Annotated in this window: 49 protein-coding genes (1 of these 49 running past the window's edge); 38 read left to right on the top strand and 11 right to left on the bottom strand. The window is 38.6% G+C overall.

Annotated features, from left to right (window positions below; translation table 11 throughout):
• Nucleotides 1-176: 176 nt before the first annotated feature.
• From ACFE6N_RS20965 to ACFE6N_RS20995, 7 genes are all read left to right on the top strand, one after another.
• Entirely contained in the window at nt 177-461 is a 285-nt protein-coding gene (locus ACFE6N_RS20965) for a hypothetical protein (protein ID WP_378939837.1), read from the top strand.
• Nucleotides 361-1086 (top strand): lysophospholipid acyltransferase family protein, encoded by a 726-nt coding sequence (locus ACFE6N_RS20970; RefSeq protein WP_378939738.1) that lies wholly within the window; start codon nt 361-363, stop codon nt 1084-1086. Before ACFE6N_RS20965 ends, ACFE6N_RS20970 begins: the two co-directional genes overlap by 101 nt.
• A 2-nt stretch (nt 1087-1088) precedes the next feature.
• Nucleotides 1089-1379, top strand: coding sequence for an Asp-tRNA(Asn)/Glu-tRNA(Gln) amidotransferase subunit GatC (gene gatC / locus ACFE6N_RS20975; protein ID WP_378939740.1), 291 nt, complete (start codon nt 1089-1091; stop codon nt 1377-1379).
• Between the two features lie 125 nt (nt 1380-1504).
• Entirely contained in the window at nt 1505-2263 is a 759-nt protein-coding gene (locus ACFE6N_RS20980) for an ABC transporter ATP-binding protein (protein WP_090987605.1), read from the top strand.
• A gap of 67 nt (nt 2264-2330) precedes the next feature.
• Entirely contained in the window at nt 2331-2879 is a 549-nt protein-coding gene (locus ACFE6N_RS20985; protein WP_378939743.1) for a cob(I)yrinic acid a,c-diamide adenosyltransferase, read from the top strand.
• A gap of 85 nt (nt 2880-2964) precedes the next feature.
• Nucleotides 2965-3186: a DUF2795 domain-containing protein gene (locus ACFE6N_RS20990; RefSeq protein ID WP_010603503.1), complete on the top strand. Its 222-nt coding sequence runs from the start codon at nt 2965-2967 to the stop codon at nt 3184-3186.
• 171 nt (nt 3187-3357) lie between these two features.
• On the top strand, nt 3358-3516 hold the full coding sequence (locus ACFE6N_RS20995; protein WP_109924584.1) for a lmo0937 family membrane protein: 159 nt from the start codon (nt 3358-3360) through the stop codon (nt 3514-3516).
• Between the two features lie 179 nt (nt 3517-3695).
• On the opposite strand, the gene ACFE6N_RS21000 is transcribed toward ACFE6N_RS20995, so the two are convergent.
• Together ACFE6N_RS21000 and queA are read right to left on the bottom strand one after the other, a co-directional pair.
• Complete coding sequence (locus ACFE6N_RS21000; protein WP_378939747.1) at nt 3696-4361, bottom strand: 2-C-methyl-D-erythritol 4-phosphate cytidylyltransferase; 666 nt, start codon at nt 4359-4361, stop codon at nt 3696-3698.
• 75 nt (nt 4362-4436) lie between these two features.
• On the bottom strand, nt 4437-5486 hold the full coding sequence (queA, locus tag ACFE6N_RS21005) for a tRNA preQ1(34) S-adenosylmethionine ribosyltransferase-isomerase QueA (protein WP_090987611.1): 1050 nt from the start codon (nt 5484-5486) through the stop codon (nt 4437-4439).
• Nucleotides 5487-5687: 201 nt separating this feature from the next.
• On the opposite strand from queA, the gene ACFE6N_RS21010 reads away from it, so the two are divergent.
• From ACFE6N_RS21010 to ACFE6N_RS21070, 13 genes are all read left to right on the top strand, one after another.
• Nucleotides 5688-6932, top strand: a complete 1245-nt coding sequence (locus ACFE6N_RS21010) for an ABC transporter permease (protein ID WP_378939749.1) — start codon at nt 5688-5690, stop codon at nt 6930-6932.
• 440 nt (nt 6933-7372) lie between these two features.
• A complete protein-coding gene (locus tag ACFE6N_RS21015) occupies nt 7373-9724 on the top strand; it encodes a TonB-dependent receptor (RefSeq protein WP_378939751.1) in 2352 nt (783 codons plus the stop codon).
• Nucleotides 9725-9727: 3 nt separating this feature from the next.
• Nucleotides 9728-10816 carry a PepSY-associated TM helix domain-containing protein gene (locus ACFE6N_RS21020; RefSeq protein WP_378939752.1) on the top strand — a complete coding sequence of 363 codons (1089 nt, stop codon included), beginning with the start codon at nt 9728-9730 and terminating at the stop codon, nt 10814-10816.
• Between the two features lie 557 nt (nt 10817-11373).
• Nucleotides 11374-11736 (top strand): hypothetical protein, encoded by a 363-nt coding sequence (locus ACFE6N_RS21025; RefSeq protein ID WP_378939753.1) that lies wholly within the window; start codon nt 11374-11376, stop codon nt 11734-11736.
• A 4-nt stretch (nt 11737-11740) separates the two neighbouring features.
• The gene (locus ACFE6N_RS21030; RefSeq protein ID WP_378939755.1) at nt 11741-13021 is read left to right on the top strand and encodes a hypothetical protein; all 1281 of its coding nucleotides are present in this window, start codon (nt 11741-11743) and stop codon (nt 13019-13021) included.
• A 172-nt stretch (nt 13022-13193) separates the two neighbouring features.
• Nucleotides 13194-13475 (top strand): SelT/SelW/SelH family protein, encoded by a 282-nt coding sequence (locus ACFE6N_RS21035; RefSeq protein WP_378939757.1) that lies wholly within the window; start codon nt 13194-13196, stop codon nt 13473-13475.
• A gap of 253 nt (nt 13476-13728) precedes the next feature.
• Entirely contained in the window at nt 13729-17724 is a 3996-nt protein-coding gene (locus ACFE6N_RS21040) for a two-component regulator propeller domain-containing protein (RefSeq protein ID WP_378939759.1), read from the top strand.
• Nucleotides 17725-17891: 167 nt separating this feature from the next.
• On the top strand, nt 17892-19190 hold the full coding sequence (locus ACFE6N_RS21045) for a BNR repeat-containing protein (protein ID WP_378939761.1): 1299 nt from the start codon (nt 17892-17894) through the stop codon (nt 19188-19190).
• A 14-nt stretch (nt 19191-19204) separates the two neighbouring features.
• Complete coding sequence (locus ACFE6N_RS21050; RefSeq protein WP_378939763.1) at nt 19205-21361, top strand: family 43 glycosylhydrolase; 2157 nt, start codon at nt 19205-19207, stop codon at nt 21359-21361.
• Nucleotides 21362-21365: 4 nt separating this feature from the next.
• Nucleotides 21366-22493, top strand: a complete 1128-nt coding sequence (locus tag ACFE6N_RS21055; protein ID WP_378939765.1) for a glycoside hydrolase family 88 protein — start codon at nt 21366-21368, stop codon at nt 22491-22493.
• A 15-nt stretch (nt 22494-22508) separates the two neighbouring features.
• Nucleotides 22509-23756, top strand: coding sequence for a DUF2264 domain-containing protein (locus tag ACFE6N_RS21060; RefSeq protein WP_378939767.1), 1248 nt, complete (start codon nt 22509-22511; stop codon nt 23754-23756).
• Nucleotides 23757-23833: 77 nt separating this feature from the next.
• Nucleotides 23834-24952: a glycoside hydrolase family 43 protein gene (locus tag ACFE6N_RS21065; protein ID WP_378939769.1), complete on the top strand. Its 1119-nt coding sequence runs from the start codon at nt 23834-23836 to the stop codon at nt 24950-24952.
• A gap of 109 nt (nt 24953-25061) precedes the next feature.
• Entirely contained in the window at nt 25062-26897 is a 1836-nt protein-coding gene (locus tag ACFE6N_RS21070; RefSeq protein WP_378939771.1) for a glycoside hydrolase family 35 protein, read from the top strand.
• A 357-nt stretch (nt 26898-27254) separates the two neighbouring features.
• Here the strand turns inward: ACFE6N_RS21070 and ACFE6N_RS21075 are convergent, their stop codons facing one another.
• On the bottom strand, nt 27255-27785 hold the full coding sequence (locus tag ACFE6N_RS21075) for an OmpA family protein (RefSeq protein ID WP_378939773.1): 531 nt from the start codon (nt 27783-27785) through the stop codon (nt 27255-27257).
• A gap of 179 nt (nt 27786-27964) precedes the next feature.
• Here ACFE6N_RS21075 and ACFE6N_RS21080 point away from each other — a divergent pair, with 179 nt between their 5' ends.
• Nucleotides 27965-28735: an SDR family NAD(P)-dependent oxidoreductase gene (locus ACFE6N_RS21080; protein ID WP_378939775.1), complete on the top strand. Its 771-nt coding sequence runs from the start codon at nt 27965-27967 to the stop codon at nt 28733-28735.
• Nucleotide 28736: 1 nt separating this feature from the next.
• Here the strand turns inward: ACFE6N_RS21080 and ACFE6N_RS21085 are convergent, their stop codons facing one another.
• Entirely contained in the window at nt 28737-30548 is a 1812-nt protein-coding gene (locus ACFE6N_RS21085; RefSeq protein WP_378939777.1) for a glycoside hydrolase family 15 protein, read from the bottom strand.
• 90 nt (nt 30549-30638) lie between these two features.
• Nucleotides 30639-31337 (bottom strand): NrtR DNA-binding winged helix domain-containing protein, encoded by a 699-nt coding sequence (locus ACFE6N_RS21090; RefSeq protein WP_378939780.1) that lies wholly within the window; start codon nt 31335-31337, stop codon nt 30639-30641.
• Nucleotides 31338-31496: 159 nt separating this feature from the next.
• On the opposite strand from ACFE6N_RS21090, the gene ACFE6N_RS21095 reads away from it, so the two are divergent.
• Genes ACFE6N_RS21095 through ACFE6N_RS21105 form a run of 3 tightly spaced genes read left to right on the top strand, consistent with a single transcriptional unit; the run spans nt 31497 to nt 35438 of the window.
• Complete coding sequence (locus ACFE6N_RS21095; protein ID WP_378939782.1) at nt 31497-32558, top strand: UDP-glucose--hexose-1-phosphate uridylyltransferase; 1062 nt, start codon at nt 31497-31499, stop codon at nt 32556-32558.
• An 11-nt stretch (nt 32559-32569) separates the two neighbouring features.
• Entirely contained in the window at nt 32570-33721 is a 1152-nt protein-coding gene (locus ACFE6N_RS21100) for a galactokinase (RefSeq protein ID WP_378939784.1), read from the top strand.
• Nucleotides 33722-33761: 40 nt separating this feature from the next.
• The gene (locus tag ACFE6N_RS21105) at nt 33762-35438 is read left to right on the top strand and encodes a sodium/sugar symporter (protein WP_378939786.1); all 1677 of its coding nucleotides are present in this window, start codon (nt 33762-33764) and stop codon (nt 35436-35438) included.
• A gap of 231 nt (nt 35439-35669) precedes the next feature.
• Here ACFE6N_RS21105 and ACFE6N_RS21110 read toward each other — a convergent pair whose 3' ends face one another.
• On the bottom strand, nt 35670-36002 hold the full coding sequence (locus ACFE6N_RS21110) for an RNA recognition motif domain-containing protein (RefSeq protein WP_378939788.1): 333 nt from the start codon (nt 36000-36002) through the stop codon (nt 35670-35672).
• Nucleotides 36003-36222: 220 nt separating this feature from the next.
• On the opposite strand from ACFE6N_RS21110, the gene ACFE6N_RS21115 reads away from it, so the two are divergent.
• The 6 genes from ACFE6N_RS21115 (at nt 36223) to ACFE6N_RS21140 (ending at nt 43381) form a co-directional block, all read left to right on the top strand.
• Nucleotides 36223-38205: a sialate O-acetylesterase gene (locus tag ACFE6N_RS21115; protein WP_378939790.1), complete on the top strand. Its 1983-nt coding sequence runs from the start codon at nt 36223-36225 to the stop codon at nt 38203-38205.
• Between the two features lie 172 nt (nt 38206-38377).
• A complete protein-coding gene (locus ACFE6N_RS21120) occupies nt 38378-40888 on the top strand; it encodes a beta-L-arabinofuranosidase domain-containing protein (protein ID WP_378939792.1) in 2511 nt (836 codons plus the stop codon).
• A 73-nt stretch (nt 40889-40961) separates the two neighbouring features.
• Nucleotides 40962-41825, top strand: a complete 864-nt coding sequence (locus ACFE6N_RS21125; RefSeq protein ID WP_090987655.1) for an OmpA family protein — start codon at nt 40962-40964, stop codon at nt 41823-41825.
• A 296-nt stretch (nt 41826-42121) separates the two neighbouring features.
• Nucleotides 42122-42253: a hypothetical protein gene (locus ACFE6N_RS21130; protein WP_378939795.1), complete on the top strand. Its 132-nt coding sequence runs from the start codon at nt 42122-42124 to the stop codon at nt 42251-42253.
• Nucleotides 42243-42563: a hypothetical protein gene (locus ACFE6N_RS21135; RefSeq protein ID WP_378939797.1), complete on the top strand. Its 321-nt coding sequence runs from the start codon at nt 42243-42245 to the stop codon at nt 42561-42563. The genes ACFE6N_RS21130 and ACFE6N_RS21135 overlap by 11 nt, the downstream gene beginning before the upstream one ends.
• A 596-nt stretch (nt 42564-43159) precedes the next feature.
• Nucleotides 43160-43381 (top strand): hypothetical protein, encoded by a 222-nt coding sequence (locus ACFE6N_RS21140; RefSeq protein WP_378939799.1) that lies wholly within the window; start codon nt 43160-43162, stop codon nt 43379-43381.
• A gap of 22 nt (nt 43382-43403) precedes the next feature.
• Here ACFE6N_RS21140 and ACFE6N_RS21145 read toward each other — a convergent pair whose 3' ends face one another.
• Entirely contained in the window at nt 43404-45272 is a 1869-nt protein-coding gene (locus tag ACFE6N_RS21145) for an ATP-binding protein (RefSeq protein ID WP_378939801.1), read from the bottom strand.
• Nucleotides 45273-45853: 581 nt separating this feature from the next.
• Between ACFE6N_RS21145 and ACFE6N_RS21150 the strand changes: the two genes are divergently transcribed.
• The 5 genes from ACFE6N_RS21150 to ACFE6N_RS21170 all read left to right on the top strand — a co-directional run bounded on the left by ACFE6N_RS21150 (nt 45854) and on the right by ACFE6N_RS21170 (nt 50662).
• Nucleotides 45854-46423, top strand: coding sequence for a UbiX family flavin prenyltransferase (locus ACFE6N_RS21150; protein ID WP_378939803.1), 570 nt, complete (start codon nt 45854-45856; stop codon nt 46421-46423).
• A gap of 50 nt (nt 46424-46473) precedes the next feature.
• Nucleotides 46474-47016: a hypothetical protein gene (locus ACFE6N_RS21155; protein ID WP_378939805.1), complete on the top strand. Its 543-nt coding sequence runs from the start codon at nt 46474-46476 to the stop codon at nt 47014-47016.
• A 91-nt stretch (nt 47017-47107) separates the two neighbouring features.
• Nucleotides 47108-48430, top strand: coding sequence for a tRNA (N(6)-L-threonylcarbamoyladenosine(37)-C(2))-methylthiotransferase MtaB (gene mtaB / locus ACFE6N_RS21160; protein WP_378939807.1), 1323 nt, complete (start codon nt 47108-47110; stop codon nt 48428-48430).
• Between the two features lie 234 nt (nt 48431-48664).
• The gene (locus ACFE6N_RS21165; RefSeq protein ID WP_378939809.1) at nt 48665-49816 is read left to right on the top strand and encodes a prolipoprotein diacylglyceryl transferase; all 1152 of its coding nucleotides are present in this window, start codon (nt 48665-48667) and stop codon (nt 49814-49816) included.
• 57 nt (nt 49817-49873) lie between these two features.
• The gene (locus tag ACFE6N_RS21170) at nt 49874-50662 is read left to right on the top strand and encodes an inositol monophosphatase family protein (protein ID WP_378939811.1); all 789 of its coding nucleotides are present in this window, start codon (nt 49874-49876) and stop codon (nt 50660-50662) included.
• A 377-nt stretch (nt 50663-51039) separates the two neighbouring features.
• Here ACFE6N_RS21170 and ACFE6N_RS21175 read toward each other — a convergent pair whose 3' ends face one another.
• From ACFE6N_RS21175 to ACFE6N_RS21185, 3 genes are all read right to left on the bottom strand, one after another.
• On the bottom strand, nt 51040-51543 hold the full coding sequence (locus ACFE6N_RS21175; RefSeq protein ID WP_378939813.1) for a hypothetical protein: 504 nt from the start codon (nt 51541-51543) through the stop codon (nt 51040-51042).
• Nucleotides 51544-51683: 140 nt separating this feature from the next.
• Entirely contained in the window at nt 51684-52391 is a 708-nt protein-coding gene (locus tag ACFE6N_RS21180) for a TIGR00730 family Rossman fold protein (protein ID WP_090987668.1), read from the bottom strand.
• A gap of 17 nt (nt 52392-52408) precedes the next feature.
• Entirely contained in the window at nt 52409-53917 is a 1509-nt protein-coding gene (locus ACFE6N_RS21185) for a sodium:solute symporter (protein WP_378939815.1), read from the bottom strand.
• A gap of 325 nt (nt 53918-54242) precedes the next feature.
• On the opposite strand from ACFE6N_RS21185, the gene recR reads away from it, so the two are divergent.
• From recR to ACFE6N_RS21200, 3 genes are all read left to right on the top strand, one after another.
• Nucleotides 54243-54860: a recombination mediator RecR gene (gene recR / locus ACFE6N_RS21190; protein WP_090987673.1), complete on the top strand. Its 618-nt coding sequence runs from the start codon at nt 54243-54245 to the stop codon at nt 54858-54860.
• Between the two features lie 145 nt (nt 54861-55005).
• The gene (locus tag ACFE6N_RS21195) at nt 55006-55824 is read left to right on the top strand and encodes an SDR family oxidoreductase (RefSeq protein WP_378939818.1); all 819 of its coding nucleotides are present in this window, start codon (nt 55006-55008) and stop codon (nt 55822-55824) included.
• A gap of 150 nt (nt 55825-55974) precedes the next feature.
• Complete coding sequence (locus ACFE6N_RS21200; RefSeq protein WP_378939820.1) at nt 55975-56817, top strand: alpha/beta hydrolase; 843 nt, start codon at nt 55975-55977, stop codon at nt 56815-56817.
• A gap of 317 nt (nt 56818-57134) precedes the next feature.
• Here the strand turns inward: ACFE6N_RS21200 and ACFE6N_RS21205 are convergent, their stop codons facing one another.
• Nucleotides 57135-57671, bottom strand: partial view of an ion channel gene (locus ACFE6N_RS21205; RefSeq protein ID WP_378939822.1) — the 3' portion only. Its footprint extends 405 nt past the window's final position; 537 of the gene's 942 nt are visible here — the last part of the coding sequence; its start codon lies beyond the right edge, outside the window — the gene reads right to left on this strand; its stop codon occupies nt 57135-57137.

Consider the following 57671-nt stretch of genomic DNA (forward strand, 5'->3'; position numbering starts at 1 on the left):
GCTTGCTGTAGTCCTGCTGTGCGCTGTAGCCCTCATACTTCGGGGCTGCCGCTTCCATCAGGTTTAAAGACCCAGGCTGGTGCTACCTGGGTGGCTTCATTCCAGAAGCGATTTACTCCCCTCCTTAGTAGGGGGGGCGTAGGGCGGGGTGGTTGATTAATTTATTTAAAAATCCTATGTTAAATGAACCAAAAAGGGGGCGACTACAAATTGCCGATAATAGCGGCAAAAATAGCAACCACCAATTGAGTCAAAGCCTGGTGGCTAAGTCAAAGCAAAGCAGTGTCTTTTTTGTCCGTACCCACACAATCTTAACCTTTAGTTTGGAATTTCAAACAATTTTATATTTTTGGTATATCTATGATCAACTTTCTAAGGCAAGTACACCGGGTATGGTTTCTATTCTGGATACTGTTTTTCTTCGCGCTTTTTTATCCCTTATATTACGTTACCTCCCGTAATGAGAAGTATTATGGCATTCTGAATTTTTTTAGAAAAGCCAACAGCTTTTTATGCAGTCTGTTTTCAGGTGTTTTTTTTCGTTATCAATATCAGGAAAAACTCGACCGCACAAAAACATATATATATTGTGCCAACCATACTTCTAATCTGGATATCATGATTTTTTGCATCATGGGACATGGTAAATTCCACTTTATGGGTAAAGATGAACTATTAAACAATCCTGTTTTAAGCATTTTTTTTAAAACCATTGATATATCGGTAAACCGGGAGAGTAAGATTTCTGCTTTTAGGGCTTTTAAAAAAGCTGGTGAAAACCTGGAGAAAGGGATGAGCCTGATTATTTTTCCGGAAGGAAAAATTGATGACCACTATCCACCAAAGTTAGCTGAGTTTAAAAATGGTCCTTTCCGTTTAGCTATCGATAAAAATATCCCCTTGGTACCTGTAAGCATTATCGATGTTTGGAAAATAAACTGGGATGACGGTTCAAAATATGGAAGTAAGCCAGGAATTTGCGATATTTACGTCCACAAACCTATCAATACTTCAACCCTGGCTGATGTTGATGCAGATGTATTGAAAGAAAAGGTTTACAGATTGATAGATAGTAAGTTGAAATAGATATGAATTTAGACGCAAAAACCATTTATAAAATAGCCGATCTGGCCCGAATTCATATTGATGAAAAGCAGGTGGATACATTGATTCCTGAAATGAATAAAATTTTATCGTTCATGGAAAAGTTAAATGAATTAGATACTGCTAACGTAAAACCTTTGGTTTACATGAACGAATCTGTAAATGTTTGGAGAGAGGATATAATCAGACAGGAAATTACTACTGCCGATGGTTTGAAAAATGCCGCTAAGCATACCGATCAGTTTTTTATGGTGCCAAAAATTATTGAAAAATAATAATTTTCATCATGCTGTTCTAATAACCAGTATGATTATTAGGTATCCCTAAAGATTAAGATTATGCTTAATTTTTAACCTCTTGTAACATCTTGCCTGCTATGCTTGTCTAAAAAAGAAAAAACATGGAGAAACCACTCATCACGATAAAAGAAATTGGCCGTAAATATGTGATTGGATCTGAAGTGATTCACGCTTTAAAATCAGTTTCTTTAGATATTTACAAAGGTGAATTTGTTGCTTTGATGGGGCCATCTGGTTCTGGAAAATCAACCCTGATGAATATTTTAGGTTGTTTGGACACGCCATCAAGCGGAACATATGTTTTAAACGGAACTAATGTAAGCCAGATGAGTGATGATGCCTTAGCAGAAGTGCGCAATAAGGAAATCGGTTTCGTTTTCCAGACTTTTAATTTATTGCCGCGTTCTACATCTTTAGACAACGTTGCTTTACCTTTGATTTATGCCGGAACCAGTAAAAAGGACCGCGATTCCAGGGCTGCCAAAGCATTAGAAAATGTGGGACTGGGTAACCGTATGGACCATAAACCCAATGAACTTTCGGGCGGTCAACGTCAGCGTGTAGCTGTAGCCAGGGCTTTAATCAATAACCCTTCTATCATCTTGGCCGATGAGCCCACCGGTAACTTAGATACCAAAACTTCCATTGAAATTATGGGGCTTTTAGAAGAGATCCATAGTAAAGGCAATACCATTATTTTGGTTACACACGAGGAAGATATCGCGCAGCATGCCCACCGTATCGTGCGTATGCGTGATGGTTTGATCGAAAATGATTATTTAAATACAGATATAAAAAATGTATCCCCTCGTTTGCAGGCACTGAAAGAAGCGGGCAGCGATTGGGAAAAAATTAATTAACCCCTAATTCCCCTAAAGGGGGCTTTTAGGATTAACCATATTATTACCCCTAAAGGGGTTAGGGGATATGAAAATCTACACTAAAACAGGCGATAAGGGCCAAACCTCACTAATTGGTGGTACCCGTGTTCCCAAATATCACTTGCGCATAGAAGTTTATGGAACTGTTGATGAATTAAATTCATACATCGGTTTAATTATGTGCCAGGGTATTGACAACTATGATCAGCAATTACTAAAGGAAATTCAGGACAGGCTATTTACCATTGGAGCTTCATTGGCGGCAGACCCTGACAAATCTAAAATGAAGATTCCAGATCTGCATGATGCTGATATTGCCTTATTGGAAAAGGAGATGGATCTGATGAACGAAAATCTGCCTGACTTAAAACACTTTGTTTTGCCGGGTGGAAACACGGTAATTTCTTACTGCCATATTGCACGTTGTGTTTGCAGACGAGCTGAACGTTTGGCAGTAGCACTTGCAGAAAATAGCTTTATAGATGAGCGTATAACCATTTATTTAAATCGTTTAAGTGACTATTTATTCGTTTTGGCACGAAAACTGACCGTATATTTTAACGCCGAAGAAAATATTTGGATTCCGAGGGTTTAATAGTGGAAAAATAAGTTTGTTTTGCTCAAAAATTTTGATATAATTTGCGCAATAATAAGAATAGGAATTTAATTGAATTGACGATATGTATTGGACATTAGAACTAGCATCGCACCTGGAAGACGCACCATGGCCTGCAACTAAAGATGAATTAATTGATTATGGTATCCGCTCTGGTGCCCCGGTAGAAGTAATAGAAAATTTACAGGCATTAGAAGACGATGGAGAACCTTACGAAACCATTGAGGAAATTTGGCCGGATTACCCAACTAAAGAAGATTTTTTCTTTAATGAGGATGAATACTAAAGCTTAATAAAACATAAAAACCTTTCAGAAATACTGAAAGGTTTTTTTATACAGGTTGTTTTTGATATTGTAAATCAATACAATAGCCAAATATTTTACATTTTCTAAACAAAAGCTTAAATAGGGGTGTTAATAAAGCAAAAATATAAACATTGCTAAAAAATTAACACTATGGGAAATTTATTGTACTTAGTCGCAGTAGTATTAGTTATACTATGGGTGATCGGATTTGTATTTCACGGCTTCGGCGACGTTGGTGGTATAATCCACGTCTTACTGGTAATCGCAGTTATTGCTATCTTATTAAAGGTAATTGGTAGGGCAGCGTAAAATAAAGTTGTCACCAAATTCATTCATTCAAGAAGTAAGAAAACACTTTGAAATAGATGGATTAAAAAAAGGAGTTTCATTTTTGGAATTCCTTTTTTTAATATAAGCTTTCGCTAAAACTTAACTCAATTAAAGGAATTTGATGAGGTAAGGTTTATTTTTGAATCAGAATCCAGCCTCTAGTTTTTTAGCAACAATTCGGCAAGTTCGAGATCAATAGGGTAGGTGATTTTAATATTAGCTCTTTCTCCTTCAATAATATTGATTTCGTGCCCAATGCCTTCTACTACACTCGCATCATCGGTAAAATGAGGGTTGAATTCCTGATTGTAAGCCTCTTTAAGGATGTCAAGGCTGAAAGTTTGCGGCGTTTGCACTAAAAAGATCTCATCACGTTTTAAAGCTGATGTTTTTTTGTTTTTAACCAAACGTACGCTATCGCTTGATTGCACTGCCGCAATAACATTGCCTTGTTTTACAGCTTCTGCATAGCAGCTATCAATCAGTCTTTTTGAAACCAGCGGACGAACAGCGTCATGAATGGCAACGTAAGCCTCTTCTTCAATGCTATAAATGGCATTTTTAACCGAATAAAAGCGCTCTGTGCCGCCGTCAACAATCTGGTGTGGTATATGGAAATTAAATTCGTTGCAGAGTCTGCCCCAGTAAGCCTGCTGATCTTTATTTAAAACCAATAAGATTTTAGGTTGAGTGTTGCTGGCTGCAAAAGCTTTTATGGTATGCATCAAAACCGGCAGGTTTTTAAGCAGTAGAAATTGTTTCGGGGTTTCAGTTTGCATCCGATTGCCAGAACCGCCTGCTACAATTATAGCGTAGTATTTCATATGAAGAGATACGAGATGATAGATTTGAGATATGAGACCTGGTTTAACTCAAATCTCATATCTCATTACTCAAATCTATATGATTAGCATGGCATCGCCATAGCTGTAAAATTTATATTTTTCTTTTACTGCAACTTCGTATGCATTCATTACATTTTCATACCCGCCAAATGCACTAACCATCATTAATAAAGTAGATTCTGGCGTATGGAAATTCGTGATCATAGCGTTTGCAATGCTGAAATCGTAAGGAGGGAAGATAAACTTGCTGGTCCAGTCGTTAGCCGCTTTTAATGTTCTGTTGGCAGAAACAGCAGATTCGATTGCACGCATGGAAGTTGTTCCAACTGCACAGATTTTTTTCCTGTCTTCGATTGCTTTGTTTACAATGTTTGCATCTTTTTGTTCGATGATAAACTGCTCCGAATCCATTTTGTGTTTAGTCAAATCCTCAACCTCAACCGTTCTGAAAGTCCCTAAACCTACGTGTAAAGTTACTTCTGCAAATTCTACTCCTTTAAGTTCAAGACGTTTCATCAGTTCACGGCTGAAGTGTAAACCTGCAGTTGGGGCTGCTACTGCGCCTTCGTGTTTAGCGAAGATAGTTTGGTAACGCTCTTTATCTTCTGCAGTAGCTTTACGCTTGATATATTTAGGAAGTGGGGTTTCGCCCAAAATTTCTACATTTTTTCTGAATTCTTCATCTGTTCCTTCAAATAAGAAACGGATGGTACGCCCACGTGATGTAGTATTATCTACAACCTCGGCAACCAACAGATCATCGTCTCCAAAATATAATTTATTGCCTACACGGATTTTACGTGCCGGATCTACCAGAACATCCCATAAACGTAATTCCTTATTTAATTCACGTAGCAAGAAAACCTCGATAGTAGCACCGGTTTTTTCTTTATTTCCATATAAACGGGCAGGAAAAACCTTTGTGTTGTTTAATATCATGACGTCTTTGTCATCGAAATAACCTAAAACGTCTTTGAAAATTTTATGCTCAATTTTACCGCTGTCTTTATGTAAAACCATTAAGCGGGCTTCATCGCGTTGTTCTGCCGGATTATTGGCTACTAAAGATTCAGGTAAGTTGAATTTGAATTGTGATAATTTCATTCTTGATGAATTTTTTGAGGTGCAAAAATACGAATTTAATTTTTCTTTTTCGTATTTTATCAAACGCAATTTATGTATATTATGTTTTGATCATTTTAAATCAAAAAATACAATGCTATCCGCGTATTGATAGACATAAAATTAATTAGTTTTGACCATGATCTGTAACCTTTTCAAAGGCTTTGCATCTAACCTGTAATTATGATAATCTTTAGGCTGATAGGCGAGAGTTTCCGATTTGCATTTGATGCATTGCGCCAAAATAAATTACGCACCATGTTATCGCTTCTGGCTATAACAATCGGTATTTTTACCATTATAGCTGTATTTTCTGCGGTAGATACCTTTCGTGGAAAATTGCAGGCCAGTGTAGATAAACTAGGCTCCAATACCATTTATATTCAAAAATGGCCTTGGAGTTTTGGTGATAATTATCCTTGGTGGAAATATATGAACCGCCCTCAGCCTTCGTTGCGTGATTTCGAAGCGCTCCGCGAGCGGATTGAAAATGCTCAGGGCGTTACATTCGAAATATCAGCTAGCGATAGGGTTATCAAATATAGAAGTAACTCGGTTGAAGGAATTTCGGTTTGGGCAGCATCGCACGATTTTAATAAAACCTGGAATTTCGAGCTTCAGGATGGACGTTATTTTACTGAAAATGAAAGTAAAAATGGATCGCCTGTCTGTATTTTAGGTTCTGACATAGCCGATGGGCTTTTCGATGGTGATGCAGCAGTGGGTAAGCAGGTACAGATTTTAGGGAGAAGGTTAACGGTTATTGGTGTTTTTAAAAAAGAAGGGGAAGATATGTTAGGTACTTCTCTTGACAAAAATGTAAATATCCCAATTGCTTTTGCAAAAGGTGTTTTAGATATCCAAAATGAACGTTATGGACCACAAATTACTGTTCGTGGTAAGGATAATGTGAGTTTAGAAGAAGTTGAAAGTGAATTGAAAGGTTTAATGCGTTCCATCCATAGGATTAAGCCTGGCAAGGAAGAAGATTTTGCGCTAAATAAAACTACCATTATTTCTAACCAGTTAGATTCGATGTTTAAGATGGTGAACATCGCAGGTTGGATAATAGGTGGATTTTCGATTTTGGTTGGAGGTTTTAGTATCGCCAATATTATGTTTGTATCGGTTAAGGAAAGAACAAATATTATTGGTATTCAGAAATCATTAGGTGCAAAAAATTATTTTATATTATTACAATTCATTTTCGAGTCAATCTCGCTTTGTATTTTAGGTGGTTTATTAGGACTTTTACTGGTTTTTCTGCTCGCACTGGCCATCGGTGCCGCGACAGACTTTCATATTATATTAGGACTGAATAATATTGCTTTAGGCATTGGTATATCCATTATTATTGGCACCATCTCCGGTTTTTGGCCAGCTTATTCAGCGTCAAGGCTGGATCCCGTTGAGGCAATTAGAAGCTAGAACAGGTTTCAGTTATCATTTGCCGGTTTGCAGTTGAAGTGCCTCATTGTTCATAAATCTTATTGCACTAGATTGACCGGAGCAAGGCACGAGCGGGGACCAGCAAAGAAAAACGAGTAAGCTCCTCTGAAGAAATACTGCCGATCATTTTAAAAAATAGATTAAATCGTCACGTGGTCAGTTTGACGAGAACCACTTAAATAAATATTCATTTTCATTGGTTTTATATGCTTAACTATTTGTTTTACAGGTGTTTTTTCAGTGCGTAAATCAAATCATCTTTATCAATCGACACAGTTTTTGGATGATCTCAAATAATCAATGTTTATGCCTCGTTAATTCTAAATGGAGCAAGATCAAACCAGATTAAAACTCTTTTTTGAATTATTATTTTTAACAAGTCTAAATAATGTTAGATTTGCCGAAATTTCTATAATTCCATGAGGCCACTTTATCTAAAATTTTTTGTCACAGCATTTATCTTACTTTCTACGGTTACATTGTTTGCGCAAGTACAGCAAGGAACCATCAAAGGAAAAATTGTAGATTCGTTAGGGAACGGTATCCCTTTCGCCAATGTACAGGTTAAGAAACAAAACCTTAAAACTACTTCTGATAAAAGGGGCGTATTTAAATTGAATGCTGTTTCTACAGGTAATCAGCAGGTTAAAGTATCAATTACAGGTTACGATCTTTTTGAACAGGTAGTGTCAGTTACTGCGAATGATACGGTTTCTGTTACATTTGTTCTAAAAGAACAAGCTGAAGGGTTAAATGATGTAATTGTTTCGGCAAGCAGAAGGCCAGAGTCATTATCACAAACGCCATCATCGGTAACGGTGCTTACAGCAAAAGAACTGAATACACAATCAACAATTAGCCCAAACTTAGCCAATATACTCTCTTACAGCGTACCCGGATTGGGTTTTTCAACCAATCAAACCGGTAACTCCGGTCAGACTTTGCGTGGTAGAAATGTCTTGGTTTTGATTGATGGTATCCCACAATCAACGCCACTAAGGGCAGGTGGAAGGGATATCCGCAGCGTAGATCCTTCTGTTATTGAGCGCGTTGAAGTGATTAAAGGTGCTACCGCGATTTACGGTAATGGTGCAGAAGGTGGTTTGATCAATTATATTACTAAAAAGGCCGACCAGGGAAAATCATTCGGAGGTTATTCTCAGGCCGGAATCACAGGAAACCTAAAAGGTGATAGTACTATTGGTTACCGTTTTTCGCAACAGCTATATGGTAAAACAGGTAAATTTGATTATATAGTAAGTGGCATGTTCGAAAAAACCGGTGTTTTCCGTGATGCTGATGGTTTGGTTATTTCGCCGGAATATGGTTTAGGTGAAACCAGATCTTACAACGGTTTTGTAAAATTAGGTTATAACTTCACACCAAAGCAGCGTTTGCAGCTCATGTATAATTATTTCAGTTCCAGACAACGTTCTAAATACATCACCAAAGAAGGCATTTACGGACAGTCGCCCGCTATTGGGATCTATGGCACCAGATTAGGTGAAGATGAAGGTACAAGATTTAACCATAATGCAAATTTACAATACACCAATCAACAGATTTTCGGTAAAACTGATTTAACAGCCAACGTATATTACCAGGATTTTTATACTATTTATTCTAACTCAGCATCATTTTTCGGTGGCGGCCAATCGGCTATTACCTCTACCAAAAAAGGGGCAAGGGTAAACCTGAATACACCATTTAATTTAACAGCTCAGGTACCAATGCAGTTAAACTATGGTTTGGATTTAATGAACGATAAAACCGCGCAAAGCTTAACTGATGGCCGGTTATGGGTGCCTGATATGAATATGGTAAATTTTGCACCTTATCTGCAGGCTTCAGCAACATTAATTAATGATTTAACCATAAAAGGAGGCTTAAGGGTAGAAAATATCAACATTGATGTAGACGACTTTAATACCCTGGCTACCGGTGCAAACGGTGCCGGAAGTATAGCGGTACAGGGCGGTAAGTTAAATTACAATGCTTTGGTATTTAATGCCGGCGCACGTTATTCTAAATTTAAGTTTTTTAACCCTTTTATCAGTTATGCACAATCATTTTCAGTATTTGAGTTGGGCAGGGTATTAAGGGCTGCAAAAAGCAATACGTTAGCACAACTGGAAACCAAACCCATCATTGTAAACAATTATGAAGCGGGTTTTAGCAGCAGTATAGATAAACTGAATTTTAGTGCAGCTTATTATTACAGTACTTCTAAACTGGGTGCGAATCTGTTAGAAGTAAATGGTACTTATATTTCTCAACGTATTCCTGAGCGTGTATATGGCTTTGAAATCCAGGCTGATTACCAGTTACTACGCGAGTTGACTATAGGCGGTAACTATGCGCAGGTAGAAGGAAAAGGAGATGTAGATAATGACGGTAACTTTAATGGGGAGAAAGATGTGTATTTAAATACAACGCGTATCCCGCCATCAAAAACTACTGTTTATTTGAAATATTCGGGTATCAAAAACTTAAGTTTGGATGTGAACTGGATGCGTGTAGGAAACCGCGACCGTTTTAAAACGAATGCTGCAGGAAAGTATTTAATTGGTGAGGGACCGGTAAAAGCTTTCAACTTATTTAACGTTGCAGCAGTATACCAGGTTACAAAACCGTTGAAACTATCTTTAGGTATAGAAAACCTGTTGAATAAAGTTTATTATCCTGCTATTTCTCAGTTTTATGGCAGCAATGTTAATTATGTGCGTGGTAACGGGCGTAGGTTTAACTTATCACTGGGTTACGCTTTTTAAGCAATGAAGAACAGAACATTTAAAAATGCCATCAGGAACATTCACCTCTGGCTCGGCCTGGCAACTGGCCTGGTGGTATTTATTATTAGTGTTACCGGTGCGCTGTATATTTTTGAAGAAGAGATCAGGGATTTTACGCAAAAAGATTTTCGGTACGTAAGGCTTCAGGATAAGCCTTTTGTGGGTTTAGATAAAGTGATTTCAGCATTTGAAAAACTTTCACCCAAAGATGAACTCAGGCTGGTAAGGGTAGAAGATGCGCAGCCAAATGCGACAGTAGAACTCACTAGCAAAAAAGGGAAAGTTTATTATTTCAGTCCGTATGATGGCAGTTTGGTTAAAAAAGGAGGTGAAGACTGGCTACAGGTAGTAGAGCATATCCATATTTCGTTGTTGTTGGGTAAAACAGGCAAGTTCATTATCCAGTGGTCGGTAGTTATTTTTGTAGTGATGCTCATTACCGGACTGATCCTTTGGTTTCCTGGCCAAATGCGTTTGTTAAAACAATCGTTAACGATTAAAAGAAAAGCTTCATTTAAACGGCTCAATTATGATTTGCATAATGTATTGGGTTTTTATGCATCGTTTGTACTGTTGATTACTGCCTTAACAGGCTTGTACTTTGCCTTTAAAGAAGTAAAAAATGCAGCAAGCTTTTTTACCGGCAGTAAACTGGGGCAGGGGAAAGCTATCGTTTCTGCCAAACCCACAACTATAGATCCTATACCTGTGCGCTACAATAAAATATATACCGAGGCCAAAATTAAATATCCCGGTGCGATATCTATCAGTCTTTCGCTTCGGGGTAAAGGCGAACTGCGGTTGAGGATGATTTATCCGTATCGTTGGGCACGTAAACAGAACACCTTTTTTTATGAGGAGGCTACAGGCAGAATGATCAGGGCCAAACTATACAAAGATTATAATGGGGCCGATTTAATAGAGGCCACCAATTACGATCTGCACACGGGCAGGCTTTTTGGTCTTCCAAATAAAATTCTTTCACTTTTAGCGGCCCTGGTTGCGGCGAGTTTACCAATAACGGGATTTATGATCTGGTGGCAAAAACAGAAAAAGCGTAAAAGAAAATAACAACAGCTCGTTGCTAAACGAAGTATAATCCTGTAGGCAGATACTGGTTGCTTTGCCTAATAATTCGCTGAAAAATGATTTAATCATATTGTCGAAAAAACTAAATTAGGTGTTAAATGAGTCTACGCCTAAAAATAAAGGCGATCATGATCTCTAAAAAAGATTTTACCGAAAACCGATTTTTGTTCCATTTATAAGAATGGCAGCTGCACTAGCTACCTTTAAAGGGGCTGAACTTTCTGGTGTTGCCCCATGCTTTCAGTTCATTTGGGTTAAACAGCAACTTGCTTGCATGAACATACCGTTGAGTCAGGGAAAATCGAAAAGCATTATTAATCTATTGGTTTAATAGCGTGACAATTCAGGCAATAAGGCTGATTGAAACGCTGACATTTGTAAGATAGTTGATCAATTGCTAAATCTCATCTGGGGAAAGCTGTCGTTTAATTTTTTAAATCCCTAATATTAGGTATTTATATCGCAGTAATTATTCTGTAACTTGCTTTTATTGTTTAAGTTAACACTTAATGAAATACTAAACCCAAACGCTTTACAACATGAGTACAGATCTGGTTAAAACCTACATCCTGAACAGAAGTTCAGAAGACATTAAATTAAGCCTGATTGTTGGCGGTATAGAACAAACTGCCGCCAGTTTAATTACGCTAGGCGAAGAGCTGATTTCGAAAGATTATCCTGGCGACCTCCATCAAAAGATAATCGGACAAAATAATAACCTCCACAAAAAGGTGCTGAATATCGTTACTGTAATTACTGATACAGCGCCAAACCATAACGATACCGATTTATATGTTTTATTAGAAGGCGGCTTTGTAACCAAAGGTTATAAAATGCAGGAGGAGGTACAACCTGGTGCTTCAGCAGTTTACACTGTAGAAATTACTTTTTATCAATTTTAACGCTATGAAATATCTGATATTAATTGTTCTCGCAACCTTAACAGCAACCGCTTTTGCCCAAGAAGCAGATCAAAAAGAAATTAAAGAAGTGAAACTCGATTTGCTCAAGGCACCGAGCTCGCCAGCCTCGGTATTACTGGGCTTTGCCGTTACCGATATTGAAAAGCCGACGGATTTAAGCGATTTTATGCTTTCATTACAATCGGCCAGTTCATCATATACCAAACTTCCATCTAATTATGCAGTAGATATTGCCCCTTTTTATCTGTTCCGCAATAAAGGCACAGACTTTAGCACCACTGGAAAAAAAGGATTACAATCAACACGCTTTAAAGATTATTTTAGACAAAGTTTTGTGGTTTCACTGGCATTGCGTAATCCCGATTCGGCTTTCAACAATTTTAAACCAACCAGTACCTATGGCGCCCTGGGTTTAAAATTCTCTATTGTGCGCCCACAGTACAATGCCGAAACCAAAGAGAAATTAAACTCCATCCACGAGAAACAGCGTGCGTTGCTGATGAGCTATAAAATTGGTTTGGAAGAAAAAAGGAAATCTGCCCGTTACCAATACCTGGGTATCAGGAATATTTATTTGCTGGATTCCATTTCTCACCTGCCATATCTGACTGAAGAAGAAAAAAAATCTCATGCAGTAGTGATGATGGATGACTCCACAAGTGAATTTTCCAAAAACGAAGTCGAAAAAAGTAAACTGAATAAAAATTTTAAGGAGGACATTCAGGCCGAACTCGCCCAACAGTCGAAATTAGAAGCTGATTTGCAGGCTGAAGCTAAGACTTTTACTGGTAGTCGCCAGGGTCTGTCGGTGGATATTGCCGGTGGTTTAAGTGCCGAGTTCAGGGATAAAAGATTCAATAATTCGAAAATATTCAACTCAGGCGTATGGAGTACCTTTGGTTATAATTGGGCCAATGGAAGTTCTGTTTTAGGTCTTGTACGATATCTCTATAACCCGGATGAAATATTTGCGCTGGATAATATTAAAAACGATGTGGCTAACCTGTCTACCTTCGATACCGGTTTGCGTTTTATTTATTCAACGGGCAAATTTGGTGGCGGTGCGGAGGCAATTTATCGTAGCATACTTTCGTCGGGAACCATAAAACCTTCGTGGCGGCTGGTTGCCAATGCCGACTATGCACTGAACGATAACCAGAAAATTATTTTCTCATTTGGCCGCAACTTTGATGGTACAATAACAAAGACCGGAAACCTTGTGGCAGCTTTAACCTTACTTTTTGGATTTGGAACAAGTAGATAAGTTCAGATCAGCTGAGGGCATGAGTAATATCACCTACGATATAGAAGATAAACTAAAAAAATACTAAAACAGGTATAAATTATTAAGCTACGCAGGCATAATTTAAGTTTTCCACAAATAATTAGCAACACAATTAGCTGGCGGTTGGTCTATTTTTTGTAACCTTGCAAAAATGGAAAAACCGCTAGTTGATATCACCTATTGCCCTAAATGTGGCTGGATGTTGCGTTCGGCGTACATGGCACAAGAAATTTTAAGCACTTTTGTAGATGATGTAAAGGGTGTAACCTTAATTCCGAGTGAAACATCAGGCGTTTTTACCGTGCGAGTTGGTGGAAAGTTGATTTTTGATAGAAAACAAAAACAACGTTTCCCTGAAATAAAAGAATTAAAACAACTCATTCGTGATGAGGTTAATCCCACGAAAAACCTTGGTCATTCTGATGTGAGGTAATTTATTGCGTAATCTTTAAAAGCCCCAGGTGCTTAATTTTTCATCGAAAATAGAAAACACAAGGTTAGCCTAAGTACTCCTGTATTAATGTATTAGAAATCTTGCGCTTTAAGCTATTTAATACTAAATCATAGCTGCTGACAGTGTGTGAAGAAAATACGTATATTCGTTCCATACCAAATAATACCACAGTACTGTTTTCTCTATGTTCCTTCTAAATAAAAAAACTGCCTGCTATATACTTATTTTGTGGATGGCTGCAGGTATTTGCTTTGCCCAGTCTTCAGCTATTCCTTTAACTTACCTGGGGGTAGAAAACGGCTTGTCTAACAATGTGGTAAATTCTTTGTATTTAGATCATTATGGTTTTATGTGGATGGGTACCTATGATGGGTTGAACCGTTATGATGGCTATCACTTTAAAGTTTTCAGAAATGGATGGGAAGATGAACATTCGCTGATCAATAACCATATTACGGTATTAACAGGAGATAGGAAAAACAGGGTATGGGTGGGTACGCAAAAGGGAGTCTCATATTATGATTATGCCGATTCCAAATTTCATCACCTCGTTTATCTGGATAGGGGCAGAAAAAACGAGGTAAATTATGCAGTCAATTCCATTGCCATAAGTGAGGCTTCAACAGTTTATGTAGCCACCGAGGAAAAGGGCCTGTTTATGCTTGAAAAGAACAGTGGTGCGGCAGAAAGGATCCCGTTTGTTAAAAATTTTGATTTTACGGTAAAAGCATTGTATCTCGATAAAAATCAAACCCTTTGGCTTTTTATAAAGGATGTTGGCCTTTGTAGATATGACCATGGTCAAAACACCATCCGTTTAGTAAGCAATGCCATACGTTCCGTAACTTGTATTACAAAAGGAACCGACCAGATGCTATGGGTTGGTACAGAACGTGGCCTCTTTCAGTTAGATAAAGCCAAAGGTAGCCTTACCAGGTTTAGCGGGCATTTAAGTGACGAAAATATTATGAGTTTATTGTTGGATGAAAAACAAAAGCTTTGGATTTCAACTGATGGCGGAGGAATTACTATTTACGATACAAAAAACCATAAAACGGATTATCTGACTGCAGGAAAAGAAAAAGGTTTGCTTAGCAGTAATTCGGTCGCCCAGGTTTATGAAGACGGGGAATCCAGAAAATGGATTGCAACCTTACGCGGCGGTGTTAATGTTATTGATCCTGAAAATGAACAGTTTACCACGATTAAAAATGATCCGCTAAATAGAAATTCATTAATTAACAACTTTGTACTTTCCTTTAGTGAAGATGAGCATAAAAACATATGGATCGGTACCGATGGAGGTGGCCTGAGCATTTGGGACCAAAAGCAAAATAGATTTATCAATTATACTAAAACGAGCGATCCAAATTCCTTAACCAGTAATTTTATTACCAGTATTTTAAACGACGCAGACCATAATGTATGGGTAGCCAGTTTTAGCGGAGGAATAGACCGTTTTAATAAAGCAACGCAGAAATTTGTTCATTATAATTGTTTTAATACCTATACATGCGTTGATGACATCAACATCTGGAAGCTTTATCAGGATAAGCAACACAATATCTGGGCAGGTACAACGAAGGGCGGAGCATTGTATCGTTACAACAAAAACATCGATAAATTTGAGCTTTTTGATCACAGATTAAAGGATATCCATACCTTGTTCCAGGATTCGAAAGGCAGGCTTTGGGCAGGAAACTATACAGAACTGATCGAAATTGATCCGATCCACAAAAAACACCGTTATACCAAGATCAACTATGCCATCAGGGCTATTCAGGAAGGGTTGAACAATCAGCTATGGATCGGCACAGAAGGTGGAGGGTTATTGCTTTTTGATCCGGAAACGAAGAATATAAAGCGATACCTTCAGCGTGATGGATTGCCAGGAAATTCAGTGCTTAATATCCTTCAGGATAATCAAGGCAACTTATGGTGCAGTACTTACAATGGTCTATCCAAATTTGAGATTAAACGCCATAATTTTAAAAATTACTATGTCACTGATGGTTTGCAGAGCAACCAGTTCAACTACAATGCAGCATTAAAGCTCACCAATGGTGATTTGTTATTTGGTGGGATTGGTGGTTTCAATCTTTTTTCTCCCGATAAAATCAAGAAAAGAAGAAGGATACCTAAAATGGTGCTGACAGATTTTAGGATCAACAATATCTCCCTCGATCAGGATTCTGTCTATAACGATATCTCTATCGTTAATTTAGCCAGTATAGAAATCCCATTTAGTGCTGCTGTCATTTCTGTTGATTATGCGGCCATAGAATTCTCTTTTCAGGATCAGATTTCTTATGCCTACTACCTGGAGGGCTGGGATAGAGACTGGAATTATGTAAATAAATTGAGCACAGCTTATTATTCAAGGTTAAACGAGGGTGAATATAAACTGCATATTAAAAGCACTGATACAGAAGGGGCCTGGAGCAACAATGAAAAAGTTGTGTTAATTAAAATTTTACCGCCCTGGTACCGTACCTGGTGGGCATATACCATTTACCTTATTATAGGTTCCTCGTTATTTTATCTTTTTCAAACCTATCGCAACCGGCAGAGGAGGTTAAAACATGAAGTAGAACTCACCAACTTCAAAATGGAGCGTGAAAAGGATCTGAATGAGAAAAAGTTAAATTTCTTTACCAATATTTCACACGAGCTACGAACACCTTTAACTTTAATAGTTAACCCGATTAAAGATATTATAAATAAAAAAGAACCGGGACAGGAGCGTAACGACTTAAGCGTAGTTTATCGAAATTCGAGGCGTTTACTAAGCCTGGTAGATCAGTTATTACTTTTTAGAAAGACGGAAAGTGAAAATGATACTTTAAAAATTGTGAAGATTAACCTGGCCAAATTTACAAAGGAGATTTTCCTTTGTTTCAATTATCTGGCCAAGCAGAACCAAATTGAATATAGTTTTGATTGCGAGGACGAGGAACTGGATATTTATGGGGATAAAGACAAGCTTGAAATTGTTTTTTTTAACTTACTCTCTAATGCATTAAAATTTACGCCTAAAGGTGGATTTGTGAAATTCAGTGTTAAAACTGTTGGCATGCGTGTGCATATCGAAGTGAGCGATAGCGGCCCTGGGATACCTAAACATGTGGGTGAAAAACTGTTCGACAAATTTTATAAGGTAATGTCGAACGAATCATTGAAAATGGGTTTTGGCATCGGGCTTTACCTCGCCAAAAACTTTGTGGAACTGCATAAAGGTAAAATTTCGTTCCGTTCCAACCAGGGTTTTGGCACCATATTTTTGATCGATATCCCGTTTGGAGAACCAGACGCACAGCATGGTGGCGTTTTACAAAACGAGTTAACCTATGTAAATGAACTGATTGCACAAGAAGAAGAGGCAGAAATAAACGATGCCGAGAGCGTTGGCAACCTCGAATTGCTCATTTCAGATCTGCACTCCATTTTGGTTGTTGATGATAATCCTGAAATTATCGATTACATCAAACAGATTTTTCAAGATACTTTTAAAATTTACAAAGCCGAAAACGGTACCGAAGGTTTAAAAATTTGTAAAGAGTTTCTGCCAGACATCGTGATATCTGATGTAAACATGAGTGGCCTCAACGGTATTGAACTTTGTAAAGCAATCAAAGAAGATTCAGCACTTAGCCACATTCCGGTGATTCTGCTCACCGGTGATCCGAGTCCTGAAGTAAAACTTAAAGGAATTGAAGTGGGTGCCTACGATTTTATAGGTAAGCCGTTCGATAAAGAGCTTTTTACCGCTAAAATTAAAAGCATCATTAAAAACAGGACCAATCTTCAGTCTTATTTCTATAATGAAATAACCTTAAAAAGTGATGCCCATAAAGTGTCTCAGGAAGATAAAGGTTTTCTTCAAAAGTGCATCATGATCATAGAGGAAAATTTAATGGAAGACAGCTTCAATGTAAAAACGCTGGCATCTGATCTTGGAATGAGCCACTCAAATCTCTATAAAAAGATCAAAGCTACTTCAGGTCAATCAATAAATGGTTTTATCCGCTTTATACGGCTAAGAAAGGCTGCTGAATTATTAATCAATACCAATCTAAATATTAACGAAGCGGCCTTTAGAGTGGGTATCAATGATAGCAAATATTTCAGGGAACAGTTTCAGAAACTGTTTAAACTAACGCCGTCTGAGTTTATAAAGAAACACCGTAAAAGTTTTCATAAATATTATAATATTAATGGAACAACATAAAAGTTACGCTTTTTTGTGCTTTAAAGGGTATTTAGCTTAAAACGCCCCCTGCAAAGTATGATTTAGCCCCCTATGTGAAGCCTAAAAATTTCGGTACTTCGGGTTTGCCAAACGATAAAAAACCGAGCAGTTTTAACCTAATAATGTATCAGTCCCTAATTAAAAGCATGTTTCTAATTTATGCGTTCATCAGCATCTCAATGGTGGGCGCTGCGCAGGAAACAGAATGGAGTACTATTGCTGGTAACGGCTGGGCAAATAATTCGGTAAATACAGTTATTTTTCGTAAAAATGCTTTGGTCAGCTTTAAGGGCAACCAGTATGCTGCTTATTATGATCATGAACAAAACGTGGTATTGGCCAAACGCAAAATCGGCTCACCCCGGTGGACGGTAGTTACCACACCTTATAAAGGCGATGCCACCGACGCGCATAAGTCGATTAGTATTATGGTAGATGGTGACGGTTTTCTTCACATGGCCTGGGGCCAGCATAACAATAACCTAAACTACGCAAAATCTACTTCAGCAGGTTCGCTAACGCTAGGTAATCTGGAGCAAATGGTTTCCGTAAAAGAAAATAAAGTCAGTTATCCTGAGTTCTATAAACTGGCTAATGGCGATCTGTTATTTTTTTACCGCGATGGAGGTTCCGGAAATGGAAATTTGATGATTAATCGTTATCACTTAAAGACCAAAAAATGGACACGTGTACAGGACGGAATGATTGATGGAGAAGGGCAGCGAAATGCCTATTGGCAGGTTGCGGTGGATCAGGTTGGAACCATCCATTTATCATGGGTATGGCGCGAAAGCCCGGATGTGGCCAGTAACCACGATTTATGTTATGCTAAATCAACCGATGGCGGCACCACCTGGTTAAAATCCACAGGCGAGAAATACACGCTTCCCATTACAGCAACAAATGCAGAGTATACGGTCAAGATTCCACAGAAAAGCGAGCTGATTAACCAAACATCGATGTTTGCTGATGCAAAAGGTAAAGTGTTTATCGCTGGTTACTGGCGCGGGCCGAACGAAACCGGTCCCCAATATCACCTTGTTTTTAAAACAGATGCCAATTGGAAAGTGAGCAACCTGAATTTCAGAAAAACAACTTTTAGCCTGAGTGGTACCGGTACCAAGCAGATTCCAATTTCGAGGCCTCAGATTGTGGTGTGGGGCAAGGGAAAACATTATGCGGCGGGTTTACTGTTTAGAGATGCCGAACGCCAAAATGTGGCATCTATCGCTTTAAATAATAACCTTGGAGCAGATGATTGGACAATCAAAGACCTTACTCAAACTCCTTTGGGCGATTGGGAACCTACTTATGACACCGAACTTTGGAAAAACAAAAAGATATTGAGCCTATTTTTACAAAATGTTGTCCAGATAGATGGAGAAGGAAAGGCAGATCAGTTGCCAACCCCGGTGCAGGTATTGGATTGGAAACCTGGAAAATAAGTTAATTACAAGACATGAAGTATTCAACAAAATATCGTATTTTTTTATTGCTGATGTTTTTATCAGGCAAAATCATCGCACAACCTAAACAAAATGCCGGAGAAAAAGAAAATATAGCTTACTTATTCACTTATTTCACTGGTAACGCGAAAGGAGAGGAAGCCATTCGTTTCGCAGTAAGCTCAGATGGTTATCACTATAAGGCAGTAAATAACAATAATCCAGTCATTTCTTCAGAAAAGATCAGCAGCAGCGGTGGCGTTCGCGATCCGCATATTTTGCGTGGTGAAGATGGCAAAACCTTTTATATGGTAGCCACCGATATGGTTTCTGCCAATGGCTGGGACTCGAACAGGGCAATGGTTTTATTGAAATCAAATGATTTGATCCATTGGACATCCGCAGTTGTTAATATACAAAAGCGTTTTCCAAACAACGAAAATTTACTACGCGTTTGGGCACCGCAAACTATTTACGATAAAACGGCTAAAAAATACATGGTATATTGGTCAATGAAACATGGCAACGAACCTGATAAAATTTATTACGCTTATGCCAATGCTGACTTTACCGACCTGGAGACTGCTCCGAAGCAGTTGTTTTTTAGTCCTACCAATGGCTCTTGTATCGATGGAGATATTATTTACGATAAAGGGAAATATAACCTGTTCTTTAAAACCGAAGGCAATGGCAATGGCATCAAAAAGGCAGTATCTGATAAACTGACAGAAGGTTACTTATTACAGGACAAATACTTGCAGCAAACTAAAGAAGCCGTAGAAGGTGCCGGTGTTTTTAAGCTAAACCACAGTGATGAATATATCCTGATGTATGATGTTTATATGAGAGGCCATTATCAATTTACCAGAAGTAAAGATTTGACCCATTTTACTATAGTAGACCAGGATGTAAAAATGGATTTTCACCCCAGGCATGGAACTGTTTTGCCAATTAATAAACAAGAGTTAAACCGTCTCCTTAAACAGTGGTATACCGTTGAGTCTGTTCTACAAACCGCAAGAAATAATGCAATTAGTCAAAACAACATTGTTCTCGATCGTGCAAACCAAACGCTTTACCTACCTGTAAATTATAATACAGATTTAAAGGCTTTTGATCCGCAGTTTGATACCTTCAACCAGATCAATATCATGCCAAAAGGCAGACTCGATTTTTCTAAAGGCCCTGTAAACGTTAAGGTAAGCATTCCAGGTCAGCAACCTAAAACCTATTCGGTAAGGGTTGCCATAGCAAATAATCCTGTGTTAAAAGGATATTATGCCGATCCGGAAATTTTATATTCCAATAAAACGGCTAAGTATTACCTCTATCCAACCAGTGATGGCTTTAATAACTGGAGCGGCACTTATTTTAAATGTTTCTCTTCAACTGATCTGGTTAACTGGAAAGATGAAGGCAAGATATTAGACCTTGAAAAAGATGTATCATGGGCGAAAAGGAACGCCTGGGCACCAACCATTATTGAGAAGAAAGTAAATGGAGAATACAAGTATTTCTATTACTTTTCTGCCGCACAGAAGATTGGCGTTGCGGTGGCCGATAATCCCGCCGGTCCGTTTAAGGATAGTGGAAAAGCGCTAATTGCCAGCAGACCAAAAGAGGTTAAAGGTGGTCAGGAGATTGATCCGGACGTATTTAACGATCCTAAAACCAACAAAAGTTATTTATATTGGGGAAACGGTTATATGGCTGTTGCCCCTTTAAATGATGATATGATCTCGATTGACACCAGTGCCATTAAAGTTATCACGCCAGATAATAGTTTCAGAGAAGGTACTGAAGTGTTTTATAGAAACGGGAAATATTACTTTTTATGGTCTGAAGATGATACCCGAAGTGAGAATTACAGAGTAAGATATAGCTTTTCTGATTCGCCTACAGGAAAAATGACTATCCCTGAAAACAATCTGATTTTGGTAAAAGATGCAGCTCAGCAGATTTATGGCACCGGGCACAATAGTGTAATTAAGGTAAACGGTAAAGACGAATGGTATATGGTTTACCACCGTTTTACCCGTCCAAAGGGGATTTCAATGGGAGACGCTGCCGGTTATAACCGTGAAGTTTGCATCGATAAAATGGAATTCAATGCTGACGGAACCATCATACCTGTTAAACCAACAGTAGGCGGCATTAAACCAATACGTTAACGTTATGAAATTACATCAAGTTTTTTTCTTTACCTTTTTCTTGATCAATCTGACGGTAAATGCTCAAAATCAACTGTCAAAAGAAGAAGTGCTGGAAGTGATTAACCGCGCAAATACTTATTGGCAACATCACAATAAACCAGAAGTGAGCGCCTTTTGGGATCACGCGGCTTATCATACCGGTAATATGGCGGCCTATGAGGTGACGAAAAATGAAGCCTATCAAAAATATTCGGAAGATTGGGCTGTGTACAACAAATGGATGGGCGCAAAATCGACAGATAAGTCCAATTGGAAATATAAATATGGCGAAACAGATGAGTATGTATTATTTGGCGACTGGCAGATCTGTTTTCAAACTTATATTGATTTATACCGCTTAAAACCCCAGGAATATAAAATTGCACGGGCAAAAGAGGTGATGGAATATGAAATGGGTACGCCCAACAAAGATTATTGGTGGTGGGCAGATGGTTTGTACATGGTAATGCCGGTGATGACTAAACTTTACAAGGTAACCGGTGATCAAAAATACCTGGATAAACTGTATGAATATTTTATGTATGCCAACAGCATTATGTATGATAAGAAGGAAAAGCTTTATTATCGCGATGCCAAATATGTTTATCCCAAACATAAAACTGTCAATGGTAAAAAAGACTTTTGGGCAAGAGGAGATGGTTGGGTATTTGCAGGTTTGGCAAAAGTGCTGAAAGACTTGCCGCTTACAGATCCGCATCGGAATGAATACCTAACCAAATACCGGAGTATGGCAAAGGCAATTGCCAAAAGCCAGCAAACAAGCGGCTATTGGACAAGAAGTATCCTCGATCCATTACATGCGCCAGGACCCGAAACCAGTGGCACCGCATTTTTTACCTATGGTTTATTGTGGGGCATAAATAATGGGTATTTAAAAGAGAAAACCTATTTACCTGTTGCGCAGAAAGCCTGGTCATATTTAACTAAAACCGCATTGCAACCTGATGGAAAAGTGGGTTATGTACAGCCAATAGGAGAAAAGGCTATCCCCGGTCAGGTGGTTGATTTAAATTCTACGGCAAATTTTGGCGTAGGGGCATTTTTGTTGGCCGGTAGTGAAATGTACCGCTATTTATCAAACAAACAATAAATTTTATTGCTAAAAATGAGAATTAAGAATATTTTAATTATTGCTTTAATAATGATTTGGGCTGGTGACACTGTTTTTGCCCAGAAAAAAACCAGAAATAATAAGGGCACGGCATTAACGGATAGACAATTTTGGTTGCAACAGATGGATAGGATGGTGAGACCCGTTTTATATAATCTGGCTGAAGATAGTTTGAGAATCGCCATGCCTAAAGTTACGTCAGTCCATATTGATAATAGAGACCACCGCATTAAAGTACAATATGTGGAGGTTTTAGGTAGGGTTTTAAGCGGTATCGCACCATGGTTGCAGTTAGAGGGAGGCTCAGTAGAAGAGGTGGCTTTAAGGAAGCAATACCGGGAGTGGGCCATTAAAGGCTTGAAAAATGCATTGGATTCTAATGCCAGAGATTTCATGAACTTTGATATTGGCGGGCAGCAATTGGTAGATGCTTCTTACATAGCGCTTGCTTTGGTTCGTGCGCCTTGGTTATGGGAAAACCTGGACAAGAAAAATCAGGAACTGATGATGCAATCTATTGTAACCACCAGAAGATTTAAACCTGTTTTTTCAAACTGGCTGCTGTTTTCAGCGTTGAATGAGGCTTTTTTAGCCAGATTTGGATACAATTGGGATCCTATGCGTGTTGATTACGCGCTGCAGCAAATGGAACAATGGTATACTGGCGATGGCATGTATACCGACGGGACCTCATTCGCCTTCGATTATTACAATAGTTATGTTATCCATCCGTATCTGGCTATGTTGGCCAATATCATCGGGACCAAAACGAACAGTTATAAAGACATGTTCGAAAAAGTTAAAAAGCGCAATGAGCGCTATGCCATCATTCAGGAAAGATTAATTAATGCCGACGGTACTTATCCGGCTACTGGTCGCTCCATCATTTACAGGGGAGCTGCATTTCACCACCTTGCTGATATGGCCTGGCGTAAAGCCTTGCCTAAACAGTTAAGTCCGGCGCAGGTACGTTGTGCGCTAACAGCTGTAATCAGAAAAACTTTGGAAAGCCCTTCAACCTATAAAAATGGCTGGTTAACCATAGGTTTGTACGGCGATCAACCCAATCTCGGTGATTTTTATAACAATCAGGGCAGTCCGTATATCGCATCAAATATCTTTTTGCCTTTAGGTTTACCGGCCTCGGATCCCTTTTGGGCGAATCCGGCAGAGAAATGGAGCGCGCAAAAGATATGGAGCGGCGAGAATTTCGAGAATGATCATAGTGCAAGTTTAAAATAGATAAAAATTTGATACACAATTGAAATTGATAAGGGGAAACACCTTTTTTAGAATGTTAAAAATTAGTTTATAAAGTAATGAATAAGAAAATCAGTTTTGTTATAGGATTTATCGCCCTCAGTTTGGGATTAAGCGGTTATGTTTCTGCGCAGCAAACCTATACCTCTTTTACTCCTGGTAAAATTTGGAAAGATGACAAAGGCGTACATATCAATGCCCATGGCGGTGGAATTGTAGCGTATAAAGGTGTTTACTACTGGTTTGGGGAGCATAAAATCGAAGGAGAAATTGGAAATACGGCACAGGTAGGCGTACATTGCTATTCATCAAAAGATTTGTACAACTGGAAAGATGAAGGTATAGCACTGCCGGTTTCTAACGATTTAACGAGTGATATTGCCAAAGGCTGTATTCTCGAACGACCGAAAGTGGTGTACAACAAGAAAACCAAAAAGTTTGTGATGTGGTTTCATTTAGAGCTTTTAGGTAAAGGTTATGCAGCAGCCAGATCTGGCGTAGCTGTAGCTGATCGTCCGACCGGACCATATACGTTTATCAAGAGTTACCGTCCAAATCCTGGAAAAATGCCTTTTTATGCAGCAGGCACAGATGTAAAAGATATGGTAAACTGCCAGCAACCAGCCAATGAAAGCGATGGCTTTTTCTGCAGGGATTTTCCTGGCGGACAGATGGCAAGGGATATGACTGTTTTCGTGGACGATGATGGAAAGGCTTATCATGTATTTTCTTCTGAAGAGAATCTGACATTGCACTTAGCTGAGTTAACGCCCGATTATTTGGGGCATACCGGAAAATTTATCAGAATTTATGTTGGCCATCAAACTGAAGCACCAGCATTATTCAAGAAAAACGGAACTTATTATATGATTGGTTCAGGCTGTACAGGTTGGGCACCAAATGCAGCGAGATGGTTCAAAGCGAGCAGTATCTGGGGACCCTGGAATTATATGGGAAACCCTTGCCAGGGAGAAGGCGCTAATATAACCTTTGGCGGACAGAGTACACACGTATTACCGGTACCGGGAAAAAAGGGAGAATTTATTTTGATGGCAGATAAATGGGCACCCAAAAATGCAATTGACGGGCGTTATTTATGGTTGCCGGTTAAATTTGAAAATGATAAGATCTCGATAAACTGGGCGGATGAGTGGGATCTGAGCGTGTTTAAAAAGTAAAAAAACAAATTTTTTATATAAACCAGATGACCGGATTGCACAGAAATGTGTAAAATAGAACTTTTTTGCCTAAAATTCCGGTCATCTCTAAACAAACTTTAACAAAAAAATGAAAGCAAAATTACTATGGCTGGTGGCGCTATGTTGCTCCTTATCGGCTTTTGCGCAGCAAGCTAAACATACGTTTAAGCTGGGAGAAAAAGAGTTTTTATTGGATGGAAAACCTTTTCAGATTATATCTGGTGAGATGCACTACCCTCGTGTGCCGAAAGAAGCATGGCGGGCACGTATGAAAATGGCCAAAGCCATGGGCTTAAATACCATTGGAACCTATGTGTTCTGGAATTTGCACGAACCACAAAAAGGCAAGTTTGATTTTTCAGGCAACAACAATATTGCAGAATTTGTGAAAATTGCGCAACAGGAAGGTTTATGGGTTATTTTAAGACCAAGTCCTTACGTATGTGCAGAATGGGAGTTTGGTGGCTACCCTTATTGGTTGCAAACTGAAAAAGGTCTTGTGGTAAGAAGTACTGAAAAACAATATCTAGATGAATATAAAAAGTATATTATTGAAGTAGGTAAACAATTGGCACCATTGCAAATTAACCACGGCGGTAACATCATCATGGTACAGGTAGAGAATGAATATGGTTCTTATGCTGCCGATAAAAACTATTTAGATATCAACAGGAAAATGTTTATAGAAGCAGGCTTTGATGGCTTACTTTACACCTGCGATCCTGCTGCAGATGTAAAGGATGGACATTTAGATGGATTACTGCCTGCACTGAACGGAATCGATAATCCGTCTAAAATCAGACAGCTGGTAAATGAAAATCACGGTGGCAAAGGCCCGTATTTTATTGCTGAATGGTATCCTGCATGGTTCGATTGGTGGGGAACTCCTCATCATACCGTTCCGGCTGAACAATATACCCAAAAGTTAGATTCTGTTTTAGCAGCAGGTATTTCGATCAATATGTACATGTTTCACGGAGGTACCACCCGGGATTTTATGAATGGTGCCAATTATAAAGATACCTCACCTTATGAGCCACAAATCAGCAGTTATGATTACGATGCACCTTTAAATGAAGCGGGAAATGTAACCGAAAAATTTAAGGCGTTTAGAAGTGTGATCGAGAAACACCTTCCCGCAGGACAAAGTTTACCTCCGGTTCCAACGGCAAAACCTAGCATGGCCATTGCACCATTTAAATTGGAGACTAAAGTAGCGTTATTTAACGCGCTGCCTAAAGCTGTAAAAAATAACACCCCTTTAACTTTCGAAGATCTGAGTCAGGATTATGGTTATGTATTGTATCGTACTACCATTAAAGGGGGTAGAAAAGGTGAGTTGCAGCTTAAACAGTTGCGAGATTATGCACTCGTTTTTATTAATCAAAAAAGAGTGGGTATTTTAGACCGCAGGCTAAATCAGAATACCTTATCGTTAGATCTTCCAGCGGGAGAGGTACAACTTGATATTTTTGTGGAGAATATGGGTCGTATAAATTTCGGGAAATATCTGCTTGAAAATAAAAAAGGAATTACAGAGCAGGTAACTTTCGAAGGTACTGAGATTAAAGGCTGGGCTATGTATGGTTTTCCTTTTAGCAACGACCGGGTAGCCGCAAACCGTCAATCAAAAGCAAACGGATATGGTCCAACATTACAAAAAGGATCTTTTCAGATTTCAACGGTAGCCGATACTTATTTAGATATGACCGATTGGGGCAAAGGAGTGGTTTGGGTTAACGGCCACAACTTAGGAAAGTACTGGGCAATTGGTCCGCAACAAACACTTTATGTCCCACAGGAATGGTTGAAAAAAGGCAAAAATGAAATTTCTGTTCTCGAACTGCTTAAACCAGATCAAAATACTTTAAAGGCGATTGATCAGCCGATTTTAAACACGCTTAAAAAAATTAATGTGGATTAGGCACCTATAAAATTCATTAAACAGTAGTGTATCGAAAAGCAAGCACAGATTAATGAATAGAAAAAGAATCTCCGGACCATGCTATCGTCGCCACCCTGAACTCGTTTCAGGGTCTTTATTACCTGGTTTTCCTGTCCGTAGTGTTCCAAAGGGCACTACGGATTAAAGAATGGAAAAGAGTCTCTGACTCGCTTTGATTATCTAATTAATATAACTTATAAGTTAGGAAATCCATAGAGACACCATGCTTAACTCTCCGGGCAATAATCAGAAAAAAGTTCGTGAAAATGACTGCCTGTAAATAGAAAAGGGCCATGGTTAAGTTTCCATGGCCCTTTTCTATTTGATGTTTAATAACTATTTCTGAACCTTTATTTCAGTTCTTCTGTTCAGTATCCTGCCTTCTTCGCTGTTATTGCTGCTGATGGGATTTTTTTCGCCATGGCCAACAACAGTAAAGTTATTTCCATTTAAACCAGCATTTATAAAGTACGATTTTACGGCGTTTGCACGGTCTACAGAAAGTTGCATGTTATGTTCGGGCGTCCCTTCAGCAGATGAATAGCCATTGAGGATAAATTTCGTGTCCGGCGATTTTTTCATCTCTGTAACCGCTTTATCCAAAATAGGGAATGATGATGTTTTAAGTACGAATGAGTTAAACTCGAATTGAATGTTATCTAAGTTAAAATTTGGTTTTTCAACCGGTTCCGGAGTTTCTTCTTTCTCGGGAGCAGGCGCTGGTTTTTCCGCTTCCACTGGTGGCGCTGCTTTTTCAACGGGTTTCGGAGCAGGCTTTGCAGCCAGTTTCTTCGTTTTACAAGAATACATAGTAAGCGTAAACAACGCCAAAAGCGTGGTAAATAAAAGGTTTTTGGTAATGTTCATGTTTTAAGATTAATTTATGTTTATTGTGTGTTTGTTGCCCAAACATACTAATAAATGATTATAGCTAAAACGATGTTTTTTCAAAGAGCTTATATTTCATCTGTTAATCATATTAATTTACTTCCATTTTACGCAAACATATTTATCGCTAATTCCTTTATTTATTATAACCTGTTATTATGGACCGTTTTAAAAACAAAATCGCTTTGATTACCGGAAGCAGCCAGGGAATTGGCGCTGCATGTGCCTTAAGATTGGCCAAAGATGGCTGTGATATTATATTGAACGGACATAAGTTTGATGAAAGGGGTGAGAAGCTTATTGCAGATATAAAGGATTTAGGCAGAAGGGTAATTTTTTTAGAAGCTGATTTAAGTAAAGCAAATGCAGCCATCAAGTTGATCAACGATGCTGTAGAGGTATTTGGCCATTTAGATATTTTGGTCAATAACGCGGGCGTAGAAAAAAATGCCTGTTTTTGGGAGGTTACAGAAGAGGATTATGATCTGATCATGAATACAAATTTAAAAGGTGTTTTTTTTGGCATCCAGTCATTTGTAAACTACTGTAGAAAAAACAAATTACCAGGAACGGTAATCAACATGAGTTCTGTACATGAAGAAATCGCATTTCCAAATTTTGCTGCCTATTGTGCCAGTAAAGGTGCTTTAATGATGCTCACCAGAAATCTTGCTTCAGAATTAGCACAGTTTAACATCAGGATCAATAATGTGGCGCCCGGCGCGGTTGCAACACCAATTAACCGGGATTTATTAGACAATAAAGAACAACTGGAAAAAGTGCTTCAAAATATTCCATTAAAACGAATGGGTAAACCAGAGGAAGTGGCAGCCGTGGTTGCTTTCCTTGCTTCTGATGATGCCGCTTACGTAACCGGATCAACTTATTATGTCGATGGTGGATTGACCTATCATTACGAAGAGCAATAGGCTAACCCGTTTTGCGGCTCAGTTGTTTATTAAGTTCTACAGCTGCGCTGATTAAAGCCAGGTGTGTAAAGGCCTGTGGAAAATTACCCAGGTGTTCGCCTTTTTGCCCCAATTCTTCGCTAAAGAGGAAAAGATGGTTGGAATAACCGATCATCTTTTCAAAATTTTCAACCGCACGTTCCAGTTCTCCACTTTTGGCCAATGCTTCAATAAACCAGAAAGAACACATGTTAAAAGTGCCTTCTTCGCCCTGTAGTCCGTCTATTTTAGTCATGCCATTTTTATATCGGTAAACCAATACATCCAGCAGTAATTCTTTATCAATTGCTTTCATGGTCGAAAGCCAGCGTGGTTCCAACGGTGAAATGAAATGTGTTAACGGCATCAATAAGGCACTGGCATCTACGTGGGTAGCACCTTTATACTGAACCCATGCCCCTAACTTTTCATTCCAGAAATTATGATAAATATCTTTATAAATTTCGCTGCGGATACCGTGCCATTCCTGCTCCGGGTAGGGAAACGATCGGTTTTCGGCAATTTTAATTGCCCTATCCATTGCTACCCAGCACATTAAACGGGTGTGAAGGAACTCTTTTTTCTCATTTCTGATTTCCCAGATGCCGTGATCAGGTTTTTTCCATTGCTTGATTACGCACTGAACCTGTTTTTCGATCAATTTCCAGAATTCGTAGGTAATTGGTTTATGTGATTTATTGTAAATGTAAACCGTATCAATCAGTTCTCCATAAATATCAATCTGTAACTGACTGGCTGCTTCATTGCCAATGCGTACGGGCTTCGACGAGCGGTAACCTTCAAACTGATCGGCTTCTATTTCTTTTATTTTCGTATTGCCATCAATCTGATATACCAGTTGCAGGTCTATTTTCTGACAAAGGTTAAATATCCAGTCTATAAACGCGGTAGCCTCATCAAAAAAGCCCAGCCTTAAAAATGCATACATGGTAAAAGCGGCATCCCTGATCCAGGTAAAACGATAATCCCAGTTACGGTTTCCACCAATCGTCTCAGGCAGTCCAAAAGTAGGTGCGGCCACTACCGAACCAAATTCTGCCGATGTAAGCAACTTCAGTGTAATTGCCGATCTTTTTATAATTTCATCATAACGGCCTTGATAGGTGGTTTGACTGATCCATTCACGCCAGTAATCTACGGTTTTGCGATAACCATGTGCTTTATAATGGGCTAAATCAGCGGCAACTTTATCATCCTGAATAATTTCCATAATGATGTGCGCCGTTTCCGATTCCTTTAGGGTAAATTCAGCATAGCCAGTTCCTTTTTTGATATGTAACGGCACATCCGATTTTAGTTTTAAGGTTAGTTTTTCAGTTTCGGAAAAAAATACCAGTTCATCATTTTCATGCCAAACCGTATGCTCACTTTTCATGTAGCCGAAAGCCGGTACACAGAAAACCTTAAAAGTTATATTGCCCCTGATGGATTTGATCTGCCGTACAATAGCGCTGGGAAAATCAGTTTCCTTTGATACCGGCATGTAATCGCTAAGCTCTGCAATGCCTTGTTCGGCGAAAAAACGGGTAAGCAGCACCGCTGTTCCCGGTAAATAAAGTTGTTTGCTGGTAGAGTTTTCAAGCTGTGGTTCAACCGAGAAATAACCTCCTTTTTCCGAATCGAGCATCGAGGCAAAAACGGTGGGAGAATCGAATTTTGGTGCGCACAAAAAATCTATTGAGCCATTTAGTGACACCAGCGCTATAGTTTTAAGGTTGCCGATAACGCCATAGTTTTCTATTGGCTGGAAAGGTCGTTTTCTGTGCTTTGCCATATTTAAGGTATAATTTACCTAAGCAAAGGAATAAGGGCTGGTTTTTGTTTTATCGCCCTGATAATAGGCATTACAAAATGCAAAAATAAGCTACACCTTTAAGTTTGGTACCAGGCTTAAAAAGGCCTGTGCATTGGCGGCATACTTTTTCTTATCTAACTTGAAATAGAATGCGCCTTTTTTGGAACCCGTTCTATCTTTCTCTGCCAGCTTGATCAATAATCCCGTAGAAGTAATTTTCCGGCTGAAATTCCTCGTATCTATTTTAGTATCATTTACTTCTTCAAAAAGGATGTGCAGCTGTGGAATGGTGAATTTTTTAGGCAGCATTTCGAACAGTATAGGGTGTAAGGCCGCTTTGTACCTTAATTTTTTACGGGCATCAGCAACCATTTGGTTATGGTCGAAAATAAGTTTGGGCCTATCGTTGATCAAAAACCATTCGGCCTCATAATCGTCGTTTAATTGCGCCTCATATTTGTGGATGTCAATAAGGGCAAAATAGCCGACAGAAAGTGTTCTTTCAATCGGGTCACGATGAGGTTCCCCGTAAATCTGCATCTGCTCCAGGTAAACACCTTCTAAACCTGTCATTTTTTTAAGTACCCGGTTTGCTGCATCGTCCGGACTTTCACTAGGCCCCACGAAACCACCCATCAAACTCCACTTGTTGATCTCGGGTTCTAGGCCACGTTTTACCAACAAAATCTTAAGGTGTTCGCCATCAAATCCAAACACGATGCAATCAACAGCTACAAGATAATGTGGCTGCCTGGAATATTCAATCATTTTTTATTAAGGTTTAAAGGGCTTAATATGTTCAAATTTTTACGAAAATAAAAATTATTATTAATTGTCTTTTTGACAATTAATAATAATTTTATAATTTGGCGCCTTGGATAAGAAGGCTATGTGGCCTTCTTTTTTCTAACCAGTTGAAAATATAAAATGAACCAAACATTCGAACTTGACAATAATCCGCATACCCGGCTCAACATATTAACCGGTGAGTGGGTTCTGGTATCACCGCATCGCACTAAAAGGCCATGGCAAGGTAAAGTTGAAGACATTACCCCAGATAACCGCCCGGAATATGATCCAAAATGTTATTTATGCCCTGGAAACGGAAGGGCAGACGGAGATAGCAACCCATCCTATACAGATAGCTTTGTTTTTAACAATGATTTTGCAGCTCTGCTGGAAGATACACCAGCCGGAAAGATGAACGAAGACGATTTGTTGGTAGCCAAAAACCAACGCGGGCTTTGCAGGGTAATCAGCTTTAGCCCTAAGCATAATTTAACTCTTCCCGAAATGAGTGTAGAAGCCATAACCGCTGTAGTTAATGTTTGGCAGCAGGAGTTTAACAGTCTGGCTGGCAACGAGTGGATTAAATACATTCAGATTTTTGAAAATAAGGGCGAAATAATGGGCTGTAGTAATCCACATCCCCATGGTCAGATCTGGTCGCTGGGTGATGTGCCGATGGAAATTGCCAAGGAAACCGATCGTCAGAAAACTTACTATGCCATCCATAGAAGAAGTTTACTTGCTGATTATTTAAAGCTAGAGCAAAAGAAAAACGAACGCATCATATTTGAGAATGATCATTTTGCAGTATTGGTGCCTTTCTGGGCAGTATGGCCTTATGAAACCATGATCATCAGCAAAAGGCATGTAGGAAGCATTAAACTTTTCTCTGCTGCAGAAAAGAAATCGTTAGCCGAGGCCATTAAGATCCTTACAACCAAATACGATAACCTTTTCGAAACTTCTTTCCCTTACTCGGCAGGTATGCACCAGGCGCCTGTAAATTATGGAGATTATCCGGAATGGCATTGGCATATGCATTTTTATCCGCCTTTGTTGCGCTCAGCATCGGTTAAAAAATTTATGGTAGGTTATGAGATGCTTGCCAACCCTCAGCGCGATATTACGCCAGAGTTTGCAGCAAACCGGCTTAAAGAAATGTCTACTATACACTATAAAACCAGCAAGGCTGAAGATTAAAATTTTAATAAATGAATGCACAAGATTTAAGAAGTACATTTAAAAGACTTTTCAATGCCGAACCCATTTTGGTTCGCTCGCCGGGAAGGATTAACATTATTGGCGAACATACCGATTATAATGGTGGTTTTGTAATGCCTGCTGCTATTGATAAGGCTATCTATGTTGCCATATCGAAACGAGAGGATGACGAAATTCATTTATTTTCAGAAAGTTACCAGCAGTTTGATATATCATCCATAAAGAATTTACAGAAATCAGAAAATAGCTGGGCAAACTATATTTTAGGTGTAGCCGATCAGCTAAAAGAAAGAGGGTATGCTTTAGGAGGTTTTAATTTTTATATTGATGGTGATGTACCGTTGGGTGCAGGCTTATCGTCATCAGCAGCTGTGGAGTGTGCAACAGGTTTTGCGCTCGATCAGCTTTTTTCGCTTGAGGTTCCAAAACTGGATATCGCTTTGGTTGCACAAAAAGCCGAACAGACTTTTGCTGGTGTTAACTGTGGTATTATGGATCAATTTGCCTCTGTATTTGGCCAAAAAGATCAGGCCATCATGCTCGATTGCCGGTCAATGCAACACAGCTATATTCCGCTGAAGTTAGATGGTTATAAACTTTTACTTTTAAATACCAATGTAAAACATGCGCTTGCCGATTCAGCCTACAACAAAAGAAGGGCACAATGCGAGCAAGGTGTAGCCTGGATAAAAGAGCATTACCCTAACGTAAATACGTTGCGGGACGTAACTCTTGAAATGCTGGAAGCACATGTTAAGCCAAAAGATGAGGAAGTGTTTACAAAATGCAGTTTTGTAGTTAAAGAAATCGGGCGTTTACTTACCGCGGCTGAGCAACTTGTAAATGGCAATCTGCACGGTTTGGGGCATCTGATGTTCGAAACTCACGAAGGTTTAAGCAAAGATTATGAAGTAAGCTGCAAGGAATTGGATTTTTTAGTGGAAGAGGTTAAACCGCTGGATGAAGTGTTAGGTGCCAGAATGATGGGCGGTGGCTTTGGTGGTTGTACCATTAATATCGTTAAAGAAGAGAAAATAGCAGATTTGATCGAAGAACTGTCTTCTAAATATTTATTGCAATTCGGCCTCAAGCTGGATGCTTATATTGTTCAAACCGATAATGGAACCAGTTTATTCAATTAAAAACTAAATAACCCAACTGGGATATTAACCCAATAAATCAATGAAAAACAATTTATTAGATACGAAGGATTACATTGTCTTTGCAATTTACTTCGTTATTGTGGCTGCTTACGGGCTTTATATTTACAACAAGAAAAAGTCAGAATCTACCGGTTCTAAAGATTATTTTCTTGCTGAAGGTTCTTTAACCTGGTGGGCAATTGGCGCTTCCTTAATTGCATCGAACATTTCTGCAGAGCAGTTTATCGGGATGAGTGGCTCAGGTTTTAAAATGGGATTGGCCATCGCCACCTACGAATGGATGGGTGCGCTAACCTTGGTGGTTGTAGCTGTATTTTTTATACCGGTTTATTTAAAAAATAAGATAGCCACCATGCCGCAGTTTTTGCACCAACGTTATAATGGTACCGTTGCGATGATTATGGCTGTTTTCTGGTTATTGCTGTATGTGGTGGTAAACTTAACTTCTATTCTCTACCTGGGCGCCCTGGCCGTAAGCAGTATTTCTGGTTTCGACCTTAGGTTCTGTATGTATGCCATTGCCGTTTTTGCTATCATCATTACCCTCGGCGGGATGAAAGTAATCGGTTATACGGATGTAATTCAGGTATTTTTCCTGATTTTAGGTGGTTTGGCAACAACGTATCTGGCATTGAACCTGGTTTCCACACATTATGGTACAAGCGGCGTATTTGAAGGTTATAGCTTAATGACGACTAAGGCTTCTGAGCATTTTCACATGATTTTTAAGCCAGATAACGAAAATTACATCAACTTGCCAGGGTTAAGTGTATTGATTGGCGGTATGTGGATCGTAAACCTGAATTATTGGGGCTGCAACCAGTACATCACACAGCGTGCATTGGGTGCCAATTTAGAAACTGCCCGCGGCGGTCTTCTTTTTGCTGCTTTCTTAAAATTGCTTATGCCTATCATTGTGGTATTGCCTGGTATAGCCGCCTATGTGCTATATAAAGATGGCGTGTTCCAATCTGAAATGATTCAAGGTGGTTCTGTTGTGCCTGATCGTGCTTATCCGGTATTGCTGAACTTGTTACCTGCGGGATTAAAAGGACTTTCTTTTGCTGCGCTAACTGCTGCGGTTGTAGCCTCACTGGCAGGAAAAGCAAATAGTATTGCCACCATTTTTACTTTAGATATCTACAAAAAAGTATTAAAAACAGATGCCTCTGAGAAAAATTTAGTTACAACAGGCAAGATTTCTATCATTGTAGCCATGATTCTCGGTGTATTGATTGCGCCTCATTTGGGGATAGATAAGAAAGGTGGTTTTGAATATATCCAGGAATATACCGGGTTTGTATCCCCGGGTATTTTTGCCATGTTTATTTTGGGCTTCTTTTGGAAAAGGACTACATCAGCAGCCGCATTATTTGCTACAATAGGTGGTTTCGGTTTATCAGTTTTACTTAAATTCTTACCAATAGTAACCGATCTGTCCTGGTTAGCTGGAATGGGTTTTTCTGTCAAAAACGCAGATGGTGTATACGAAATTCCGTTTTTAGACCGGATGGGCTTTGTATTTGTATTCTGTATCACCGGTATGGTGATCATTAGCTTGGTAAGCAATAAAGCTAAGGCCGAAGCTAAAGGATTGGCCATTGATGCTAAAATGTTTAAAACAAGCCGGGGTTTTGCGGTTGGTGCTTTAATCATTATCGGGCTATTGGTTGCGCTGTATAGCGTATACTGGTAGCAATTAGTTATTGACCTTGACAATTTTAATGTGCGCAATGCCTTAAGATTGTCAAGGTTTATCCACTTATCAGGACATCTTGTTCTGGTAAATCTCCTGCTAAATTGATCAGGATCTTTCCTCTAAGTCTGCCCGGTTGAAGCTAATGATTTGATCGTTATATTTTTCGCTTCCTGTTTAAAAAGCTTTTGAAGTTTTATTGGAATAGATATAAAATAGACAACGAGATCATTAACGTTGTAACCTGGGTCTTTTACTCTTAAAATTTGGGTTTGGGTTTGAGTTTGGATTTGTTTTTGGCTTTGGTGTTTTAGCACCACTTTCATCCTCAGATATTTTAACTGTAATTACATTACCTTTAAAAGTTTCTCCATTTAAGGTAGATACGATATTTTTGGCGTCAGGAAGACTGTAAATTTCCAGAAATGCATAGCCTTTACATTTTCCCGTAGCCCTGTCACGAACTACTTTAATTGTTTCAACCCTACCATGAAGGCTAACCCAAATTGCCAAATCCATTTCTTGGATATTGTCAGGAAGGCCACCTATGAAAATCTTAACCATTAATATTTTATTTTAGGGAACACTTAAGGCTTTACTATTAAAAGCTACATTGTTCTTTTAGGCTTGCAAAATAGGTAAAATGATGCGCTTACCCAAACTAAATTTTACCTAAATTGCCCAATTTTATGATAACTTTTTGGTGAAGAGTGACTAAAAATATTGATGTTAACTTAGATAAAACGTACATTAGCTTTCTAATGACCAAAAAACAGTTCAAAATATGAGCAACCGCAAGCTAAGCATCCTAATCATCATTTCATCACTACTTTTCATATCACCATTTACACAAGCAAAAATATCATTGCCTTCGGTTTTTAGTGATAATATGGTTTTACAGCAGAAAACAAATGCCGCAATTTGGGGCAAAGCAGATGCAGGTAAAGCCGTTAAAGTAATGGTATCATGGAACAAAATTAATTATGGCGCTATTGCCGATTCCAATGGAAATTGGAAACTTAAAGTGGCAACACCAGGTTATGGTGGCCCATATACCATCACCATATCAGATGGAGAGTTATTGGTACTCAATAATGTATTAATTGGCGATGTGTGGATCTGCTCCGGACAATCGAACATGGAAATGCCGCTGGCAGGTTGGGGCAAAATCCTCAATGGCGAAAAAGAAATTGCAGCAGCAAACTATCCCAACATCCGTTTACTGCAGGCAGAACATGTTACCAGTAATTTTCCGCTTAACGACGCTAAAGTGGCTTTTGGCGGCTGGCAGGAATGTAGCCCCAAATATATTACCGGATTTTCTTCTACCGCATACTTTTTCGCCCGCGAAGTGTATCAAAAAACTAAAATTCCAATCGGCCTGATCCATACTTCATGGGGAGGAACAGTGGCAGAGGCCTGGACGAGTGCGGAATCGTTAAAAAAGATGTCAGATTTTTCGGCAGCAGTTGATCAGATACAGAAAATGGCTAAAAACACATCGTCAACTTCTTACGAAGATAAATTGTTGAAATGGGTGAAAATCACTACTGATAAAGATTCAGGTAATCAAAATGGGACGATGAAATGGGCATTACCAGAGAGTGATAGCTGGAAAAACATGACGTTGCCAACCTTATGGGAAGATGCCGCACTTAAAGATTTCGATGGAGTAGTATGGTTTACAAAAAAGGTTACCCTCCCCGAAAACTGGAAAACAAAAGGAGCAAAACTTAATTTGGGCACTGTTGATGATAACGATGTTACCTTTATTAACGGTGTGAAAATTGGCGAAACTGCAGGATATAACGTTGAAAGAACTTATGCTATACCTGCTGATTTGCTCAGAGCTGGTGAAAACATCATTACAGTGAGGGTTTTTGATAGTGGCGGCGGTGGCGGATTATATGGTAATGCCAAGGACTTAAATTTAACAAATGGAACGGAGAAGATTTCGTTGGCCGGCGAATGGAAATATAAAATAGGTTTGAACTTTAAAAATATTGAGCCGAAGCCATATGAAGAGAATGGTCCTAACCGACCAACTGTTTTGTATAACGCCATGATCCATCCTTACCTCCAATTTTCCATTAAAGGAGCGATCTGGTATCAGGGCGAATCGAACGCCGATAGAGCTTACCAATACCGCACGTTATTTCCGACGATGATTAAAGATTGGAGACAGAAATGGGGACAGGGCGATTTTCCTTTCTATTTCGTACAGCTGGCCAATTATATGCAGATTGATCAAAAGCCAACGGCTTCTGCATGGGCCGAGTTAAGAGAGGCGCAGCAAAAAACACTGGCTTTGCCAAATACAGGCATGGCCACGATTATTGATATCGGCGACGCAAAAGATATCCACCCTAAAAATAAACAGGAGGTAGGCAGGAGGCTGGCTTTAATTGCCCTGGCTAAAACATACGGACAAAAAATAAATTATTCTGGCCCTATTTACCAGTCAAATAAAATTGAAGGAAAACAAATCATATTATCGTTTGGCAATAGCCAAAATGGATTAAAAACAGCAGATGGAGCAGCGCCAACTGGTTTTGCAATTGCTGGCGCAGATCAGAAATTTTACTGGGCCAAAGCAAGTATTAAAGGGAACCAGATTATCGTCAGTAATGATCAGGTAGCAAATCCCGTTGCCGTTCGTTTTGCATGGGGAAACAATCCCGTATGTAACCTGGTGAGTAATGATGGTTTACCCGCATCGCCATTTAGAACAGATGCCTGGCCTGGGATTACCTTTGGCAAAAAATAGATTAAAAAAAACGTTTTTAAATAACCCCAACAATTTATCTCGTATAAGTTGTCGGGGTTAATTTATCGGATTACCTGCGATATGCGGTTCGTGATATTTTATACTAAATCGTTTTATTAGTTGTGCAGATTTGTTAGTTTTACCTTATAAATTTCTAACCAATATACCTTTTATGACTAAAATAATATTCCCGTTATGTGTACTGCTGGCCGGTTTATCAATTAAATACACAAGGGCACAAAGCTTAACTGAATTTAATAAAGCACCATTAAAACAGCAGGTTTATGTGCAATTGCCCTTAGGCAGTATCAAGGCTAAGGGTTGGTTGTTAAAGCAGCTGGAGCAGCAAAGAGATGGGGCAACAGGCATGGCCGAAGAGTTGTATCCGGAAAAAGACAATCTGGGCAAAAATACTGATTGGTTAGGCGGGGAGGGTAGCAGCTGGGAGCGCGTACCTTATTACGTTAAAGGCCTGGTTGCGCTGGCCTATACTTTAGATGATCCCATGCTAAAAGCGAAAGCGCAGAAGTATATCGATTGGACGTTGAATAACCAGCAGGCTAATGGATTATTTGGTCCTCCTAAAATGAAAGACTGGTGGCCACGTATGCCAATGATGTATGCATTGCAAAGTTATTATGAGGCCACCAATGATAAAAGGGTTATTCCTTTTCTTTCAAAGTACTTTCAATATGAACTGGATCACCTCGATGCCAATCCTTTAAGTGAGTGGGCTAAAGCAAGAGCAGGTGATAACATGGAAATTGCCATTTGGCTTTACAATAAAACCGGTGAAAATTATTTGTTAAAGCTTCTAGAAAAGTTAAAACAACAGGCCTATCCGTGGATCGATATTTACACCAACAACGGATTTTACTTTTTTGGTGACGATTTTCAGCCAAAACATATGGTTAATGTGGCGCAGGCTTTAAAATTTCCCGTAGTTTACGCCCAGCTTCAAGATTCGCCCGGTAACCTTCAGGCATTTACGAAGGGCATCAGCCACATTATGCACGACCACGGCCAGCCAGAAGGTTTAGGTTCTGGAACAGAATTTCTTGCCGGTAACAGTAGCATAGAAGGTGTAGAAACCTGTACGGTGGTAGAATGGATGCAGAGTTTAGAAACGGCTGCCAGGGTTGTTCATGAGGTGAAAGTTGGAGATCAGCTGGAAAAAGTTGCTTTTAATGCTTTACCTGCTCAGTTTAGCCGTGATTTTAAAAACCATTCTTATTACACCTTACCCAACCAGGTACAGAGTATATATGGTGAACACGGCTTTAATCAGGATTATGCCTCCGGAATTGTTTCCAGCCCATACTCGGGCTTTGGTTGCTGTCGCTATAACATGCACATGGGATGGCCATATTATGTGAAAAATAGTGTTGTGGCCACACCAGAGAACGGTTTGGCATTCATTACTTATGGCCCTATGGAAATAGAAACGATGGTTGCCGGAAACAGAAAGATAAAAATTACAGAAGAAACCAATTATCCCTTTGAAGAGCAGATCAGACTAAAAGTAGGGCTTGTCGATCCTGAGTTTTTTCCATTGATTTTAAGAATACCGGCCTGGAGTGTTAAGCCAAGCATTAAGTTGAACGGTGTTATCTTAGGGGGAGTAAACGCTGGAGAAATGTTTACCATAAAACGGAAATGGGAAAATAAAGATCAATTGGAACTTAACTTTCCAATGGAAATCATTACCAGCAAACAGGTCAATAATTCTGTAAGTGTGGAGCGTGGCCCGATTGTTTATGCCTTAGAAATTAAGGCCGAAAACAGGGTGACAAAAACGCATGCTGTTGCAGGCTTTACCGATTATGAAATCCATCCACAATCGGCATGGAATTATGGCTTAATGATTGATAAAAATGGTCTAAACCAGGCGAGTTTGTTCAGATCAAAAATGCCGGAAAATCCTTTTATAGCAGCCGATTCACCGCTTAAAATAAAGGTTTTGGCTAAAAAGATTCCCTCATGGGGCTTAGATTACAATAAGGCGGCTGCTTTTGATGTGCCCTATAGTCCGATTGCGTCTGTAGAAAAGCCTGAGGAAATTGTATTGGTGCCTTACGGTTCTGAAAATATCCGTTTAAGTTGTTTTCCCGTAATCGGTCAACCAAAAATGATAAATAGAACCTTAGTTGAGAATTTTGATCAGGGGATGGCCAGCAATTGGGTTTTTTATGGCGGTGGCTGGTTTTGGAAAGATGGTAAAATGAAAGTTTCTTCCAATCCTGGTTCTGGTGGTTTTGGTATAAACGGGTCTAAATACGTAGCCAATGATACAGACTTTAGGAATTTTATTTACGAGGCAGAAGTTAAGATCGATACCAAAGGCGATGCCGGGTTAATGTTCAGGGTGGCTAAACCTGCCATTGGTCCGGATGCTTACCAGGGCTATTATGTAGGTTTAGATCAGGTTAATGGAACCATAGTGTTCGGAAAAGCCGACGGGCGAAAATGGACGGTAATAGGTTCAAAAAAATACCCTGTTGAGACGAATAAAGTGTATATCTTAAGGATAGTAGCTAAGGGTTCCAAATTCGATGTTTTTGTAGACGGATCTGCCAGGCCTGTACTTTCGGCATCAGACAGCCAATATCAGTCTGGAAGTATAGGATTAAGAACATATAAGGCATTGGCAAGCTTTGATTCGGTAAAAATTAACATCATTTAACGTCAGTTCATAATCACTTAAAACATTACGGCAAGAAATTTGCTGATGCAGTAATAATAAATAAAGTAATATTATGAAATTATACAAATCAATTCCCATAATGCTCTTTACCCTGGCGCTTGCTGCAGGTTGTGTGAGCAATAAAAAATATGCCGAGCTTCAGGATACCTATTCGAAGTTAAGAGAGAGAAATCAGGAACTTAGCAATAAATACCAGGATAGTCAGCGTGAACTTAGCGGAAGTACGAGCAGGGTTAGAAGTTTGGAAGAGCAGATTGCATCAGAAAAGGCTAACGTAGCAGCATTACAGGAAGCACTGAACAAATGTTTAAATTCCAGCAGCCAAGGGAATGTAAATATTTCAAAACTGGTTGATGAAATTAATAGTTCTAATAAATACATCAAACAACTGGTAAATGCCAAAAATAAAAGCGATTCCCTTAATATGGTACTAACCAATAACCTGACGCGTTCATTAAGCCGCGAAGAATTGGGTGATGTTGACGTACAGGTACTTAAAGGTGTGGTGTATATCTCTTTAGCCGATAATATGTTATATAAATCTGGCAGTTATGAAGTATCAGATAAAGCCGGCGAAACCTTGAGCAAGATTGCCAAGATCATTAAAGACTACGATACTTATGACGTATTGATAGAAGGTAATACAGATAATGTGCCTATTTCTCAGCCGAATATACGTAACAATTGGGATTTAAGTGCTTTACGTGCTTCATCTGTAGTGCAGGTGTTGCAGAACAAGTATGCTGTTGATCCTAAACGTTTAACTGCTGGTGGACGTGGGGAGTTTAACCCGATTGCTGATAATGCAACAGCAGGTGGAAAAGCAAAAAACAGACGTACACAGATTATCATCACCCCTAAATTAGACCAATTCATGGATCTGATTGGGAAAGCGCCTGAACAATCTCAAAAATAGCGCTTAAATAATAGCATGTAAAGGGTTGGAATTAATTTTTCGACCCTTTTTTATTGGCAATACCGTTCTTTTGATAATTAAATAAAAAATATATCCTGATAACCAGACTTCTATGACTGTTCTAACCATTTAATAAATGTATATTTGTTTATATCGGTAATACAATTACTTCTTTTCTCTCGCTGATGTAACCATTATAGTATCCGCTAATTTTATTAGATGAGTATTTCTTATTCCAACCACCGAATTGTTTAAGCAATGATGATTGGTCTTAGCTAACAGTAAACATTAATTTTATGAGTAGAGACAAAAAGAAAGAGGCCAGTGTAAGTAAAAAGGCACCCTCAGATTATCAATCGGGAAAAGGCAAAACGGCAAAAGCAGAAATTGACCCCTTCGCCAAAAAAACAGGTAAAAATGGCAAATAACGATCAGAAAGTTCAGGCAAAAGTTTTTTTATACGAATTGAATAACACCAGGTACGAATATGGTTTTTCGGCAAAAGAAGAATGGACATTGGATTTAGCGACAAATACGCAGAGAAAAGATCTTGAAAATAGATATTATCCTATTTTATCATTAACTGTAGCGCCTGAAAATATTATGGCTATGCTCGATCTTTTAGAAGAAAAGCTTGAATATGCGGTTAACAATATTAAAGATCGTCTGGGTCAAAAGAAAATATCAAAAGAATCAACCCATTTATTGGCTTATTGCGCTGCGAGGTTAAAATACTAAAACGTTGCCAATATTAGAATTGCTTCATGTATTGGGGATCTTAATACCTATGGTGTTAAGATCCCCACATGCCTGGGAAAGACGACTTTCCTGTTAAATAAAGTTGATAATTCATGCAAAAATCAGGGAATACTCATCATTTGCTTTTGTTCACTCAATCAAGCAGTAATCTGGTTCAGTGTAATATATTTAGTGGAGCTCATAGTTGACTTTAGTATCTCATCATTTACACTTAATCGGTTGCCAGATAACTTTGGTAGGTTTCTTCTGATCATCAGACAATTTTTTCTGTGTTGCTCGGAGTTGGCGTGAGGTTTTTCATAGTAGGGATAATTAATACAGTTGATAAAGTGCATAAGATCGGCTTATTTTTTATCAAAACAGATTTTTTATTGTAGTAACAGGTCGTAGAACAGTTTTTTGTGGAAAAAAATATAGTTAGATATTTTTATTCATATGGAATTGCCTATTTGCTTGCATTAATTCGTTTTAGTAACAAAAACTGTATCACACATAAATCAAAATTACTCAAAAAATAGATTTGTGTATTTTTAATTATATGCAAACTAATTATAATTGTCCGTTATTTATAAAAAATGAATGCTGTAATGGTAGCGAATAGGAAAGGAGATGTTATCCAGATTGACTTTGAAAATGGGCAGGGGATCATTGTTGATGAAAACGAACAGGATATTCATTTTCAATTAGATAATGTACGTGATCAGATTACTTTAAATTCGAAAATAGTTTTTGAAATTGAGTTGCAAGCTCGCGGCTTGGTGGCCGTTAATGTTCAATTAGCAAACGGAATAATTTAAGGTTAATATATTTACCTAACAATCATAATGTTGTGTTGTTATGCTCATTGGAAAAAGGTAGGCTGAAATAAAATGTAGATCCTTTTCCTAATTTACTTTCTACCCATATTTTTCCATTATGCCTTTCAATTACTTCCGCACAAATATATAAGCCTACCCCAAAGCCTGCAATAGTTTTGGTATCAGCACTTTCTACGCGATAAAAACGGTCAAAAAGCCGCGGTAGATCATTTTCTCTAATACCCAGACCCTCATCTTCTACACTTACAACTGCATAATCGTTTTGTATTTTACATTTTATTGCAATCAGCGATTCTTTTCTGGAATATTTTAGCGCGTTGCCAATCAGGTTGTTCACAACACTTCCGATTTTTTCCATATCGGCATGTACAATCAATTCTTGGGGGCCAAGTACCTGGATAAAATGGCTAGGCGAAACCATCCTGGTTTCTTCAGCAATGGTCTTAACCAGCGCAGTAAGGTTAAAATTTGTTTTGTTCAATAATATTTTACCTGATTCTAGTAAGGAAACATTCAGAAAACCATCAATCATTATCGACATTTTTTTCAATTGAATATTGATCTTATCAAGTATTTGAGCAGAGAAAACATTATCTGTTTGTTTAGATTTATATTGTAAAAGCTGTACGTAGGCGCTTAAAGAAGTTAAGGGTGTTTTAAGCTCATGACTAACCATACTGATAAAATCATTTTTTCTTATTTCATCCTGTTTGTGTTCTGTAATATCCAGAATTGCCCCTGCGATATAAATAGCCGTTCCATCTTCGTTATAATAAGCTTTTCCCGCAGTTCGTATCCATTTGCGCTTTTCATTAACGTCTCTAAGGTTAATCTGATATTCAATATTAAAGGCATCGCGGTTGTGTAGTGCGCGTATTATGCCCCGGGTTAGATGCCCCATATCTTCCTGGCAGATCATGGATTTGGCCTCCTCGATATCTAACCTGTTATGCTCAATTTCATAGATCTGTTGTGCCCTTTCAGATAATAGCACCTGCTTGTTTGATAGGTCGATATTCCATGACCCCATTTCAGAGGCATCCATGGCGATTTTTAAAATGTCTTTCGCTTTAAGAAGTTCTTTTTTAAAATTTACCTGCTCGGTAATATCTTTAATAATCAACAGGATGCTGGTTACTTCGTTTTTATCATTCTTTAAGGGTTCATAAAGCGCAATAAAATACCCATCTGAAACCGGAGTAGAGAGTTTCAGTTCGTTGATTGTTAGCGTTTGCTTGTTTTTGAAAATGTCTTTTACGCGTTTTACCAGCGCCTGTTGTGTTTGAAATTCCGGTCTTGCATCTTCCAAAGATATTCCGATAACCTCTTTTCTACTCTTACCCCAGAGTTTTAATATATTATCATTCGCATACTCCGTAATGAGTTCGGGGCCCTTCAAAACACACATGCCTAAGGGCGCTTGCTCAAAAAAGCCCCTAAAACGCATTTCACTTTCCGAAAGCTCAAGCAAAATATGCTCCAGGTCGTTCTCGTTCACCGGGATTTCCTTTAATGAGCAAATGAGGTATTCAGCAGGGCGGTTGCTTTGTAATACCGGCGAGAATTCGAGCTCCCATTTTACATGCGGGGAGTTTGAATAGATAGGATGAACGGTCAGGCTTTGCCTGGTTTTGAGCTCACTTACGTTTTGAACTGTTTTAATCAGCGTCGTTCTTTCATCATCAGATAGTAGGTCAGGGATAATATCGATATTATAGGATTCTGACTTCCCGCCAACACACGTTATTAAAGCCTGGTAAGCGTCATTATGTTCTACCACTACTAATACCGGCTTAATTTTAAAAATGACTACAGGGTTTGTAGCATGTTTTAATAATGCCTTTAAAAATGGCGAAGCTAAATCTATCATAAATCTGAGATGACACTTTCTCAAATATAATCGTTAAACACTAAATTCCAATCGATTCACAGATCTTTATCATATTTGATACGATATAACCTATAAGGGGAATTATACTAAGATAGTTTACACTGGATTAAAGAAAACCCCGGTAACTCAAGTTTTGAAAGCGTCAGCTTATTGAAATTTTGATCGGTAGCAGGTTAGGTCAACATCAAAAAAATGTAAATTTAAGAATAGAAAATCTTCTTACTCATTATTTCTTGAAACACTAATGATTGTAATTGTATATTGTATACTACAAAATTATTGTAAATTCTAATAAAAAAAGTGTCTTTTTAAGTTGTTAAAAAGTTTTTAAGTAAATTTATTTAAAATTATTATCCTGTAAATCAGTTGTTTGTGATTAAATTTAAAGCTAATTGGCTGATTTAAACGATTTCGCGTTTCTTGTTTATATTTTTTTAAAAAATTATATATATTTGTTCTTACCCTTTCGAGGGTATGTTTTTCATAGGTAGATGTAGGGTCAGAACATTGTTCTGGCCCTTTTTTGTTTTAATCAATTTAGATAAACTACTTTTGTGGTTATGATGAAAAAGAAAGTAATTGTTGCCGTTACAGGTGCCAGCGGTTCAATATATGCAAAGGTCTTGTTTGATCAGTTGCTGAAATTAATAGACCAGATAGAGGCAGTAGGCATAGTGATGAGTGATAATGCAAAAGCAGTTTGGCAATTCGAGCTGGGAAATCAGGATTATAACCAGTTTACAGCGTTTACATTTTATAACAAAAATGATTTTAATGCACCTTTTGCCTCAGGATCGGCTAAATATGATACCATGATAATTGTCCCTTGCTCAATGGGTACCTTGGGCAGGATAGCGCATGGAATATCTAACGACTTAATTTCCAGAGCTGCAGACGTGGTGTTAAAAGAACGCAGAAAATTAATAGCTGTAGTAAGAGATACCCCATTTAGCCTGATTCACATCAACAATATGAAAATGGTTACTGAAGCTGGAGGCATTATTTGTCCGGCTAATCCATCATTTTACAGTTTACCCCAAACGATAGAAGAGGTTGCCGGAACGGTAGTGAGTAGGGTATTGGATTTGGCGGGTTTCGAGCAGGAAAGCTACCGGTGGCAGGAGAAATAGTTGGTGTTTTGCCAAAGTTTAAATATTTTAGGCTGATTTAAATTAATATCATGAAACTATTTTTACGCTCTATGTTGTTCTGCACAGCTTTATGTGCTTTTTTTTCTCGGGTTAATGCACAGGAAGATTTTATCATTACCTTAAAAAACGATACAATTCTAGGCAGTATAAAGTCAGGATTATTGTCTCAATACATCCTTGAATCAAATGGCGGGGAAAATATCAGCTTTTCTCCCGAAACTGTAAATGGGTATTATTTATTCAAAAAGAAACAAAAATTCATTTCAAATAATATTCCTAAAAGCGAGAAACGGTATTTTTTGCGAGTCCTGGAAGCAGGAAAAATTAATCTTTATGAGCATAAGGTAAGAACGCCAGAGGGAGTTTGGATTATTACCTGGTTTGCAAGTAAAGAAGGTGGTGAATGGGTAGATATCATTACTGATAGAATATTTGCTAAAATTAAATTACGAAAAGATATTTTTGCCGATTTGATCGGTGATAATAAAGGTTTAAATGAATCTTTTCAAGAAGAGAAAAAATATAACTTTGATATCGTTAGAAAATATGTGGTGAATTACAATAATCAGTAGTCTATGTTAGCTATGATCTAGTCTGTAATTTGTCAGTTCTCAAAACTCAAAACCAACAACTCCGAACAAATTTCCTATCTTTGCAGCTTCAATGAAAAAGGTCGCATTTTATACATTAGGTTGTAAACTCAATTTCTCTGAGACTTCAACCATCGGTCGCTTGTTTACCGATGCCGGTTATGCTGTGGTAGAATTTCAGGACCAGGCTGATGTTTATGTAATCAATACCTGTTCTGTAACTGAACATGCGGATAAAAAATGCCGTAAAGTTGTTAAAGAGGCTTTAAAGTATTCGCCAAATGCCTTTGTAACCATTGTAGGTTGTTATGCCCAGTTAAAACCTCGGGAAATTGCCGAAATAGAAGGTGTTGACATGGTTTTAGGTGCGGCCGAAAAATTCAGAATTGTTGAATACATTACTGATTTAACAAAACAGCCAAAAGCACTTGTTCATCAGCAAAATATAGAGAAAGTTAACCATAACTTTATTGCATCCTATTCAATCGGCGATAGAACGCGTACCTTTTTAAAAGTGCAGGACGGGTGCGATTATCCGTGTACTTATTGTACCATTCCTTTAGCACGCGGTGCAAGCCGTAGCGATACCATTGAAAATGTGGTAAACCGTGCTAAAATGATTGCCGAAAGCGGTGTTAAAGAAATTGTATTAACGGGGGTAAATCTTGGCGATTTCGGAATCAGAAACGGGAAACGCGAAGACAAGTTTTTCGACCTGGTTAAGGCCCTGGATGAAGTGGAAGGAATTGAAAGAATTAGGATATCCTCTATTGAACCAAATTTATTAAGCAACGAAATTATAGAATTTGTAGCCACTTCAAAAAGGTTTGTTCCGCATTTTCATATTCCTTTACAGTCTGGCTCTGATAAAATTTTGGGATTAATGCGCCGCCGTTATCGGAGTGATCTGTATGTAGAACGTGTTGCTAAAATTAAGGAGGTGATGCCAAACTGTTGTATTGGTGTGGATGTAATTGTAGGATTCCCCGGCGAAACGAAAGAAGATTTTCTGGATACCTATCAATTTTTAAATCAACTGGATATTTCTTATCTGCATGTATTTACTTATTCTGAACGTGAGCTGACAGCAGCGGCCGAAATGAAAGGTGTTGTAGCCGGAAGTGAACGGAATGAACGCAGTAAAATGCTTCATATCTTATCTGATAAAAAGCGTAGGGCTTTCTACGAATCGCAGATTGGTAATGAAGGAGAAGTACTTTTTGAAGCAGATCAGAAATCTGGTTATATGCACGGCTTTACCAAAAATTATGTAAAAGTGCGGGCAAAATACGATCCGGTTATGGTAAACGAATTGAAAGCGGTTAAGCTTTTAGGGATTACTGCCGACGGAGAAGTGGAAGTAGCCGAATTGGAAACTAAGCTGGCACATCATTAGTTTAGTCCTCAGTCCTTAGTCTGAAGTTTCTGTCAAATACCTTTTACTGTCATTCTGAACGTAGTGAAGAATCTTTTAACGTTAAGGTGTAAAATGGACGATGTAAAAAATGGACGATGGGATAGAAATACCGTGTTCCATAAATTATTATTCTTTTAGCCTTCGTCCTTGAACATCAGTCTTTCCACTTTGGTCTTTACTCTTTCTTTCCTATCTTCGCAACAAAATATTTCTATGTTTCCTACCGTTTCACATTTTTTAGAATACCTTTTCGGCATTAATTTACCGCTTCCATTTAATACATTCGGTGTTTTTGTGGCGCTCGCGTTTGTTGCCGGTTACTGGGCTTTTACCAAAGAGCTTAAACGTAAAGAAGCATTAGGCATACTCCATCCAATTAAAAAGACCATTATAGTGGGTAAGCCCGCAACCACGTCAGAATTGATTATGAATGGCCTTTTTGGCTTTGTTATCGGTTATAAGCTGGTTTACGTATTACTGAACTATAAACTTTTTGTAAATGATGCCCAGTCGGTTTTAATGTCGACCCAGGGAAATATAATTGGTGGTTTGTTTTTTGCTGGCTTATTTGCTTACTGGGATTATACTGAAAAGAATAAGCATAAATTAGATAAACCAAAAGAAACACAGGTAATCATCCACCCATATCAGATCATGAGTAACCTGATTGTATGGGCGGCCATCTGGGGATTTTTAGGAGCGAAATTCTTTGATAATCTGGAATATTGGGATGATTTTGTTCAACATCCTATAGAACGCTTATTATCGTTTAGCGGTTTAACCTTTTATGGTGGCTTAATCTGCGGTGGTGCGGCGGTATTGATCATTGCAAAGCGAAATGGCATTAAACCCTTACATATGTTGGACGTAGGTGGACCCGGCATGATGCTGGCTTATGCAGTTGGTCGTATTGGCTGCCATATGGCAGGTGATGGCGACTGGGGCATTGTAAATCCTAACCCGAAACCGTTCTCCTGGCTGCCGGATTGGTTATGGTCTTACAAATATCCAAACAATGTGGTAGGCGAGGGTATTCCCATTCCAGGCTGTACCGGTAAGTTTTGTAACGAATTGGCACAAGGTGTGTATCCGACACCGCTTTACGAAGTGATTATATGTTTAATCCTTTTCGCCTTTCTGTGGAGTATAAGGGATAAAATAAAAGCCCCTGGTTTAATGTTTGGTATTTACATGATCTTGAACGGTGTTGAACGTTTTTGTATTGAGTTGATTCGTGTAAACTCCAAGTACCATGTTTTTGGCTTATCTTTTACGCAGGCAGAAATGATTTCAACTTTTCTTGTTGTGGGTGGCATTGCATTAAGTGCTTATGCTTTGCGGAACAAGAACCAATTAGCCCAATAAGAACCTTATAAATTCAATTAAAATACAACAACAGCATTATTCTGTTGTTAAATAATTATGAATTACGAATTACTGTGCAATAAAGTGATCTCGATTGTTAAGCTTACCGGAAATTTTATCCGCAAAGAAGCCATGCAGTTTGATGTTAAGAAAATAGAATATAAAGGATTAAATGATATGGTTTCTTATGTTGATAAAACAGCAGAGCAGAAACTTGTTCAAAATCTGGAAAAATTAATTCCTGATGCGGGTTTTATCACTGAAGAAAAAACCATTAATCGCATTGGGAAAAGCTATACCTGGATCATTGATCCCTTAGATGGTACAACGAACTTTATTCATGGCATCCCGGCCTATGGCATTAGTGTAGCGCTTTATGAAGATGGGCTACCTGCAATAGGTGTGGTTTACGAGTTAAATCGGGGAGAGATGTTTTATTCTTATAAAGGTGGACCTGCTCTGATGAATAAAAAGGAAATTAGGGTTTCCGGCAATCCAGATTTAAAGTCAAGCCTGCTGGCTACGGGTTTTCCATATTATCAGTTTGATAAACAAGAGAAATATTTAAAATTATTAGCTGAAATGATGCAGAAAAGCCACGGAGTGCGTAGGATTGGTGCGGCAGCTATAGACCTGGTATATACTGCCTGCGGACGTTTCGATGCCTTTTTTGAATATAACCTGCAGCAATGGGATTTTGCAGCCGGGTGTTTCATTGTTCAGCAAGCTGGCGGAGAAGTTTACGATTTCTCTGGAGGCAATAATTACTTTGAGAAAAAGGAAATTTTAGCCACCAATGGAAAACTAACTGCTGAAATGCTGGAAGCGATAAAAAGATATTTTTAAATCGGCCGTAGCCTTGATTGAAAAGTTATCGAATTTTTACTGTAAATGCCCTTAGGTTCGCCTTACGATCAATATTGAAAGTTAAACGATGAACGGTTTTTAAAAACTGAAAGATAAAAGTCTGTCAATACTTCGGTGCTAAACCATTAATCAGGTATGTGGGGCTGGTATTCCTGAAAGAATAAAGTCGATATAACTACTGACATTTTTGAAATTTACCTTGATCAAATCCAGTACGATATAAAGCATTTTCGAAAAAAAACAAGGAAATTGGTTCAGTAAAAACTTTATTAATATGGTGTTAATTTTCTGATAATTAATAGTATATAATCTTTATTTGGCGTGCTTGTTCAGCCCAAAGAATTTCATTAAAAATCCTAATGATGACGAAGTGTTGACGTCGTGATGATCGGAACGATGCAGACGATCAGAATAAAGAGCTGCCTGTTGTAAACCTGTTTAACAAATAGCCCCGCAATCATCAGTAATTTATTATCCGTATCTGAAGATATTAGCCCACTATTGTTACTACAAGTATACATAATGTGTTCATCCTGATAATTACTTACGGTCCATTTTGATTTCCAGATGCCTGTTGATTTCCATTCATACCGTTTTCCGTTTGTCAGGCTGATTAATGCTTTTGATTTCCAGCTATCGTACGTAATAACAGCGATTACTTCACTTGTTTTCCGGTCGATTACCTTCGTGCTTGATTGCCAGAATCCCTCACTTACAAATTGATAATTTTGATCTTCAAATACACTTTCAGCACTGCTCGTCCACACCCCAAAAGTTATGGCCCCTTTCTGAAGCCCATCTGCAAAGAGTTTAAAATTTCCATTAAACCAATCGCTCTTCCAGTTGATCAATTTTGACATTTTAATTGTGTTTTATTTTAGATGCAGCAGGTTTAGCGTTGTTACATAAAAAAAGTGCCTATTGTTGGTAAGCACTTTTTCAGTTGGCAGTTTTCAGTTTTCAATTGGCAGTTAACCAATTGTAACGGTTAACCAATAAATTAGAAATTCGGTTTAAGCACATATTTATCGTAGAAACGGAAAATGTGTTCTGCAGCCTCTTCTGCCGTATCAACCAGTCTGAACAGGTTTAAATCCTCTTCATGGATATTATGCTCTTTTTGTAACATGGTTCCCTTAATCCAGTCGATTAGCCCACCCCAATAATCAACGCCTACCAGTACAATCGGGAAACGCGCAATTTTGCCGGTCTGGATCAGGGTTAGGGCTTCAAATAACTCATCCATAGTGCCAAAACCACCTGGTAATACCACAAAACCCTGGCTATATTTCATAAACATTACTTTGCGTACAAAGAAATAATCAAACTCCAGCAATTTATTATGATCAATATATTTATTATGGAATTGCTCAAATGGTAACTCAATGTTCAAACCTACCGATTTACCGCCATTGGTATGGGCACCCTTGTTACCGGCTTCCATAATACCAGGTCCACCGCCCGTAATTACACCATAACCTCTATCAGTTAACAATTTACCACACTGTTCTGCCAGTTGATAGTATCGGTTTGTTTGAGCCGTACGCGCAGAGCCATAAATGGTAACGCATGGACCGATTTTAGCTAGTTTTTCAAAGCCGTCTACAAATTCGGCCATGATTTTAAAAATTTGCCAGGAATCGGTTACTTTGATTTCCTGCCAGTCTTTGTTCTCAAAAGCACTTCTAATTTTTTCTTCACTCGTCATATACTGTTATTCTAATATTAAAATCTGGTCTGTGCATCAGTTTTTTTGCTGATGAATAACAAACCTATAAATGTGATTAAACCGTTGATTAAAATCAGTTCAACACTAAAAACATATCCTCCTAATATTTCAGCAGAATTGCTCGCAAGCAAGTAACATAAAAAAGGTGATAATAAGCAAACTATTGGCACTAATTTATCATGCAGACCGCGTTTTTTTACAAAAAGCCCAAAACTATATAAGCCCAAAAGCGGTCCGTAGGTATAAGAAGCAATGGTGAAAATTAAGCTCACAACTGATGAACTGTTCAAAGCATTGATAACAATAATCACCAGGAACATCAAAACAGAAAAAACAATGTGTACCGTATGACGTTTTTTTACAGCATTTTCGGCATTTACATTTTCTGCTTTAGCCATGTCCAAAAAGTCTACGCAGAACGAAGTGGTTAAAGCCGTTAGCGCCGAATCTGTTGTGGCAAATGTGGCTGCGGTTAAGCCCAGCATAAAAATAATAGCCGGAACGGAGCCTAAGTTGTTCAATGCGATTTCGGGGAACAATAAATCCGTACGAGGTTTACCTGTAACGTGATCTAAAGGAATATCAATACCATTTTTACTCGCATAGATGTATAATAATGCACCGACACTTAAGAAGAAAATATTTAAGATGACAAACACGCCGGTAAAGGTGAACATATTTTTTTTCGCTTCCTGTATGGTGCCCATACTCAGGTTTTTCTGCATCAGGTCCTGATCAAGGCCTGTCATGGCAATGGTTACAAAAATACCACCGATAAACTGTTTGCTGAAATAGAACTTGTTGATGAGGAAATCATCGAAGAAGAATATTTTAGAATAGCTGCTGTTTTTTACAGTTTCAAATGCCTGTGGAATATTGAAATCAAGACTGTTGCAAATAAAATAAATGGTGAGAAAAACCGAAAGCACAAGAAAGAAGGTCTGCAATGTATCAGTAATAATAATGGTTTTTAATCCACCTTTAAATGTATAAGACCATATCAACGCCAACGAAATGAGTACCGTTAACCAGAATGGAACACCATAGCTGTCGAAAATAAAACGTTGCAATACGATTACGACGAGGTATAGTCGGGTTGCTGATCCTAAAGTTCGGCTCAATAGAAATATCGAGGCAGCTGTTTTGTAGCTGTAATGACCTAATCTCTTTTCAATGTAACCATAAATAGAGGTTAAGTTCATGCGATAGTAAAGCGGGAGCAAAACGGTAGCTATAATGATAAAACCAACCGCGTTACCCAGCACAAACTGAAAATATTGAAACTGATTTCCGCTAGGTGCACCAACTTCCCCGGGTACCGAAATAAAGGTAACACCCGATAGCGCTGTTCCAATCATGCCGAATGCCACCAGATACCATTTAGAATTTCTGTTGGCAACAAAGAAGGTGCTATTGTCTGAGGATTTTTGAGAGGTTACAAACGAAATGATAATCAGTAGCAGAAAGTAGCCAATTAGAAAACACAAGAGAATGGTTGGTGACATATTTTTGATTTAAGCTGATAAATGTAAAGAAAACTATCAAATCAAGCAATATGTTATTAGTCCGGAGTCGGAAGTCAGAAGTCCGGAGTCGGAAGTCAGAAGTCCGAAGTCGGAAGTCCGAAGTCAAAGTGCATGATAGCCATCTGCAGTTTTAAGTTGGCAATTTGCAGTCACCATTCACTACGGACTATTGACCAATGAATCAATATCCGGTTTTCAGTTGGCAATTTGCAGTTACCATTTACTATGAACTATTGACGAATAAACTATTGACCAATGACCATTCACTATTGAACCAATGAACCTTTTTATCTATTTTTGCACTATGAATTTTTCATCCAAACTGCTTGAAGATGCGGTAAACGAATTCTCAAAACTTCCTGGTGTAGGGCAAAAGACAGCTTTACGTTTGGTGTTACATCTTTTAAATAAGGAGCAGGAGGAGGTAAATCAGTTTGGTAATACGTTTATAAAACTTAAACAACAGATTAAACACTGCAGTACCTGCCATAATATTTCCGATTACTCAATTTGTGAAATCTGTACATCGCATAAACGAGATAAAGAAACCATTTGTGTGGTAGAAGATACGCGTGATGTAATGGCTATTGAAAATACGGGACAATATTTTGGGGTTTACCATGTTTTAGGCGGTTTAATTTCGCCAATGGATGGAGTAGGGCCTTCTGATCTGTTTATTGATGGTTTGGTAGCCAGGATGACAGCAGGAGGGATCAAGGAAGTGATTTTGGCGCTCAGTCCGAATATGGAAGGCGATACCACCTTGTTCTATCTCTATAAAAGGCTGAAAGAATTTAATGTACCGGTAACCACCATTGCACGTGGAATTGCTTTCGGAGGTGAACTAGAATATGCAGATGAAATTACCCTGGGTCGATCGATCATTACCCGCGTACCTTACGAAACTGCAATGATGAAATAATTAGCATTAGGTATAAAGTAGCAGGCATCAGGCATAAAATCACAGATTGGGACTTATCATTTACCTGTTTCTTGATACTCGATACTTAATACTAGATACTTATTACATCTACTAAATACTTACTACTTAATACTCACTACTACAAATGAACCTAAAGAATAAAGTAATTATCATTACCGGGGCATCAAGCGGAATTGGAAAAGCCTGCGCGGAAGAATTTGCCAGGCGTGGGGCCAATCTGGTTTTAGCTGCCCGTCAATACGTTACCCTTTGCGAAATTACTGCTGATTTAGAGAAAAGATATGGCATCAGAGCGGTTGCGGTACAAGCCGATGTGAGTAAAGAGGACGATTGCGAACTCATCATAAAACAAACCCTGGTTTCTTTTCAGAAAATTGATATTCTGATAAATAATGCCGGATTATCGATGCGAGCCCTGTTTAACGATCTGGATTTATCAGTGCTTAAAAACCTGATGGATGTAAACTTTTGGGGAACAGTATATTGTACCAAATACGCACTTCCTGAAATTTTAAAAACAAAGGGAACAGTGGTGGGCGTATCGTCTATTGCGGGTTACCGTGGTTTGCCGGGCCGCACTGGTTATTCGGCTTCTAAGTTCGCCATGAATGGCTTTATGGAGTCTTTACGTACCGAATTACTTAAAACAGGAGTAAATGTGATGGTGGCTTGTCCAGGGTTTACGGCTTCGAATATCCGGGTAACGGCCTTATCTAAAGATGGTGCAGCACATGGCGAAACCAGTATGGATGAAGGTAAAATGATGACATCGGAAGAAGTGGCCGGCATAATTGCCGATGGCGTTGAACAACGCAAACGCACTTTGGTGATGACGAGACAAGGCAAACTGGCCGTATGGATGAACAAACTGTTTCCGGCTTTTGTAGATAAAAAGGTATTTGATTTGTTTTCGAAAGAAAAGAATCCGTTGATAAAGGCTTAAGGTAGACGGTTTAAGGCGTAAGGTTTAAGTGCACAAGTTGATTATGTCTTGATACTAAATACTCGATACCTGATACTCAATACCTGATACTATCAATAAATCCACACTAACAACAATTTCGTTTATTAACTGTTGAGTTGGAAAACCTTTATGATGTACAAATACGTTGTTTTATTAATGCTCTTGTTTCAAACGTTACTTTCTGCTGCACAAGTTAAAAAGGTAAAAAATATCAATTATGCCGGCAATACCGACGAAGCCAATACGCTGAATATTTTTTATAAAAACGATCATGTCAAAAATAAACCCGTCTTAATTTTCATTCACGGAGGTTCCTGGAGCAGTGGGAAGAAAGAAACGTATTGGTGGATGGGTAGGAATTTTGCACGCAAAGGTGTGGTTACGGTCATTATTAATTATCCTTTGGCACCGAATGTTCAGTATGGAGAGATGGGCAATGATTGTGCTTTAGCTGTAAAATGGGTTAAAGAACATATTGCCGATTTTACCGGAAGTGCAGAGCAGATTTTTGTAATGGGACATTCTGCAGGGGCGCATCTGGCTGAACTGATCAATGCTGATCCTAAATATTTTAATAAGGCTGGGATAGCTAATCCAATTAAAGGTGTAATCCTTAATGATCCCTTCGGACTGGATATGGAAGAATATTTAACAACAGCCGAAAAAGACCATTTTTATTTCGATTTCATCCGGACCTTTACGGAACGGCCTGCGGTTTGGAAAAGTGCTTCACCCTTAGCTTATGTAAACAATATTAAAAATCCACATTTACTCTTTTATGGTAGTAAAACATATGGTGCCATTAAATTACAAACGCCGAGGTTATATGATAAGCTTAAGGCGAACCATGTGCCTGTAGAGATAAAAGAAATTAAGGGCAAAAGCCATGTACCGATGATCAGTCAGATGATTTTTGGTGGAAATCAGTTGTATAAGGATATTTTGGATTTTATACAAAAGACATCTTCGTAAGATTTGTAAACTTTCTTACCTCTTTGCTGTTAAAGTTGACACTTCCAGATCATTTTTTAATTCCTTCTTTGGAGGGGTGCCTATAAGGCGGAGTGGTTATTTATTGTACCAACCCAACCCACCTAAACCTGACAGCAGCGGAAATCCTTTTTGTTGGCAGCAAACCCGAATATCCTGACGTCTGCAGCCTATGCAGCAGATTCGTGCTTCAGTATGATGGCCACGCAACAAAAAGATTGCAGCGTATGGCGGGGCTATCATAACCGATTGGCACCGTACCTGCTTTCCAAAAGAGAATCTTTTAAACAAAAGAGACTTTACACCGTTCGCGTAATCTTATCCAGCTTACTATAATCCATCACTATTTTACCTTCTTCATTATGGTAATGCATTTTTTCAAACTTTGCATCCATTTCTATATCTTCATCCTGATAGCTCGTGCGCGTATGAATGGTTTGGGAAAATGTATCATCAAATGCCTTAAGCATGACGAAAACTTCGACCTCTGCCTGTTGCAGTTCCGTTAACGATTTTTCGTATAAAGGACTGTCCTCTGTAATAGGGTGTACTAAAGTCCAGTTTAATGACAGGATGCCGATTTTATCGCGTTCCAGCGTCAAAGGGTAAAACCTTCGGATATGTTTGCCATCAATGGTTTCATTGTACGACATCACCATCTGTACCTCCACCTCAATAAGCTGATTACGGCGTAAGTTAACCAAACGGCACATTAAACCATGGCCTTTTTCATAAGGTGCAATTACCATTTTTTTACTGAAGTTCACTTTTGAGGTAGGTCTGCTAAAACGGCCATACAACAAACCGGTTGCCAATGCAAAAGCGAGCAGGCCCAG

Source organism: Pedobacter sp. BG31 (genome assembly GCF_042464845.1).
GTDB classification, from domain to species: domain Bacteria; phylum Bacteroidota; class Bacteroidia; order Sphingobacteriales; family Sphingobacteriaceae; genus Pedobacter; species Pedobacter suwonensis.

Coding starts and splice junctions, on each gene's coding strand:
- ACFE6N_RS21060 (WP_378939767.1), top strand. CDS start 22,509: ATGAGAATTAAGAATATTTTAATTATTGCTTTAATAATGATTTGGGCT.
- gatC (WP_378939740.1), top strand. CDS start 1,089: ATGAATTTAGACGCAAAAACCATTTATAAAATAGCCGATCTGGCCCGA.
- ACFE6N_RS21055 (WP_378939765.1), top strand. CDS start 21,366: ATGAAATTACATCAAGTTTTTTTCTTTACCTTTTTCTTGATCAATCTG.
- ACFE6N_RS21195 (WP_378939818.1), top strand. CDS start 55,006: ATGAACCTAAAGAATAAAGTAATTATCATTACCGGGGCATCAAGCGGA.
- ACFE6N_RS21035 (WP_378939757.1), top strand. CDS start 13,194: ATGGAAAAACCGCTAGTTGATATCACCTATTGCCCTAAATGTGGCTGG.
- ACFE6N_RS20965 (WP_378939837.1), top strand. CDS start 177: ATGTTAAATGAACCAAAAAGGGGGCGACTACAAATTGCCGATAATAGC.
- ACFE6N_RS20985 (WP_378939743.1), top strand. CDS start 2,331: ATGAAAATCTACACTAAAACAGGCGATAAGGGCCAAACCTCACTAATT.
- ACFE6N_RS21165 (WP_378939809.1), top strand. CDS start 48,665: ATGTTTCCTACCGTTTCACATTTTTTAGAATACCTTTTCGGCATTAAT.
- queA (WP_090987611.1), bottom strand. CDS start 5,486: ATGAAATTATCACAATTCAAATTCAACTTACCTGAATCTTTAGTAGCC.
- ACFE6N_RS21200 (WP_378939820.1), top strand. CDS start 55,975: ATGATGTACAAATACGTTGTTTTATTAATGCTCTTGTTTCAAACGTTA.
- recR (WP_090987673.1), top strand. CDS start 54,243: ATGAATTTTTCATCCAAACTGCTTGAAGATGCGGTAAACGAATTCTCA.
- ACFE6N_RS20995 (WP_109924584.1), top strand. CDS start 3,358: ATGGGAAATTTATTGTACTTAGTCGCAGTAGTATTAGTTATACTATGG.
- ACFE6N_RS21070 (WP_378939771.1), top strand. CDS start 25,062: ATGAAAGCAAAATTACTATGGCTGGTGGCGCTATGTTGCTCCTTATCG.
- ACFE6N_RS21175 (WP_378939813.1), bottom strand. CDS start 51,543: ATGTCAAAATTGATCAACTGGAAGAGCGATTGGTTTAATGGAAATTTT.
- ACFE6N_RS21140 (WP_378939799.1), top strand. CDS start 43,160: ATGAATGCTGTAATGGTAGCGAATAGGAAAGGAGATGTTATCCAGATT.
- ACFE6N_RS20970 (WP_378939738.1), top strand. CDS start 361: ATGATCAACTTTCTAAGGCAAGTACACCGGGTATGGTTTCTATTCTGG.
- ACFE6N_RS21115 (WP_378939790.1), top strand. CDS start 36,223: ATGAGCAACCGCAAGCTAAGCATCCTAATCATCATTTCATCACTACTT.
- ACFE6N_RS21170 (WP_378939811.1), top strand. CDS start 49,874: ATGAATTACGAATTACTGTGCAATAAAGTGATCTCGATTGTTAAGCTT.
- ACFE6N_RS21075 (WP_378939773.1), bottom strand. CDS start 27,785: ATGAACATTACCAAAAACCTTTTATTTACCACGCTTTTGGCGTTGTTT.
- ACFE6N_RS21110 (WP_378939788.1), bottom strand. CDS start 36,002: ATGGTTAAGATTTTCATAGGTGGCCTTCCTGACAATATCCAAGAAATG.
- ACFE6N_RS20980 (WP_090987605.1), top strand. CDS start 1,505: ATGGAGAAACCACTCATCACGATAAAAGAAATTGGCCGTAAATATGTG.
- ACFE6N_RS21000 (WP_378939747.1), bottom strand. CDS start 4,361: ATGAAATACTACGCTATAATTGTAGCAGGCGGTTCTGGCAATCGGATG.
- ACFE6N_RS21095 (WP_378939782.1), top strand. CDS start 31,497: ATGAACCAAACATTCGAACTTGACAATAATCCGCATACCCGGCTCAAC.
- ACFE6N_RS21010 (WP_378939749.1), top strand. CDS start 5,688: ATGATAATCTTTAGGCTGATAGGCGAGAGTTTCCGATTTGCATTTGAT.
- ACFE6N_RS21100 (WP_378939784.1), top strand. CDS start 32,570: ATGAATGCACAAGATTTAAGAAGTACATTTAAAAGACTTTTCAATGCC.
- ACFE6N_RS21025 (WP_378939753.1), top strand. CDS start 11,374: ATGAGTACAGATCTGGTTAAAACCTACATCCTGAACAGAAGTTCAGAA.
- ACFE6N_RS21050 (WP_378939763.1), top strand. CDS start 19,205: ATGAAGTATTCAACAAAATATCGTATTTTTTTATTGCTGATGTTTTTA.
- ACFE6N_RS21090 (WP_378939780.1), bottom strand. CDS start 31,337: ATGATTGAATATTCCAGGCAGCCACATTATCTTGTAGCTGTTGATTGC.
- ACFE6N_RS21135 (WP_378939797.1), top strand. CDS start 42,243: ATGGCAAATAACGATCAGAAAGTTCAGGCAAAAGTTTTTTTATACGAA.
- ACFE6N_RS21150 (WP_378939803.1), top strand. CDS start 45,854: ATGATGAAAAAGAAAGTAATTGTTGCCGTTACAGGTGCCAGCGGTTCA.
- ACFE6N_RS21085 (WP_378939777.1), bottom strand. CDS start 30,548: ATGGCAAAGCACAGAAAACGACCTTTCCAGCCAATAGAAAACTATGGC.
- ACFE6N_RS21145 (WP_378939801.1), bottom strand. CDS start 45,272: ATGATAGATTTAGCTTCGCCATTTTTAAAGGCATTATTAAAACATGCT.
- ACFE6N_RS21065 (WP_378939769.1), top strand. CDS start 23,834: ATGAATAAGAAAATCAGTTTTGTTATAGGATTTATCGCCCTCAGTTTG.
- ACFE6N_RS21120 (WP_378939792.1), top strand. CDS start 38,378: ATGACTAAAATAATATTCCCGTTATGTGTACTGCTGGCCGGTTTATCA.
- ACFE6N_RS21015 (WP_378939751.1), top strand. CDS start 7,373: ATGAGGCCACTTTATCTAAAATTTTTTGTCACAGCATTTATCTTACTT.
- ACFE6N_RS21155 (WP_378939805.1), top strand. CDS start 46,474: ATGAAACTATTTTTACGCTCTATGTTGTTCTGCACAGCTTTATGTGCT.
- ACFE6N_RS21080 (WP_378939775.1), top strand. CDS start 27,965: ATGGACCGTTTTAAAAACAAAATCGCTTTGATTACCGGAAGCAGCCAG.
- ACFE6N_RS21185 (WP_378939815.1), bottom strand. CDS start 53,917: ATGTCACCAACCATTCTCTTGTGTTTTCTAATTGGCTACTTTCTGCTA.
- ACFE6N_RS21020 (WP_378939752.1), top strand. CDS start 9,728: ATGAAGAACAGAACATTTAAAAATGCCATCAGGAACATTCACCTCTGG.
- ACFE6N_RS21105 (WP_378939786.1), top strand. CDS start 33,762: ATGAAAAACAATTTATTAGATACGAAGGATTACATTGTCTTTGCAATT.
- ACFE6N_RS21040 (WP_378939759.1), top strand. CDS start 13,729: ATGGCTGCAGGTATTTGCTTTGCCCAGTCTTCAGCTATTCCTTTAACT.
- ACFE6N_RS20990 (WP_010603503.1), top strand. CDS start 2,965: ATGTATTGGACATTAGAACTAGCATCGCACCTGGAAGACGCACCATGG.
- mtaB (WP_378939807.1), top strand. CDS start 47,108: ATGAAAAAGGTCGCATTTTATACATTAGGTTGTAAACTCAATTTCTCT.
- ACFE6N_RS21180 (WP_090987668.1), bottom strand. CDS start 52,391: ATGACGAGTGAAGAAAAAATTAGAAGTGCTTTTGAGAACAAAGACTGG.
- ACFE6N_RS21045 (WP_378939761.1), top strand. CDS start 17,892: ATGTTTCTAATTTATGCGTTCATCAGCATCTCAATGGTGGGCGCTGCG.
- ACFE6N_RS21125 (WP_090987655.1), top strand. CDS start 40,962: ATGAAATTATACAAATCAATTCCCATAATGCTCTTTACCCTGGCGCTT.
- ACFE6N_RS21130 (WP_378939795.1), top strand. CDS start 42,122: ATGAGTAGAGACAAAAAGAAAGAGGCCAGTGTAAGTAAAAAGGCACCC.
- ACFE6N_RS21030 (WP_378939755.1), top strand. CDS start 11,741: ATGAAATATCTGATATTAATTGTTCTCGCAACCTTAACAGCAACCGCT.